Source organism: Micromonospora salmantinae (assembly GCF_022230905.1).
Lineage (GTDB): Bacteria > Actinomycetota > Actinomycetes > Mycobacteriales > Micromonosporaceae > Micromonospora > Micromonospora salmantinae.
The window spans coordinates 1-54,493 of the sequence record NZ_JAKKFG010000022.1 but is presented as its reverse complement, the minus strand read 5'-3'; the positions used below and the strand labels follow the sequence as shown (position 1 = coordinate 54,493).

The window sequence follows — 54,493 nt, the reverse complement described above, 5'->3', positions numbered from 1 at the left end:
CGTCGAGGGCCGTGGTGGGCTCGTCGGCGATCAGCACCTTCGGGTCCAGCGCCAACGCCATGGCGATCATGACGCGCTGCCGCATGCCGCCGGAGAACTGGTGCGGGTAGTCGCCGATCCGCTTGGCGGCACCCGGGATCTTGACCAGGTCCATCAGCTCGACGGCCCGACGTCGAGCGTCGGCCCGGGACATGCCGGCACGCTGGCGCAGCGTCTCACCGATCTGCCAGCCGACCGGGAAGACCGGGTTGAGGGCGGAGAGCGCGTCCTGGAAGATCATCGCGATCTCCTTGCCGCGTACCTGCCGGCGTTGCTCCTCGGAGCGGGTGAGCAGGTCCTCACCCCGGTAGAGGATCTGGCCGGAGCGGACGAACGCGGGCGGGGTGTCCAGGATTCCCATGATCGCCTGGGCGGTGACCGACTTGCCCGAGCCGGATTCGCCGAGCACGGCAAGGGTCTCGCCGGCGTCCAGGTGGTACGACACACCGTTGATCACCCGGGCGACACCTTCGTTGGTGCGGAACTCGACGTGCAGGTCCCGCAGCTCCAGCAGGTGACCGCCCTCAGGTGTGGCAGAGGCGGGAGTTGGATTGACGGTCATGGTGTTCTCACCGCAGCTTCGGGTCGAAGGCGTCACGGATCGCGTCGCCGAGCATGATGAACGCCAGCACGGTCAGCGCCAGGAAGGCCGACGGGACGATCAACGGGGTGGCCGCCTCCCGCATGTGGATCCGGCCGGTGTCGATGTCCTGGCCCCACGAGATGGTGGGCGCCTTCAGGCCGATGCCGAGGAAGGACAGCGTCGCCTCGGCCGCGATGAAGGAGCCGAGCGCGATGGTCAGTACGACGATCGCCGGGGCCAGCGAGTTCGGCAGGATGTGCCGCCACATGATCCGGCTGTTGCCGGCGCCGAGCATCCGGGCCGCCGCGACGTAGTCCTGCTCCTTCGCGGTGATCACCGAGGACCGGACCACGCGGGCGGCCGTGGTCCAGCCGAGGAGAGCCAACACGAAGACGACAGCGCCGATCCGAGCCGCCTGGCTGTCACTGGACACCCGCTTGAGCAGCACGATCGCGGCCAGCAGCAGCGGAATGCCGAGCACCACGTCGATCACCCGGGAGAGCACCGCGTCGACCCAGCGGCCGAAGTAACCGGCCAGCATGCCGACCACCAGCGCGATGATGCCGGTGCCCAACGCGGCGAGCGCACCCACCAGCAGCGACGCCCGGGTGCCGTAGACCGCCCGGGAGTACGTGTCGCAGCCCTGGAAGTCGTACCCGAAAATGGCCCCGCCGGACGGCCCGGCGTGCTGCCGGGAGAGCAGGCAGTCGTTCGGGTTGTTGGCCGTGAAGACCCCCGGGAGCAGCGCCATCAGGGTGAAGATGACGACCAGTGCCAGCGAGATCCAGAAGATCGGGTTGCGGCGCAGGTCGCGCCAGGCGTCCCCGGCCAGGCTGCGGGGCTTGTTCGCGGCGCCGACCTGATTGGGCGTGCCCGGCTCCCCCGAGGGGCCACGTCGCGCGGCCTGGTTCTCGGTGGCCGCCACGGTCTCAAAGTCACTCATGCCTGCACCTCGCTGCGCTCGGCGCCGGCACTGTCGCTGCGCTCACTCATAGCGGATCCTCGGGTCGAGTACGGCGTACAGGACGTCCACCACCAGGTTCGAGACCAGGTAGACCACGACGAGCACGCTGACGATGCCCACCACCAGGGGGCCGTCCTCGGTGCGGATGCCGCGGAAGAGGTTGAAGCCCACGCCGGGGATGTTGAAGACGCCCTCGGTGATGATCGCGCCGCTCATCAGGTTGCCCAGTTCCACACCGAGGAAGGTGACCACCGGGATCAGCGAGTTGCGCAGCACGTGGACGACGACGATGCGCCGCTTGACCAGACCCTTGGACCGGGCGGTCCGGACGTAGTCGGCGCGCAGGTTCTCCGCCACCGAGGCCCGGGTGAGTCGCAGGGCGGTCGCCAGCGACAGCGAGCCGAGCACGATGCCCGGCAGCAGGAGCGCGTAGAACGTCGGGTCGGAGCCGGCGGTGGGTGGGAAGAGCTGCCACTTGACGCCCAGGAAGTACTGCGCCAGCGGCGCCAGCACGATGGTCGGGATGCCCAGCACCAGCAGGGTCAGCACCAGCGTCGAGTTGTCGAAGATGCTGGCCCGGCGGATGCCGGCGAGCACCCCGGCGGTGACGCCGAAGATGATCGCCACGGCGAGCGCGATGAGCGCGAGCCGCACGGTGACCGGCCAGGCCTGCTGGAGGATGTCCCCGATGCTCCGACCGGTGAGCGACTCGCCCAGGTTGCCCTGGAGCAGGTCCTTCACGTAGTCGAAGTAGCGGTAGAAGAAGCCGCCGACGCCCGTCTGATCCAGGTTGTACTTCTCGGTCAGGTAGGCCCGTTGGGCTGGCGTCACCGGCCGTTCGCCGGCGAGCGCCTGGATCGGGTCGCCCTGCCCGGCGAATGTCAGCGCGTAGACGATCAGGGTGGTCCCGAAGAACGCCAGGACCATCTGCAGTAGGCGCCGCAGGATGTAGCGGAACATGCTTAGCAGTCTCTCCGGAAATGTGCGAAAGGGTCGCAGGACGGCATCTCTGGTCGTACCCGAAATATCCGAGACGTGCCGTCCGGCCCGGGGGAGCCGGCACCACCGACGCCGGGCACGCTGCTGCGGCCCGGCCCCGGTGGTGCGGTCCGGGCCACCCGGGCGTCGTCGCCCGGATGGCCCGCACCATGGTCAGCTCAGCTGGCTGCTTCGATCTTGACGAGGTTGACCCGCTGGAACAGGTCCATCTCCACGTTCTTGACCTTGGACGAGTGGCCGAACACGTTCTCGCCGAAGCGGAGCGGGATCACCGGCATGTCCTTGGCCAGGATGTCCTCCGCCTGCTGGTACTTGGCGATCGCCTCGTCCTGCGTCTTGGCGGCGGAACCCTCCTTGACCAGCTTGTCGAACTCCGGGTTGCTGTAGCCGTAGTAGTTCGACGAGCCGTTCGTGCTGTACAGCGGGCCGAGGTAGTCCTCCATGGTCGGGTAGTCCATGACCCAACCCATCCGGAACGCACCCACCGGCGTCTTCTTCTCGACCTTGGTCAGCAGGTCGGCGAACTTCGGCTCGGCCGAGCCGACCGCGTCGACGCCCAGGTTGGCCTTGAGCTGGTTGACAGTGGCGTCGACCCAGTCCTTGTGCCCGCCGTCGCCGTTGTACGAGATGACGATCTTCGACGGACCGCCGGCGGCCTGGTAGAGCTTCTTGGCCTCGGTCGGGTTGAACTCGGCGGCCTTGCCCGCGGTGTTCTCCCGGTAGCCCGGCAGGACCGGCGAGACGAACGAACGCGCCGACGTCTGCGAACCCTTGAAGACCGACTTGGTGATCTCGTCACGGTCGATCGCCATCGAGATGGCCTTGCGCACGTCCGGGCTGCTGTAGTCCTTGTCGAACGTCGGGAACGCGAGGAACTGGAACGACGACATCGGGCTGGTCCTGTACCGGTCACCCAGGTCGCTCGGCGCGGTGCTCAGGCTCTCGGTCGGGATCGTGGGCAGCACGTCCAGGTTGTCCGCCAGGACGTCCGCGTAGGCCGCGGTGAGCTGCTGGTAGATCCGGAACTCGATGTTCTTGACCTTGGGCTTCTCGCCCGGGTACGCGTCGTAGCGCTCGACGTCGATCTTGCTGTCGTGCTGCCAGGTGCCCTTCATCTTGAAGGGGCCCTGCCCGATCGGCGCCTGCTCGTAGGAGTCCTTGAGCACGCCCGGGGCCGAGAATGCGGCGTCCGGCATCGGGTAGAACGAGGTGTAACCGAGCACCGTCTTGAAGTCGATGTACGGCTCGGAGAGCGTCACGGTGAAGGTGAGGTCGTCGACCTTCTTCAGACCGGACATCTCCTTGGCCTTGGGCGTCTTGCCCTGCAGGTCCGCGTAGCCAGCGATCTTCTCGAAGAAGTAGTTGCTGTCCTGACCGTTGGGGGCGTACGCGCCGTAGTTCCACGCGTTGACGTAGTCCTCGGACGTGACCTTCTCGCCGTTGTGGAAGGTGAAGCCGTCCTTGAGCTTGATCGTCCAGACCTTGTTGTCGGACGAGGTGATCGACTGCGCGGCGACCTCGTACGGCTTGTTCTGGGCGTCGTAGTCGACGAGCGGGCTGAACAGGCCGGTGAGCACCTGCGCGCCGGACACCTCGGTGGTGTTTGTGGGAACCAGGTGCTTCGGCTCGGCGATCTGAATGCTGACCACCGAACTGTCGCTGCCACCGGATCCACCGTCTCCGCCGCTGCCGCAGGCCGCGAGGCCCAGCGTCACCGCGAGCGGGAGGGCGGTCCAGGCGGCGAGTCTACGAACTCGCATTGAGCCTCCTCATCTCCTCACGCTGCGCAGTCAGGCCCGACGCTGGGTTACGCTGCGCAACAAGCGGTAACGGTAGGTCGGCGACGGGCCTTCGACAACGACGCGGTTGCGAGTGAGTAACGGTCCGGGGGTGCCCCTCTTGTCGGGGACGAGCGAATCTGCTAGCCCAGGCCGGGTTTAGCGGCGGTGGCCTGCGGAATCGCGATGGTTGACGGCGCGTTTGGCCCCGCTCGGCCGTCCCAGCGCCGCCTGGGGCAGGCGTCCGGTCTCCGCAGTACCGACTCGGCCTGTCTGGTTCGACCGTGATCGAACCCACAGATCGTCACCGAAAGTGACTAGCAACACCTCACACACGGTTACCCCAGCGGCGGTCACCACACCGTGGCCGGCCCGCCCGATGACCGCCCCGCCGAAGCGGGCGGCGGACGGCCCGAGCGAGGTCGTCTGATCCGCAGGCGGTGGCCGTGAGACGATCTGGTCGTGACGGCGACGCTTCTGGACGGCAAGGCAACCGCAGCGGAGATCAAGGACGAGCTGCGCATCCGGGTGAAGGCACTCGCGGAACGCGGCATCACTCCAGGGCTCGGCACGGTCCTGGTCGGGGCGGACCCGGGCAGCCAGGCGTACGTCAACGGCAAGCACCGCGACTGCGCCGAGGTGGGCATCGCCTCGATCCGCCGCGAACTGCCTGCCGACGCCACCCAACAGCAGGTCGACGACGTGCTGGCCGAGCTGAACGCCGACCCGGCGTGCCACGGCTACATCGTTCAGCTGCCGCTGCCGGCCCACCTGGACACCCAGCGGGTGCTGGAGTTGATCGACCCGGACAAGGACGCCGACGGCCTGCACCCGGTCAACCTGGGTCGGCTCGTGCTCGGCTACGACGGTCCGCTGCCGTGCACGCCGCGCGGCATCGTCGAGTTGCTCCGCCGGCACGACGTGGCGCTGCGCGGGGCCACCGTCGCGGTGGTCGGTCGCGGCAACACGGTTGGCCGACCGCTCGGCCTGCTGCTCACCAGGCGCAGCGAGAACGCCACTGTCACCCTCTGCCACACCGGCACCCTCGACCTCGCCTCGCACACCCGGGCCGCCGACATCGTCATCGTCGCGGCCGGCGTACCGGGTCTGCTCACCGCCGACATGATCAACCCCGGCGCTGTGGTGGTGGACGTCGGCATCACCCGCGTGATCGGCGCGGACGGCAAGGGCCGCTACACCGGCGACGTGGACCCGGAGGTGGCCGAGACGGCCGGCGCGCTGGTCCCCATGCCCGGCGGCGTGGGCCCGATGACCCGGGCCATGCTGCTCACCAACGTCGTCGAGCGCGCCGAGCGCGGCTGACCCGCACATCGGCGGCGCCGAACCAGGACGGCGGTGACGTTCGCCCCATCCCGGCGATGGCCGCCGCCCCTGGCCTGATCGGTGCCAGGATGACTGATACGGTCCGGAAAACCGACTGGTATCAGGGAGTGGGACGACCATGGGTAAGAAGGTCACTGTCGTCGGGGCTGGCTTCTACGGCTCCACCACCGCACAGCGCCTGGCCGAGTACGACGTCTTCGACACCGTAGTGATCACCGACATCGTGGAGGGCAAGCCCGCGGGCCTCGCGCTCGACCTCAACCAGTCCCGGGCCATCGAGGGCTTCGAGACGAAGGTGGTCGGCGTGACCACCGGCCCCAACGGTGAGGGCTACGAGAGCATCGAGGGCTCCGACGTCGTCGTGATCACCGCTGGTCTGCCGCGCAAGCCCGGCATGAGCCGGATGGACCTGCTGGAGACCAACGCCAAGATCGTCCGCCAGGTCGCCGAGAACGTCGCCAAGTACGCCCCGAACGCCGTCGTCATCGTGGTCTCCAACCCGCTGGACGAGATGACCGCGCTGGCCCAGCTCGCCACCCAGTTCCCGAAGAACCGGGTGCTCGGCCAGGCCGGCATGCTCGATACCGCGCGGTTCAGCAACTTCGTCGCCGAGGCGCTGAACGTGCCGGTGGCCTCGGTACGCACGCTGACCCTGGGCTCGCACGGCGACACCATGGTCCCGGTGCCGTCGAAGAGCACCGTCAACGGCAAGCCCCTGCGCGACGCCATGCCGGCCGAGCAGATCGAGGAACTGGTCGTCAAGACCCGCAACGGTGGCGCCGAGGTGGTCGCGCTGCTCAAGACCGGGTCGGCCTACTACGCCCCGTCCGCCGCCGCGGCCCGGATGGCGAAGGCCGTCGCGGAGGACTCCGGCGAGGTCATGCCGGTCTGCGCCTGGGTCGACGGCGAGTACGGCATCTCCGGTGTCTACCTGGGTGTCGAGGCCGAGATCGGCGCCGAGGGCGTCAAGCGGGTCGTCGAGACCGACCTGGACGCCGACGAGCGCGCCAGCCTCCTGGAGGCCGCCGAAGCCGTCCGCGCCAAGCAGGGCGACATCTCCAGCATGTAGTTCCCCCGAACCACAGCACCAGCGAAGGGCGCGCCGGCTTTGCCGGCGCGCCCTTCGCCGTCCAGCCCCCACCCCGCCGGCTAGCGGGTGAAGGGGGTGCTGAGGTGGGGGGTGGCTAGGGCGGTGGGGGAGTGGGTTCGGAGGGCAGTCAGCCGGGAGGTGCGGGCCTGGTCCGGGTCGTCCTCGTGGGCGTACGCCAGGTGGGGGTCGACGAGTTGCACCATGTGCACCAGCAGGTCCCCGGTGAGCAGCATCCGTTCGTCGGCCGAGGTAAGGAGCACCGACTGGTGGCCGGGCGTGTGGCCCGGGGTGGGCAGCAGGCGTACCGCTGGGGTGAGAGCGGTCTCGCCGTCGACCACCCGGAGCTGGCCGGCGGCGCGCAGGGGCGCGACGAGGCCGGCCGGTAGCCCGGGGTTGAGCGTCTCCGCCGCGTCGAGTTCGGCGCGCTGCAGCAGGTAGCTCGCGTTCGGGAAGTACGGCCGCCCCGGTGTGCCGGTGACCGCCCAGCCGATGTGATCGCTGTGCAGGTGGGTAAGGACGACCGTGTCGACGTCGGCGGGGTCGATGCCCGCGGCGGCCAGCTCGGCGGGTAGCCGTCCCGGGACGGGCGCCCAGCTCGCGGCGGGTGCGTCGGCCGGGCCGATCCCGGCGTCGACCAGCGTGACCGGCCCGTCGCCGGCGCGGATCGCGAAGCTGCGGAACGGCAGCCACCACTGCCCGTCGGCGGTCACGGAGCCGGGGTCGCGCCGGTCGGCCTCCGCCCACTGCGCCGCTGTGGCCTGCGGAAACGCCTCCGCGCGGGGCTGGAAGAAGGCACCCTCACCGTCGGTGAGTGCGGTGACCGTGATAGACCCGAGGGTGCGGTTCAGTGGCATCTGACGATGATTCCAGGGCATTCCTGTTCCGCGCAGCCCGGTTCCGCCGGCCGGTCGAGGCCGGCTGGGGGCTGCCGGCCCAATTGCAGTACGCTCGTACTGCTTGAGCACGTGTCCCCCGAGAGGAGCGCCGGCCGATGGCGAAGATCAAGGTAAACAACCCGGTCGTAGAACTCGACGGCGACGAGATGACCCGGATCATCTGGAAGCAGATCCGGGAGCAGCTGATCCTGCCCTACCTCGACGTCGACCTGCACTACTACGACCTGTCGATCCAGCACCGCGACGAGACCGACGACCAGGTCACGATCGACGCCGCCAACGCCATCAAGGAGCACGGCGTCGGCGTCAAGTGCGCGACCATCACCCCGGACGAGGCCCGGGTCGAGGAGTTCGGCCTGAAGAAGATGTGGCGGTCGCCCAACGGCACCATCCGCAACATCCTCGGCGGCGTCGTCTTCCGCGAGCCGATCATCATGTCCAACGTGCCGCGGCTGGTCCCAGGCTGGACCAAGCCGATCATCATTGGCCGGCACGCCCACGGTGACCAGTACAAGGCCACCGACTTCGTCGTCCCCGGCCCGGGCACGGTGACCATCACCTACACCCCGGCTGACGGCGGCGCGCCGATGGAGATGGAGGTCGCCAACTTCCCCGGCGGCGGCATCGCCATGGGCATGTACAACTACGACGAGTCGATCCGGGACTTCGCCCGGGCGTCGTTCCGGTACGGGCTGGACCGCAACTACCCGGTCTACCTGTCCACCAAGAACACCATCCTCAAGGCGTACGACGGCCGGTTCAAGGACATCTTCGCCGAGGTGTTCGAGACCGAGTTCAAGGCCGAGTTCGCCGCCGCCGGCATCACCTATGAGCACCGGCTCATCGACGACATGGTCGCCGCCGCGCTCAAGTGGGAGGGCGGCTATGTCTGGGCCTGCAAGAACTACGACGGTGACGTGCAGTCCGACACTGTCGCGCAGGGCTTCGGCTCGCTGGGTCTGATGACCTCCGTCCTGCTCTCCCCGGACGGCCGGACCGTCGAGGCCGAGGCCGCGCACGGCACTGTCACCCGGCACTACCGGCAGTACCAGAAGGGCGAGAAGACCTCGACCAACCCGATCGCGTCGATCTACGCCTGGACCCGGGGCCTGGCCCACCGGGGCAAGCTGGACCGCACCCCGGCGGTCACCGAGTTCGCCAACACCCTGGAGCAGGTCATCGTCGACACCGTCGAGGGTGGCCAGATGACCAAGGACCTCGCGCTGCTCATCTCGCGCGACGCCCCGTGGCTGACCACCGACGAGTTCATGAACGCGCTCGACGAGAACCTGGCCCGCAAGATCGCCGCCTGATCCAGGCGTACCGCGTCATCGGAGCCCGCCGGCATCCCTGCCGGCGGGCTTCGGCGTGTCCGGCGCCGCCGCGCCGATCGGCGTCACTGCGACCGGCGCGCCTCGTTGACCAGGATGGACGAGATGCCAGTCGCGTCCAGGAAGGTTGACCACGGTCGACCCGCGGCACCCGTGCGCCGATCAGCCAGCCTTCCCGGCTGTGCCGTGCACAGCCAGCCGTCCCTTCCCTGCGGGGGGCCCTGTCCCGGGCCCCCCGCGCCCTGTTTCCCACCAAGCGCAGGCCGCGCCAAGCTCTGGCCACGCGCAAGCCGTGCCCCGCCAAGCTCAGGCCCCGCGCACAGCAGGGCTCTTCAGGCGGCGCGCAGCAGGTCGGCGGCGCGTTCCGGAGCGATGTCGTTGATGAAGACGCCCATCCCGGACTCGGAGCCCGCCAGGTACTTCAGCTTGTCAGTGGCCCGCCGGATGCTGAACAGCTGTAGGTGCAGGTGGCCCAGCTCGCGGTCGACCCGCACGGGAGCCTGGTGCCAGGCCGAGATGTATGGCATCGGCATGTCGAACAGGCCGTCGAAGCGGCGCAGGAGATCCAGGTAGAGCGGCCCGAAGGCGTCCCGCTCGCTGTCGCTGAGCGCCGGGATGTCCGGCACCACGCGGTGCGGCGCGACGTGCACCTCGAACGGCCAGCGGGCGGCCGCCGGGACGAACGCCGTCCAGTGTTCGTTCTCGGTGACCACCCGGTCACCGGTGGCGCGCTCGGCGGCCAGCACGTCCGCGTACAGGTTGCCCCCGCCGGTCCGCTCTGCGTGCCGGCGGGCAGCGGCCAGCAGCGCGCGGGTGCGCGGCGTCACGAAGGGGTACGCGTAGATCTGGCCGTGCGGGTGGTGCAGCGTGACACCGATTTCCACGCCCCGGTTCTCGAAGCAGAAGATCTGCTCGACGCCGGGCAGCGCGCCGAGCACCTCGGTGCGGTCGGCGAGGGCGTCCAGCACGGTGCGGACCCGGCGCGGGGGCAGGCTGGCGAAGGAGGCGTTGTGGTCCGACGTGAAGCAGACCACCTCGCACCGGCCGAGGCCGGGCCGGACCGGCGTGAACGGAGTGATCTCCCCGGGCTCCTCGGCCACCCGACCACTCAGCGACGGGAACCGGTTCTCGAAGACCACCACGTCGTAGTCGGGTGCGGGGATCTCGGTCAGCCGGTCGCCCACCGACGGGTCGAGAGGGCACTCGTTCGCCGGCGGGAGGAAGGTGCGGGTCTGCCGGTGCACGGCGACCGCCACCCACTCGTCGGTCAACGGGTCGTAGCGCAGCTGCGACGCGGGGGGAGGCGGCGGCAGGTCCCGGCGGTCCGGCTGGTCGCGGACCGCGTCGTCGCGCTCGTCGAAGTAGATCAGCTCCCGGCCGTCGGCCAGGTCGATCGCGGTGCGCTTCACGGCGCCGTCCCCTCGGTTGTCGGCGTGCGCGTCGCGCGGCCCGCCCCTGTCGCCTTGACCATGATCAGTTCGCCCACCTGTTCGCCGAGTACCCGTCGTGCGGGTGGAGGCAACCGGTCGTCGCTGACCAGTACGTGGGCCGCCGCCAACCCGACGATCGAGGAGATGCCGACCGTGCCCCACTTGGTGTGGTCGGCGAGAACCACCAGCTGGTCCGCCGCCGCCACGAGCGCCCGATCGGTCTCCGCCTCCATCAGGTTCGGGGTGGTGAAGCCGGCCCGCTCGGTGATGCCGTGGACGCCCAGGAAGAGCAGATCCAGGTGCAGTGACCGGACGGCCCCGACCGCGAGCGGACCTACCAGCGCGTCCGACGGTGTGCGGACGCCGCCGGTGAGCACCACCGTCTGGTCCGGGCGGCCACCGGCGTGCATGATCTCGGCCACCGGCAGCGAGTTGGTGACGACGGTCAGCTCGGGCACGTCCACCAGCCGGCGGGCCAGCTCGGCCGTGGTGGTGCCGGCGGAGAGCGCGACCGCCGCTCCCGGCCGGACCAGCTGAGCCGCCCGGTCGGCGATGGCGGCCTTCTCCGGCAGTTGGCGGACCGACTTGGCGCGGAAGCCCGGCTCGTCGGTCGAGCTTGGCCCGGTCGTGGTCGCGCCGCCGTGCACCTTGGCCAGCAGACCGCGCTCGTGCAGCGCATCGAGGTCCCGCCGGATGGTCATGTCGGACACGCCGAACTCGCCTGCCAACTCGCTGACCCGGACACCGCCGGTCGAGCGGACCCGCTCCAGGATGGCCGCCTGCCGCTGCTGAGCGAGCATCCGCCGTGCCTCCCCGGACGTCCACGTACCCTCACGCGGTCAAACGTGTTCCAACAAAGATGAACACTAGCGCGTGCCGCTCAGCGGTGGAAGGAACGGGTACGGCGGCGCCTCAGGCGGTGGCGATCTTCAGCTCCACCCAGCCGGTCTCGGTCAGATGGTGCAGCACGGCCTGCACCGCGTCCGCCACGCTCAGGTCGGTGGTGTCGAGCACCAGATCGGCGTCGGTCGGCTCCTCGTACGGGTCGTCGATGCCGGTCATCCCGGTGAGCAGGCCGGCTCGCGCTCGCGCGTACAGGCCCTTGCGGTCCCGTCGCTCGCACACCTCCAGCGGGGTGGCCACGTGCACCAGCACAAAACCCGATCCGGCGGCGAGGGCCATCTCCCGGGCAGTGGCCCGAGCCGCCGCGTACGGGGCGATCGGGCAGCAGATGCCCACCCCACGGTGCCGGGCGATCTCGGCGGCCACCCAGCCGATCCGCCGGACGTTGAGATCCCGGTCGGTCTTGCTGAAGCCCAGTCCGGCGGAGAGTTCCCGGCGCACCACGTCCCCGTCGAGCAGGGTCACCGTGCGGTCGCCGCTCTCCCGTAACGCGTCCGCCAGCCCTCGGGCGATCGTCGACTTGCCGGAGCCGGAGAGACCGGTCAGGAAGACCACCAGTCCTCGCTGCCGACGCGGCGGCCGGGCCCGGGCCAACTCCCGTGCCACAGCGGGCGGGGTGTGCCACTCCGGCAGCGGGAAGCCCCGGTCGAGCAGGTCGTCGATCTCCGGCTGGGTCAGCGCCAGCCGGCGGTTGCGCGGTGGGATGTCCTCCCGCCAACGCCACTGCCCGTCGCGGTTGTCGTAGGCGAGTTCACGCGGCACCAGCACCCGCAGCCCGGCGCCGGAGAGCATCTCCCCGGTGGAGAGCAGGTGGGTGACCCCGTACGCGGCCGAGACCCGGGCGCGCAGCAGCGCGTCGCTGATCTCCTCGCGTCGGTGGGACAGCGGCACCGCGACCAGGGTGGCGGGTGGCATCCGGTCCCGCGCGGCGAAGATCGTCCGGACCAGCGCCTCCGGCGGGAGCCCGTCGGCGCCGCCCTCGCCGACCGGGATCATCACGAGCAGATGAGCGGCCAGGGTGCGGGCGGCGTGGGCGATCTGGGCGAGCTGTGGACGATGCAGCGGCCGGTCGGCGATCACCCCGAGCACCCGGCCCGGGGGCAGCAGCGCACGGACCTCCTCCGGGTTACGCCGCAGTCGTTGGAACGGACCGTGTCCACCGTCGCCCAGCCGCCGAACCTGGCCGCCCACTCCCGCCACGCCCTCGCGGACCGGCCAGACGTCGGCCACGTCCAGGGCGGCCGCCGGGGCGCCCTCCCCGTCGGTCAGCACGAGCGCCCGGCGGGCCGGGTCGCGCGGATCGAAGCTCTGCGCCAGGGCGGCCGGCACCTGGAGAACGACAGCGACCTGCCACGGTGTGCCGTCGGCCAGCCGGCCGCGTCGGCTGACCGAGACCAGGTCGGCGCGGGTCATGAAACCGGTCAGAGGGGCGTACGCGCCGGTCAGCAGCAGCTCCAGATCCGCGAGCTCACCGGGACGTGGCGTGTACGCCGGTGCGTCCTGTAGCACCTCGTCGGGCAGCACCCAGCCGTTGCTCATCCACACCCCCCACTCGCTGACCGGCACACAGTTTCGCAGCCGACCGCCCATCGGTCGAGGGCGCCACTCCAAGACCCCCGCGGGCGGGTCAGCGCTTGATCCGTCGGCCTACCGCCGACCGCACCCGGTTCCACACCTTCCGCTCGTCGCGGATCCGGGGTCGCGAGCCGTCGGTCCGGCAGATGAACAACAGCGGCAGTCGCGCGTCCTCGGTCCAGCCCACGTTGGTGATCCGGGCCTTGAGCTGCCAGCTGCCCCTGGTCCGGCCGCCGTTGAGGGCGGCGAAGTCGATCGTGGCGGTGGCCCGGTGCACCAGGTGGACGGTGTCCGCTCCGGTCGTGCCGGTGATCCGCTCGGTCTGGAAGGTGTTCGGAATAAAGATCTCGGCGCCGGTCTCCCGGTGGCGGGCCACCAGGTCCAGGCGGGCCTTGCGCACCTGCGCGGTGGCGTCGAGCACCTCGGGGGCGACCTCTTCCATCGGAAGCATCAGCACGTCGCGGCCATCATCGGCGCGGAACCCGACCGGCTGGTCCGCGGCGCGCAGCTCGGCGGCGACGGTCACCGTGACGGCGTGGTCGACACGTTGGAATTCATCGACGGTGCCGTGTGCGGCGATGCCCGCCTCCCAGCGGGCAAGCCTGCGCAGGTCCGCGACGCGCCCCTGCTCCGCCAGGTACGCCACGGCTCGGAGCAGGGGTGGCAGACCACCCGCGACGCCCGGGGCGAAGCGATCCTGAATGATCTTCTGGATCTCCAGCGCGACCTGCTCCAGCCACGCCTCGCGGGCGTTCAGCAGCCGCTTGCCGCGCAGCCGGCTGAGCATCTCGTTGCGCAGCCAGCGCCGGTGCAGCCGATCCCGCAGCTGACCCGGCTCGGTGTTGGCGTCCACGACGTCCAACGCCTCCCGCACACTGGCGAAGTAGCTCGCCGGGTCCAGCTCGCTCGCGGTGACGTTGCGCGCGTCGCCCCGATGGACGTGGTGGTAGCAGACGTAGTCGGACAGCACTGAGGTGCGCCGGGACAGGAAGTAGGCCCGGATGACCAGTGAGTGGTCCTCCAGCCGACGCTTGCCGCCCTCCGGGAACCGCAGGCCATGCTCGTTGAGGAACGACCGCCGGAACAACTTGTGACAGGTCAGGCTGTCGACCAGCGGGGAGTTGCCGAGGGTGGCGTCGAAGCGGTTCTTGCGGAACAGCTCCCGCGGCACGGGACGTCCGTACCCGGCCATCTTCCCCACCACGATGTCGGCGTCGTTCGCCTTCGCACAGGCGTAGAGCCGCTCCAGTGCCTCGTCGGCGAACCAGTCGTCGTCGTCGGCGAAGAAGACGTACTCGCCGCGGGCGTGCTCGACGCCGAGGTTGCGCGGACGCGACGGCCAGCCGGAGTTCTCGATGTGCACCACAGTGATGTGCGGGTGCTCGGCGGCCAGCCGGTCCAGCCGCTCCGCCGTGTCGTCCGTCGAGCCGTCGTCGACGAAGATGGCTTCGAACTCGTCGGCGGGCAGTGACTGACGCAGCAGCGAGGCGGCGAGCTTCTCGATGTGTGGGCCGCAGTTGTACGCCGGCACCACGACGCTCACCTTGGGGACGCCCACCTCGGCCATCAGGATCCCTCCCGCGTCGTCGGTCGATCACCGGGCGGGTCGATGCCTGGTGAACGGGAGGTGAATGGTGTCACCTTGGACGGGTCTTTCCCAAGGCGGGGTCGGGTCGGACGCGGGACCGGCGGAAACGTCGCGGGAGCCCTCAGCAGGGACCTTAGGGGTGCGGCGGGGAAAGGATCAGGGGAGTGCCGGGGGCGTGCCGGTGTCCCTGCTGGGCATCGACTCCCTACGCTGGGCGCGTGACACTGATCGCGACCCAGTCGCTCACCAAGACGTACGGAGGTCGGGTCACCGCGCTGGCCGACCTCACCGTCGCCGTCGAGCCCGGGATCATCGGCCTGGTGGGCGCGAACGGCGCCGGCAAATCCACCTTGATCAAGATTCTGCTCGGCCTGATCGCACCAACCAGCGGTCAGGTCTCGGTGCTCGGCATCGACCCGACCGCAGACCCGGCGGCTGTCCGCAACCGGGTCGGCTACATGCCGGAACACGACTGCCTCCCACCGGACCTGTCCGCCGCCGAACTGGTCACCCACCTCGGTCGAATGAGCGGCCTTCCCCGCACCGCGGCCCGCGAGCGGGCCTCGGAGGCGCTGCGGCACGTGGGGCTCTACGAGGAGCGCTATCGCCCGGTCGGTGGCTACTCGACCGGCATGAAGCAGCGCGTCAAGCTGGCCCAGGCGCTGGTGCACGACCCCGACCTGCTGTTGCTGGACGAACCGACAAACGGCCTGGACCCGGCCGGCCGCGACGCCATGCTGGCCCTGGTACACCGGATCGGCACCGAGTTCGGCATCTCCGTGCTGGTCTGTTCGCACCTGCTCGGCGAGGTGGAGCGGATCTGCGACACGCTGATCGCCATCGACGGCGGCAAACTGCTGCGCGCCGACAACATCTCCGCGATGACCTCGGCCACCGACGTGCTCGCCGTCGAGGTCAGCGAGGGCACCGAGGAACTCGCCGCCCGACTCGCCGAGCTGAAACTGCCTGTCGCCCGGGACGGGCGACTGCTCCTCGTGCCGCTCGCCGACGACGGCACCTACGACCTGATCCTCGGTGCGGTCGCCGAACTGGACCTGCCACTGCACCGACTGGACCAGCGCCGGCACCGGGTGGCCGAACTCTTCGCCACGAGGGAGCTCACTAATGCCTGAGCCGTCCACCGCCGCCGTGCGCCCCACGCCGACCGGCGTCATCCACGACATCGGCTACCAACGCTACGAGGGTGCGAGGCTCGGCCGCCGACAGGTCTTCGGCGCGCTCTACCTGCACGGTCTGCGCACCGCGTTCGGGTTCGGGCGCAGCGCCAAGGCCAAGATCTTCCCGTGGCTGGTGGTCGGCATCGTCTCCCTGGTCGCGGTGGCCCTGGCCGCGGTACGCAGCCAGATCGGCGAGCCGGTCGCCACGTACGCCCAGTTCGCCGACGCGATGAGCTGGCTCGTCATCTTCTTCGTCGCGGTCGTCGCCCCGGAGCTGGTCTCTCGGGACCTGCGCAGCGGTGTGCTGCCGCTGTACTTCTCCCGGCCGCTGCCGCGCGCCGACTACGCGCTGGCCAAGCTGCTGGCGCTGGTCACCGCCCTCTGGTTGCTGCTCGGCGGACCCCAGTTGCTGATGTTCCTGGGTGCCGCGTTCACCACCAAGCAGGGCATGCGCGGGGTGTGGAACGAGCTGCTCGACCTGCTGCCCGGCCTGCTCTACGCCGGGCTGTGGGCTGTGGTCTTCGCCTCGGTCGGGCTGCTGGTCGCCTCGCTGACCGGCAAGCGCGCCTTCGCCGCGGGTGGGGTGGTGGCGGTCTTCCTGATGACCACCCCGATCGTCGGGGTGCTGAGCATCCTGCCGTCGCGCGCCGCCAACGAGCTGGCCGGGCTCGCCTCACCCTCCACGCTGGTGCAGGGGGTGGGCATCTGGTCGCTGGGTGACCTGCTGGTCGAGGGCGATCCGGGCGAGATGATGATCGGCGGGTTCGGCCCGGTCTACGCCCTGGCCGCGGTGCTGCTGGTCGCCGGCGCGACCGCCCTCCTGCTGGCCCGCTACCGGAAGGTCGCCTCCTGATGAGCACGCTGAGCCTGACCGGGGTGTCCCGGTGGTACGGCAACGTGGTCGCTGTCAACGACATCAGCATGGTCCTCGGCCCGGGCGTGACCGGCCTGCTCGGCCCGAACGGCGCCGGCAAGACCACCCTGCTGCACATGATGGCCGGGTTCCTCGCCCCGTCACGCGGCACTGTCACTCTCGACGACGAGCCGACCTGGCGAAACCCCGACGTCTACCGGCGGCTGGGGCTGGTCAGCGAGCGGGAGGCGGTGCAGGGTTTCCTCACCGCGTACGAGTTCGTGCTGGCCAGCGCGAAGCTGCACCGGCTGTCCGATCCGGCGGCCGCGGCCCGACGGGCGATCGACCTGGTGGAGCTGGAGTCGGCGCAGGACCGCCGGATCGGCACGTACTCCAAGGGCATGCGCCAGCGTGCCCGGGTGGCCGCCGCGCTGGTGCACGACCCGCAGGTGCTGCTCCTCGACGAGCCGTTCAACGGCATGGACCCGCGTCAGCGGCTGCACATGATGCAGCTGCTGCACACCCTCGGTGACGCCGGCCGGACGATCCTGTTCAGCTCGCACATCCTGGAGGAGGTCGAACAGGTCTCCGGAACGGTGCAGGTGATGGTGGCCGGCCGGTTGGCCGCCTCCGGCGACTTCCGGACCATCCGCCGGTTGATGACCAACCGCCCGCACGTCTTCGCGGTGCGCTCCACCGACGACCGGGCGCTGGCCGTCGCGCTGATCGCCGAGCCGTCGGTGAGTGGGGTCGAGTTGGACCCAACGGGCCTGACCGTGCGGGCCGGTGACTACGGCGCGTTCACCCGGGCGCTGCCCCGGATCGCGCTGAACAAAGGCATCCGGGTACGCCAGCTGGTGCCGTCCGACGAGTCCCTGGAGAGTGTCTTCTCCTACCTGGTGGAGGCCTGACATGTCGACAGTTACCTGGATCACCGCGCGCGGGTTGTTCGGCCGACGTCGGTTCCTGCTGCTGCTACCGCTGCCGTTGGTGCTGCTCGGGTTGGCCGTGCTCTGCCGGTCGCTGGGGGTGGACCCGGGCGAGTGGGGGCCGCCGGTGCTGGTCGGCCTCGGGCTGGCCGTGGTGCTGCCGGTGGTCGCGCTGATCATCGGCACGGGCGTGCTGGGCGCCGAGATCGACGACGGCACCGTGGTGCACATCCTGACCAAGCCGCTGCCGCGCTGGCAGATCGTGCTGCCGAAGCTCGCTGTCGCCGCGGGGGTAACCGCGGTCACCGTGGCGGTGCCGCTCTACGTCGCGGGCGTGCTCGCCGATTCGGTACGCCTCGGACTGGCGCTGGCGGTCGCGGCGGCGCTCGGCGCGCTGGCGTACTCGGCGTTGTTCCTCGCGCTCAGCCTGGTCACCAGGCGGCCGGTGCTGCTCGGGCTGGTTTACGTGCTGATCTGGGAGGGGCTGCTGGGCAACTTCGTCAGCGGCACCAAGGTGCTCTCCATCCAGCAGTACGTGATCGCCCTCGCCGACCGGATCGCCCCCACCGGGCTGCTGGAGACCAGCGTGTCGGTGCCGGTGGCGTCGGTGATGACCGCGCTGGTCAGCGTCGGCTTCACGGTGCTCGCCATCGACCGCCTGCGTTCGTTCAGCGTGGCTGGCGAGACGAGCTGACAGCCGTGCGAGACGCTGTTCCGGCCAGCCCCCGCGCGGCGGTAGGGCTGGCCGGATGGACCGGTCGGGCCACCTCGGGCCAGGCTGGTGGGCGTGAGCGTCGAAGCGGAGCGGACGTCGTTGGCTGAGCCATACTCCCGGAGCAGCCGGCCGTGGCTGACCAGCCTGGCCGTCGCCGGGCTGGCCTGTGCCACTGTCGCCACGGCGGCTCAGGGCAGCGGCCAGTTCCACTGGTGGGCGGTGTTCATCCTGATCCCGGCCGCGTTGATCGCGGCCAGCGGTGGGCCGTTGCTGGCTCGCGGCGGCGGACGGGCCTTCGCCGGGTACATGCTCGCCTGCGTCGGCACCATGGTCTTCGCGGTCGGCGCGCTGCTGATGTTCGGCGTGATGGGGCGAGGTTGGCCGCTCATGGTGGTGCTGCCCTGCCTGGCGGTGGCCGGCACCTACGGCTGGCGCGCGGCCCACCCGTTGGCCCGGGGCCTGCACCGGGCGGTGGCCCTGCTCGCGCTGACCGGAGCGCTGCTCGGCGTGACCCTGCAACTGATCCGGGTGGATCTGATCCACCTGGAGACCGGTTGGTGGGGCGCGTTCCTGATGCTGGCCGGGGCCATCGTGCTGGGCAACGCGGGCGAGCTGACCCGGCACCGGATGCCGTACCGCCTCCAGGCGATCACCCTGCTGGTGGGGCCCGCCGTGATCGCGTTCCTGCTCGGGCTGCGCTTCCTGCGCGGCTGGTGACCCGCCGGTCCGCCGCCGCCCGAGCGGGCGGCGGCGGCCCCGGGTCAGAACGCGCAGGCGATGACCAGCTCCGGGGTACGGTCCGGGAGCAGGTCGAGTTTGCCGATCCGGCCCGCCGCCCGTAGGTCGTCGGCGACCAGCGTGAGCTGCTCCAGCAGCGCCGCCGGGCCGAGCGCCTCCGCCAACGGCACCTCCGCCTTCATCGACAGCTTCCGCTCCGACTTGGCCCGTCGCACCTGGCTCAACGCGTCACCGGCGAGCCGCAGAAGCGCCGGGTCACCCGAGCCCTCGATCGTCCGGGCCACCTCGTAGGTGGTGGGCCACGGCGCCTGGTGCACAGAGCCGTACCGCCACCACGACCAGACCTCCTCGGTCACGTACGGCAGCACCGGGGCGAACAACCGCAGCTGCACCGACAGCGCCGAGGCCAGCGCCGCCCGTGCCGAGTCCGCCGCCGCGCCGGTGCCGTAGGCCCGCTCCTTGACCAGCTCGATGTAGTCGTCGCAGAACCGCCAGAAGAACGCCTCGGTGACCTGCAGGGCCGCCGTGTGGTCGTACGAGTCGAAGGCGGTGCCCGCGGCGGTGACCACGGTGGCCAGCTCGGCGAGCATGGCCCGGTCCAGTGGAGTGGTCGACGGGGCGCGCAACGCGTCCGCAGCGCCCAGCCCGAGCGCGAACTTGGACGCGTTGAGCAGTTTGGTGGCCAGTCGCCGGCCGACCTTGATCTGCGCTGGGTCGAAGGCCAGGTCCATGCCGGGCTTGCCGCTTGCCGCCCAGTAGCGCACCGCGTCCGAGCCGTGCTGCTCCAACAGGGCCAGCGGGGTGACCACGTTCCCCTTGGACTTGGCCATCTTCTTGTGGTCGGGGTCGAGGATCCAGCCCGAGAGGACTGTGTCCCGCCAGGGCAGCACGCCGTGCTCGAAGTGCGAACGGACCACGCTGTCGAAGAGCCAGGTCCGGATGATCTCCTGCCCCTGCGGGCGCAGGTCCATCGGGAAGACCCGGGCGAACAGGTCCGGATCGGTTTCCCAGCCACCGACGATCTGCGGGGTCACCGAGGACGTGGCCCAGGTGTCCAGCACGTCCGGGTCGCCGATGAAGCCGCCCGGCCGGCCGCGTTGCGACTCGTCGTAACCGGGTGCCGGATCGCTGGATGGATCGACCGGCAGCGCGGACTCGTCCGGCGTGAGAGGGTGGGACCAGTCCGGCTCGCCAGTGTCGTCGAGCCGGTACCACACCGGCACCGGCACGCCGAAGTAGCGTTGACGGCTGACCAGCCAGTCCCCGTTGAGGCCGCCCACCCAGTTGTCGTAGCGGTGTTTCATGTGCGCCGGCACCCAGTGCAGCTGCTCGCCCCTGCCCAGCAGCGTGGCCCGCAGCGCCTCGTCCCGGCCGCCGTTGCGCAGATACCACTGTCGAGTGGAGACGATCTCCAGTGGCCGGTCACCGCGTTCGTAGAACTTGACCGGGTGGGTGATCGGGCGCGGCTCGCCGATCAGGTCACCGGCGTCGGCCAGCATCCCGACGATCTCCCGGCGGGCGCCGTTGACGGTCTGCCCGGCCAGCGCCGCGTACGGTTGGGTCGGCACCCCGTGCGGCGGCTCGGGAAGCAACCGACCGTCCCGGCCGATCACCACCCGGGTGTCCAACCCCAGCTCACGCCACCAGGTCACGTCGGTCAGGTCACCGAAGGTGCAGACCATCGCGACGCCGGTGCCCTTGCCGGGCTCGGCGAGGGGATGGGCGTACACCGGCACCTCGACGTCGAACAGCGGGCTGCGCACGGTGCCGCCCACCAGGTCGGCGTACCGCTCGTCGTCGGGGTGGCAGACCAGCGCCACACACGCCGGCAACAGCTCGGGTCGGGTGGTGTCGATGAGCACCTCCCGCCCGTCGGCCGCGGTGAACCGCAGCCGGTGGTAGGCGCCGGGGCGCTCACGGTCCTCCAACTCCGCCTGGGCGACGGCGGTGGCGAAGCCGACGTCCCAGAGGGTCGGCGCCTCCGACTGGTACGCCTCGCCGCGGCGCAGGTTGCGGACGAACGCCCGTTGGCTGGTGGTCCGGGCGATCCGGCCGATGGTCGTGTACGTCAGGGACCAGTCCACCGAGAGCCCGAGCCGCCGCCACAGCGCCTCGAAGGCCTGCTCGTCGGTGACCGTCAGCCGTTCGCACAGCTCGATGAAGTTGCGCCGGGAGATCGGGGTGGGGTCGCGGCGGGCCGCGTCGTCGACCGGAGCCGCCGGTGGCCGCCACACCGGGTCGTACGGCAGCGACGGATCGCAGCGCACCCCGTACACGTTCTGCGCCCGGCGCTCGGTGGGCAGGCCGTTGTCGTCCCAGCCCATCGGGTAGAAGACGGCCTTGCCGCGCATCCGCTGGTACCGCGCCGTGGTGTCGGTGTGCGTGTACGAGAAGACGTGCCCCATGTGCAACTCGCCCGATACGGTCGGCGGCGGGGTGTCGATCGAGAACACGTCGCTCCGCTGCTTCGAGCGGTCGAACGCGTACGTGCCTTCCTCCTGCCAGCGGCGTGCCCAGCTCTCCTCGAGCCCGTCCAGGGTCGGACGCTCGGGAACGCCGGCGCGGGCCGTCCTCGCCGTATCGGTCATCATGCGATCGTAGGCACCTACCGGGTGCGGGGCGACGTAGTTGCGGCCGAACACACCGGCCGGCGGTTGTGGCCGCGACGGGGCGGCCCGACTAGATCAGCGAGTCACGCCACTGGCGGTGCAGGGCGGCGTACCGGCCGTCGGCCTCGGCCAGCACGGCGGGTGGGCCGTCCTCGACGACCCTTCCGCCGTCGAGGACGAGCACCCGGTCGGCGGTCTCCACCGTGGAGAGACGATGGGCGATCACCAGTGCGGTGCGGTCGCGCAGGATGGTGCCGAGTGCCCGCTGCACCAGACGTTCCGTCGGCACGTCCAGCGACGACGTCGCCTCGTCCAGGATGAGAACTGTCGGGTCGGCCAGGAACGCGCGGGCGAACGCGACCAGCTGCCGCTGCCCGGCGGAGAGCCGGCCGCCGCGCCGGTGCACCTGAGTGGCGTACCCCTCGGGTAGTGCGGCGATGAAGTCGTGCGCGCCGATCGCCCGCGCGGCGGCCTGGACGGCGGCGTCGTCGGCCCCTGGGCAACCGAACCGGATGTTCTCCGCGACGGTCCCGCTGAACAGGTGGTTCTCCTGCGTCACCAGCACCACCGCGCGGCGCAGGTCGGCGTCGCGTACGTCGCGTAGGTCGACCCCGTCCAGCCGGACCGTGCCGGTGTCGGGGTCGTGGAAACGGGCGACCAGCTTCGCGATAGTCGACTTGCCCGCCCCGGTGGGGCCGATCAGCGCCACGGTCTGCCCGGCCGGCACCGTCAACTCCAGCCGGCAGAGAATCGGGGTGTCGGCCCGGTAGCCGAAGCCGACCGCGCGGAAGATCAACTCGCCACGGCGGGGGCCGGTCGGCAGCGGTGTGGGCCGGGCCGGTTCGGCGACGGCCGGTCGTTCGTCGAGCACCCCGGCCAGCTTCTCCAGTGCGGCGGTGGCCGACTGCAACGAGTTGTAGAACTGGCTCAGCTCCTGCATCGGCTCGAAGAAGCGGCGCAGGTAGAGCAGGAACGCGGCGAGCACGCCGATCTCGGTCTGCCCGCCGAGCACCCGCCAACCGCCGTAGCAGAGCACCACCGCCACTGTGACGTTGCCGATCAGCTTGATCGCGGGCGAGTAGGTGGCGATCAGCCGGAACGCGTGCAGGCTGCTCCGCCGGTAGTCGTCGCCGAGCGCCACGAAGATCCGTTGGTTGCGAGGCTCCCGGCGGAACGCCTGCACCGCCCGGATGCCCCGCATCGACTCGACGAAGTGCACGATGACCAGCGCGACAGCGTCCCGGGTCCGTCGGTACGCGCTGGCCGACGACCGGGCGAACCAGCGGGAGAGCCAGAACAGGAACGGGAAGGCGAACAGCGTCACGGCCGCCAGCGGCAGGTCCAGCCAGAGCAGGATGGCGGCCACCGACAGGATGGAGAGCCCGGCCAGCACCAGGCTGTCGATCCCACCGTCGACCAGCTCGGCGATCGAGTCCAGGTCACTGGTGAGCCGGGAGACCATCCGGCCGGACGTGTACCGCTCGTGGAAGCCCACCGACAGCCGCAGGAAGTGCCCGAACACCCGCTGCCGCAGGTCGAGCAGGACGGCCTGGCCGATCCGGGCGGAGAGGGTGAGGAAGCCGCGGCGGGCCGCGTACTCGGTCACCGCGGCCACCGCGAACGCCCCGGCGACGGTGACCAGCGGGCCGGCGTCGCCGACGCGCAACGGCGGGATTGCCCGGTCGATACCGATCATGACCAGGTACGGGCCGGCCATCGCGGCGGCGTTCTGGGCCAGCAGCAGGGCGACGGCTGCGGCGAGGCGCCTCCGATGCGGGCGGAGCAGGTCGCCCAGCAGGGTGCGGCTGAGCCGGCGCAGCCGGGCCACCGCCTCGGGGCTGGTGTCCTCGGCTCGACTGCGGTCAGCCTCCGGGTCGGTGGCGGTTCCGCGCCAGCGGGTCAGCTCGGGCTCCTCCTCCGGAGGTGGGGCGGCCTGCTCCGGCACGCTCACGAGCGCACCAGCCCCCACCCGTCCGAAGGGGACGAACTCGGGCCGCTGGCCCCGGCCGGCGGCGGATGCCCGGCGGGTGGCTCGGCGGCGAGCAGTGCCCGGTACGCCGGAACGGTGGCCAGCAGGTCGGAGTGCCGGCCGGTCGCGGTGATCCGTCCGTCCTCCAGCAGGGCGACCCGGTCGGCCAGCGCGATCGTCGACGGCCGGTGCACCACCAGCAGCGAGGTGCTGTCGCGCAGGACCCGCCGTAGCGCCGCTTCGACAAGGGCCTCGGTGTGCACGTCGAGAGCGGAGAGCGGGTCGTCCATCACCAGCACCGCCGGTCGGCCGAGCACGGCCCGCGCCAACGCGAGTCGTTGCCGTTGCCCGCCGGAGAGGGACAACCCCTGCTCGCCCACCCGGGTCGCCAACCCCCAGGGCAGCTCGTACGCGAAGTCGGCCTGGGCCAGTGCGAGGGCGGCGCGGATCTCGTCGTCACCGGCGTCCGGGCGACCCAGTGTGAGGTTCTCCCGCACCGACATGGAGAAGAGGGTTGGCTCCTCGAACGCCACGCCGACCAGCCGACGCAGCGAGGCCAGCCGCAGCTCTCGCAGGTCGTGCCCGTCCAGGGTGATCCGGCCGGTGCTCACGTCGTGCAGCCGGGGCACCAGGGAGAGCAGCGTGCTCTTGCCGGAGCCGGTGGCGCCGACCAGGGCCAGCGTCTCGCCCGGCTCGATGGTCAGGTCGATCTCGCGCAGCACCCCCGTGGTGGCACCCGGGTAGCTGAACGAGACCCGCTCGAAGCGCAGCCGACCGTGCACCGCGTCGCGTGGCAACGCGACAGCGCCGGCAGAATCCACGATCTCCGGTGGAGTGTCCAGCACCTCCTGGATCCGGTCGGCGGCGGTGGCCGCCTCCTGACCGTTGGCGATGATCCAACCCAGGGACTGCACCGGCCAGATGAGCATCAGTTGGAGGCTGACGAACGCGACCAGCTCGCCGATGGTGAGCGCGCCCTGCGCGGCGGCGGCCGCCCCGGCCGCCAGCACCACGCCCAGTGTCACGTTGGGCACCAGGTCGAGCAGCGCCGAGGTGTTCGCCAGCAGCCGCCCCTTGCCGACGCCCGTGTCGTGCAGCCGCCGGGCCGCACCGGCGAAGCGAGCGGCCAGTTCGGGCCCCCGCCCGTACGCCTTCATGGTGCGCAGGCCCTGCGCGGTCTCCTCGACCAGCGTCGCCACGTCGCCCTGCTGATCCTGCATCCGGCGGGACGCGGCGTGGTAGTGCCGGCCGAACCGGCGACTGATCAGCAGCAGCGGCACCGCGCTGGCCGCGACCAGCACCCCCAGCGCCGGGTGCAGGTTGATCAGCAGCACCACCACTACCACGTACGTGGTCAGGTTGAGCACCAGGAAGAAGACGCCGAAGGAGAGGAACCGGCGGATCACCGACAGGTCGCTGGTGATCCGGGAGAGCAACTGGCCGGACTGCCAGCGGTCGTGGAAGCTGGTCGGCAGCCGTTGCAGGTGGGCGTAGACGTCGGCGCGCAGCGCCGCCTCCATGCCCACCGCCGAGGACGACTGCACCCACCGGCGGATGAAGATGAGCACCGCCTCGACGACGCCGAGCAGCAGCGCCAGGCCGCCGAGCTGGAGCAGCCCGGCCGGTTCGTGTCGGGCCACCGGCCCGTCCACTACCCGCTGCACGACCAGTGGTACGGCGATCCCGGCCGCGGTGCCGGCGAGGCCAGCGACGAGCAGCCAGGCGAACTCGGCGGCGTACGGGCGCAGGTAGGGGCGCAGCCGCCAGAGGTTGTGCACGGGGTGGGTGCCCGCGGCGGCCCGGGCGGCCGGGTCGCCGTCGCTCTCCACAGGCACTACCAGACGGTAGCGTCAATGAGTGTCGATGCCTCTGTCAGCTTGTTGTCAAGCGTCGCTCATGACCGAGAAGCCACTTCTTCACGTCCAGCCCCCAGCGGTAGCCACCGAGTGTGCCGTCGGTGCGAAGAACCCGGTGGCAGGGCACGAAGAGGGCTGCCGCGTTCCGGGCGCAGGCGGCCGCTGCGGCTCGGACCGCCGGTGGTCGACCGGCCAGCGCGGCGTACCCGGTGTAGGTGACCGGGGTGCCCGGCGGCACCTCGCGCAGCACCTGCCAGGCGTGCGCCATGAACTCGCCACCGGTGCGTTGACGGACCGGCACCGCGTCGATGGCGGCGAGGTCGCCGTCCAGGTAGGAGTGGACCGCCGCGCTGACCGGGCCGAGGTCGGCCCGCTCCCGTAGCGGTGCCCGCAGGGCCGGGTGGACCAGGGACAGCAGCACCGCCGGGTCCGGGGTGAAGCCGGCCGCCCGTACGTCACCGTCCGGACCGGCGAGGATGCTCAGTGGGCCGGCCGGTGTGTTCAGTACGGTGCTGTCGATGTTCATGCCGCTCTCCAGAGTCTGATCGTGGCGTAGGACCGCCAGGGGCGCCAGCGCTCGGCGTACCTGTCGAGGGTCGGTGGGGTGTCGGGCAGGCCGAGCGCGGCGGCGCCGCGCCGGACCGCGAGGTCGGAGCTGAGGAGGACGTCCGGGTCGCCGAAGGCGCGCATGGCCAGGTAGTTGGCGGTCCACGGGCCGATGCCGGGCAGCGCGAGCAGCCGCCGAACGGCCTCCTCCCGATTTACCCCGGCGGCGAGGTCGACAGACCCGTCCACGACGGCCCGAGCCAACCCCCGCAGAGCCTCCCGCCGCCCCACCGGCATCCCGAACCCCGAGTCCGGCAGCGACAAAAGCTCCTCCGCGCTCAAAAACCCGCGCAGCTCACCCCCCTGCGGCCCCCCACCCCGTTGATCATGAAGTTGTTGTCCGGACACGCCGTCGTCGGTGGCAACAACTTCATGATCAACACGAGGGTGGGCGGTCAGGAGGCGGGTGAGGGTTGTTCTTGCGGACGTTACCGAGACCTGCTGGCCGATGATGGCGCGGACGGCCTGCTCGAAGCCGTCGACGGCGCGGGGGACACGGATGCCGGGTTCGGCGGTGACCGCCGGGGCCAGCGCCGGGTCGGCGGCCAACGTGGCGTCGATTGCCGCCGGGTCCGCGTCCAGGTCGAGCAACCGGCGGCAGCGGGCCACCGCCGGCGCCAGGTCGCGCAGGTCGGCGAGCCGCAACGTCGCCGCCACGTGCCCGTCCGCCGGGGTCAGCGCCACCTGGCCGGTGCCGTGCGGCAACCGCAGACCCCGGTGGTACGTCCCGTCGCGGACCGCCTCCACACCGGGCAGCGCCCGCACCGCGAGGAAGTCCAGCAGCGCCCGGGCGTGCAGCGGCGGGCGGTACGCCAGCCGGAGCGAGATGATCCCCGCCCCGGCCGGCGCCTGCTGGCGGCCACGGGCCGTGCGCAGGTCCGACGGGGCGCTCGCGTACACCTCGCGAAGCGTGTCGTTGAACTGCCGCACGCTGCCGAAGCCGGCGGCAAACGCGATCTCGGCCATCGCCAGGTCGGTCGTCTCGATCAGGATCCGGGCGGTCTGGGCGCGTTGGGCCCGGGCCAGCGCGAGCGGCCCGGCGCCCATCTCGGCGCTCAACATCCGGTGCAGGTGCCGCTCGGTGTAGCCCAGCCGGGAGGCCAACCCCGGTACGCCGTCCCGGTCGACAACCCCGTCGGCGATCAGCCGCATCGCCCGACCGACCACGTCCGCGCGGACGTCCCAGAGCGGTGAGCCGGGCGCGGCGTCCGGCCGGCAGCGGCGGCAGGCGCGCAGCCCGGCGCCCTGCGCGGCGGCGGCGGACGGGAAGAACCGGACGTTCTGTCGCTTCGGCGTGATCGCCGGGCAGGACGGCCGGCAGTAGATCCCGGTGGACGTCACACCGGTGTAGAACCAACCGTCGAACCGCTGGTCACGGCTGTCCACGGCCCGGTAACACCGCTCGAAGTCCATCTCCATGTCACCGATGATGCCCCGCTCGACCGGTCATCGGCTGGCGGGAATCGGACCTGGGTGTGCGCGGGGCCGCGGGACCCGCCTCCGGTCAGCGGCGGCGTCGGTGCGGCTGACCGGACCGGCCGGCGCGGGAGCCCTGACTGGTTCGGTCGGCCTGGCCGGCAGGGCTGGACCGGTTGCCCTGACCGGCGCGGTTGGCCTGGCCGGTCAGCAGGGCCGAACGGAACACACCGTCCGGGTCGTACCGCTTCCACAGCCGCCGGACCCGGGCCCCGGTCTCGCCCGGGTAGATCCGGGCGAACGCCGCCGGGTCGGGCCGGCTCTCGAAGTTGACGTACGCGCCGTCGGCGCGTGCCCCGGCGGCCCGCCACGCGGCGTTCAACGCGGCATCGGCCTGCGGCGGAAACACCGAGGCCACGATCAGCGTGTCCTGGTGGCGATGCGGGTACGCGGTCGCGTCGGAGGCGACGTCGTTCACCGCTCCGCCCAACGAGCGGAGCTGGACCACCGCCCGCCCCGGCCCGGTCACCGCTCGCGTCACGGCCCGCGCCCCGGCGTCGTCCAGTGCGGTGAACAGACCGTTCGTGGTCGTGCCACGCTGCTGCCCGACGTTGGGGTTGAGGTGCGCGGTCGGTACCAGCGTCGGGTAGGGCAGCAGGTCGGTCCGGTGTTCGAGCACCTTGCCGATGGCGAGCAGCGGTTCCACCGCCGGTCGGGCCCGGCGCAGGCTCTCGGCGGCGACCACGGCGGTGATCGACATGAGGACCGATCGACCCTCCGCGAACACCACGGCGGCCGCTGACAACTCCCGTGGCGCCTGGGCAAGGTAGCTCGTCCACTCCCGGACGGTGCGACCGTCCGGATGCGCCTCGACGACCAGCTGCGCGACACCGACGTTGCGCTGCTCGGCCGCCTCGATCTCGAAGGCCACCACGATGCCCGCGCCGGCCCCGGCGCCACGGACCAGCCAGAACAGCTCCGGCTCGTGGTCGGCGTCCGCGCGTACCAGCGTCCCGTCCGCCAGCACCACCTCGACGGCGCGGACCCGGTCGATGGTGAGGCCGTGGGCGCGGACCAGCCAGCCGACACCACCGCCGGTCGCCAGACCGCCGACGCCGACGCCGCCGTAGTCACCCGAGCTGATCACCAGGCCGTACGGGGCCAGCGCCTTCGCCACGTTCGCCCAGCGCGCGCCGGCCTCGACCCGGACCAGGCCGGCCCGCTCGTCGATCACCTGAACCCGGTTGAGCATGGACAGGTCGATGACCACCCCGCCGTTGTTGGACGAGGCTCCGGACAGGCCGTGCCCGCCGCTGCGGACCGCGATGGGCAGCCGCTGCTCCCGCGCGTAGCGGAGCGCGTCGACCACCTGCGCGGTGGTCTTCGGCAGCAGGACCGCGGCCGGTGACGCCGACCTGGTGTACGTCGAGCGCAGTTGCGCGTACCGGCGGTCGCCGGGGGTGACGATCTGCCCCCGCAGGGAGTCGGGCACCCGGGCCATGGCGGTGCTCATCGTTGCCCCCGCAGCTCGCACCTCGGGTGTCCGGGATCGGTCATGGTCCAAGAATGAGCGGGCATGCCGGCCTCGACAAATTCGGTGGAGGGTCCCCTCCCGTCGGCGGGTTCGCACGGCGCTCGTCGGTACGGGGAGCGCCGGGCGAAGGTGACCGGAATCTCCTGGGTTGACCGGTCAGGCCGGGCCGGAAGAACCACCGACCTGACCGGTTCTGCTCAACGCGACGGGCTCGGCGAGGCAGTCGGGCGGCCCGGCACGCCGGGCGGGCCCGGCGGAGTCGACGGGGTTGGTGAGACCGTCGGGCGGCCCGGCACACCGGGCGGGCCCGGCGGAGTCGACGGGCTCGGCGTGACAATCGGTCGGCCCGGCACACCGGGCGGACCCGGTGTGATTGACGGGTCCCCGGGCGCGCCCCCGGGGCTCGGTACGACCGTCGGCACCGTGGTGGGCGCGGACGGGGTGGGCACGGGTGGGCTGGGCACGGCCGCCGGACCGGCCGGGCTGGGCACGGCCGGGGGAGGCTCGTCCGAGCCGGTCGCGGCCAGGGCGAGCGGGGTGGCGATCAGGATCGCCGCCAGGGTGCTCACCGCCCCCACCGTCACCGTGACGCGGCGCCTGTTGCGCACCCGCCGTTCCGCTCGGCTCAACTGGTCATGCACGATCGGTGCCTCCTCGGCCAGGTCGGTGAGGGTGGAGCGGATGAGGTGCTCGAAGGGTTCGGTCATCGCCGTACCTCCAGCCTGTCGACGTCCGGCAGCAGGTCGCGCAGTCGCTTCACCGCTCGATGGGTACGGCTGCGTACGGTCCCCACCGAGCAGCCCAGCAGCTCGGCCACCCGGGCTTCGGGCAGGTCCTCGTAGTAGCGGAGAACCACCACCGCGCGCTGTGCCGGTGGCAGGTGACGCAGCGCGGCCCGCATCGCCAGCCGCACGTCGGTGCCGCCGCTCGGGTCGCCGCCGACCGGTTCGTCGGCCGGGTTGAGCGGTGTCTCCCGCCACCGGCGCAGTCGCCGCCACCAGCTGATCTGCTCGCGGTACATCACCACCCGCAGGTAGCCCTCGGGATCGGCGTGCCGAATGGTTCCCCACTTCGGGATGGTCCGCGCCAACGCCGACTGGAACAGGTCCTCGGCGGCGTTGCGGTCCCCGGTCAGCAGGTACGCGACCCGCATCAGCGCCGGAGTCCGGCTGCCGACGAACTCGGCCAGCCGCGCGCGCTCGTCCTCGTCCACCCACCACCCCCGTTTCGTTGTCACAGATACAGACGTCCCAGGTCATCGTCGCTATCCACGATCGGTGGGGTTTTTCGGCCCGAAAGTGTCGGTCGTGCCGGGTAGCGTCCGGCCACCAACTGAAGAAGGGGTGCGGCGAAATGACGAGCGTGGCGGGTTGGGCGGCGGCGTCGACACCGGGTGCGTTCCCGCCGCTGCCCCGCGCGGTGGCGCAGTCCTTCTATCGCCGGATGCGGGCCGTCGCGCCGGCCGCCGTGGGCGCCATCGAACGGGACCGGGCGGGCAACCCGGAGCGGAGCTTCCCCCACACGGCTTGCGGCCGGTTGGCCGGCTCCCTCGACGACGCGGGCCTGCGGGCGCTCGGGATGTGGACGCACCACTGGTGCATGCGCTTCTACGACGACGACACGAGTGTCGGTCGGCGATTGATCCGCGAGATCGCCGCGCGGCCGGGGCTGGGCTGGACGGCCGACGAGGTGCGTTGGATGCTGCGCGAGTCGGTCTCGGTCGGGCCGGCCGCCGCCGACCGGTTCACCCTGCCCCGCGCCGCTGCCGGGCAACTGCCCCCGGCCGACCGTCGGGCCCTGGGTCATTGGCCCGAGGTCGAGGTGCCCCGCCAACGACGGCCCGACCAGTCTGGTTGATCATCAGCCTGGCGGGGCCCGACCCGTTGCCCGCCGGCGGCGGGTCGGGCCCGCACCGAGCGGGCGGAAGACCGGCTGCGGCAGGATGGACGCCGCACCGCCCCGACGGAAGGACGCTCCGATGCCCGCCAGCGAACCGACCATCATCGCCACCAGCATGGGCTTCTTCCGGGGCGACCGCGGGCCCTACGACCTGCGCCCCAGCCCGGTCTTCGAGCTGGCGGCCGAGTTGGCCGAGGCCGGCCCGCAGCCACGGGTCTGCTACCTCGGGCAGGCCGTGGGCGACCAGCCCACCTCGCTGACCGCCGTCTACGGCGCGTTCGCCGACACCCGGTTCCGGCTGTCACACCTCGCCCTGTTCCCGATGCCCAACGTCGAGGACGTCCGCGCCCACCTGCTCGCCCAGGACGTGATCTGGGTCGGCGGTGGCAGCGTGGCCAATCTGGTCGCGGTGTGGCGGGTGCACGGGCTCGACGAGATCCTGCACGAGTGCTGGCAGGCCGGCGTGGTGCTGGCCGGCGTCTCCGCCGGCTCGATCTGCTGGCACGTCGGCGGTGCCACCGACAGCTTCGGCCCCCGGCTGCGCGGCTTCACCGAGGGCCTGGCCTGGCTGCCGTACGGCAACGGGGTGCACTACGACAGCGAGGGCCAGCGCCGCCCGCTCATGCACGAGCTGGTTGGCGACGGCACGCTCCCCACCAGCCACTGCACCGACGACGGCGTCGGCCTGGTCTACCGGGGCACCCGGCTGGTCGAGGCAGTCGCGGACCGCGAGGGCGTCTCGGCGTACGAGGTCAGCCGCGGCGCGGACGGCAGCGTACGGGAGGCGGTCATCGCCCCCCGCCTGCTCGGCTGAGCGTCACGCCTCGTCGACGGCCTGCCGGCGCAGCACCGCGTCGAAGACCTGGGCCAGCTCGGCGGCGTCCTCCCCGGCGTGGTGCGTGTGCGGCATGTCGTGCAGGCCCAGCTCGTGCTTGATCGTGCCCTGGCGGGTCTGGGCCCACTCGCTGCCGGTCAACCCCATCCAGTAGCTGCGGAGATCAACACCAGAGCCGGTCGCGCCGAACGGGCTGTGCCCGACGAAGCGGACGAAGTACCAGTGCACGAACATGCCGTCCCAGACGGCCGGGGCGGCGAGGAAGACCGGACGGCCGACCCGGCGCAGCCCGTTGACCCAGGCCGCCGCGGCAGACATCGCCTCCTGCGCGGTGGGCGCCTCCCGCAGCAGCCGGTCCCGGTCCAGGCCGGAGACGGCCAACGCCGCCGGTACGAACTCGTCGGAGATGGGGCGCAGCTCGGTGTAGAAGGTCAGGTCGGGGCGGCCGGCCACAGCCATGCCCAGCGAGATCATGCTGTACGGCCCGGGGATCGGCCCGTCCGCCTCCACATCGACGGCGATATACAGCTCAGGCAACGTCGAGGTCATCCCACCTCCAGCAGCGGAACATCGAAACGGGAGACTAGCAACGCCCGACCGGGCCCGGTGGGAGCGACGATCGACCACCGGCGCGGCGCCGAATCGGAGCCGCCTGGACCGGCCCGGCCGGGACCGGCGTAAGCTGGCCCGTCGTGAGTCTCACCATCGGCATCGTCGGCCTGCCCAACGTCGGCAAGAGCACGCTTTTCAACGCGTTGACCAAGAACGACGTGCTGGCGGCGAACTACCCGTTCGCCACCATCGAGCCCAACGTCGGCGTGGTCGGGCTGCCCGACGAGCGGCTGGGCAAGCTGGCCGAGATCTTCTCCTCGCAGAAGGTGTTGCCGGCGCCGGTGTCGTTCGTCGACATCGCCGGCCTGGTCCGCGGCGCGTCGAAGGGGCAGGGCCGGGGCAACGCCTTCCTGGCCAACATCCGCGACGCCTCGGCGATCTGCCAGGTCGTCCGGGCCTTCTCCGACCCGAACGTGGTGCACGTCGACGGCAAGATCTCCCCGGCCGACGACATCGAGACGATCAACACCGAGCTGATCCTCGCCGACCTGCAGACCCTCGACAAGGCGCTGCCCCGGTTGGAGAAGGAGGCCAAGCTCCGCAAGGACCGGGCCGCCGCCGTCGCCGCCGCGAAGGCCGCGATCGAGGTGCTCGACGGCGGCACCACCCTCTACTCCGGGGCCGCCGCCGCCAAGATCGAGCTGGAGCACCTGCGCGAGCTGCACCTGCTCACCACCAAGCCCTTCCTGTACGTCTTCAACGTCGACGAGGCCGAACTGGCCAACGAGACGTTCCTCGACGAGCTGCGCGCCCTGGTCGCCCCCGCCGAGGCCATCTTCATGGATGCCAAGATCGAATCTGAGCTGGTGGACCTGCCCGAGGAGGAGGCCCGCGAGCTGCTGGAGTCGATCGGGCAGAACGAGCCCGGCCTCAACCAGCTCGTCCGGGTCGGCTTCCGCACCCTCGGTCTCCAGACGTACCTCACGGCCGGCCCCAAGGAAGCGCGCGCCTGGACCGTCCCGGTCGGCGCCACCGCTCCGGAGGCCGCGGGTGTCATCCACAGCGACTTCCAGCGCGGCTTCATCAAGGCCGAGGTGGTCTCGTACCACGACCTGGTCGAGCACGGTTCGATGGCGGCGGCCAAGGCGGCGGGCAAGGTCCGCATCGAGGGCAAGGAGTACGTCATGCAGGACGGCGACGTGGTGGAGTTCCGCTTCAACGTCTGAATCCGGCCTGTTCCCGGAGGTCAGGCGATTGAATCGTTGCCCGGGGGCACGTCGGGGGCACACCCCACGCGTCATCGACGGCGCGGCGGGTGCGTTCCTCCGAGTCCAACATCAGGTGGCCGTACGTCGACAGGACCAAGGTTGCGTTCTCCTGCCCCAAACGCTCGGCGACCACGATGACCGACTCGCCCTGCATCAGCGGGACCGCCGCGTAGTGGTGCCGCAGGTCGTGACTCGTGGTGCCCTTGGGTAGCGAGGCCCGCTCGACGGCCGCCGAGAAAATCCGCGAGCCGTAGTAGTCGTGTCGGTAGGGGCCGGCGAAGCGGGTGGTGAACATGGTGCCGTCGGCAGCCGGCGGGAACTGCGCCGAGTGCTCGCGGATGGCGGTCGCCACCACTGGGGGAGCGGGATGGTTCGGCGCGATCGGCGTGTCTTCGGCTCGGTGCGCAGCTTGGACTGTGGCGCGAACTGCCATTCGATCCGAACTGTCCGGCCAACGTGGTCCACATCCTGGACGCGCAGTGCGAGCAGCTCGCCGAGGCGCAGCCCGAGGCCGGCTTGCACGATCACCATGGCCCGGTTGCCAGCGGGCATTGCGGCGGCCAGGGCGCGGACCTGATCGACGGTGAGAGGCACGATGCGTTCCCGGTGGGCTGACGGCAGGCTAATTCTCACCACGGGAGAGCGACCGACAAGGCGGCCCGAGACGGGCCGCACGCGCCGCCGTCTGGGCGCGCGTCCGTCGCTCCGCTGGCGCTCCGACTCCGGCCACGCAGGACGCCGGGCGGCTGGCGCGGAGAGCACGTGAGCCCAAGACGCGGCGGGGCCAGCACGTCGACCAAGCCGCCGCAGGTCAGGAGCGAGGCCGTTCAAGTTCCGCTTCAACGTCTGAGTCAGGAGTTCCTGGCTTGCACGAAGTCCGCGTAGTCCTCCCCGGCAACCCCGTGGTTGTCCCAGCGATCCGTCGACGCCCCGGTCGCACGCTCTGTTAATTCCAACGCTTCGGCCGGGCCTTCAACGTGACCGATCACTCGGCCGGGCCCCGGGTCGTCCTCGCCGTCTGGGTACAGCGACGGGAACACCGACAGGTCCCGGCGGTTCTCGTCGTCCAGGTCCTGCACGTCATCCATGGACGCGTTGTAGCTCTCTTGCCAGGGCCGGATGGACACCCAGCGGATGCCTTCGACGCCAGCAATCACGACGGGTCCGAGGAACTGCTCGGCCTCGTTGACCGGCCCCTCCTCTGTGCAGAAACGCATGCCCGTTGTTGTCGACAGCAACCGGGCCAGACGGGGAAGGGCTCAGTGGGACAGCGCGGACCATTGCCCGAGGTTACGGACAGGTGCGGACTGACCCGAACAATACGCCCAGAACGTGCAGGCGTGAGGTCGCGGCTGCGGCGGCTGGCTCTGCGGAGGGACTTACTCGGTGACGAAGACGCCAACGCCGGGAAGCGTTTCGGTCATCCCTTTGATCCGTAGTACCTGCATGGCACGGTCGATCACCGGCTCGGTGACCCCGTAGTGCTCGATCAACTCGCGCCGACTGGGCAGCTTGGAGCCGGGCTCAAACTCGCCGGACTTGATGCGTTCGGCGAGGTCGTCGGCGATCTGCTCGTAGCGGTAACGCGGCGGCACGTGGTTCTCCTCGGTTGGCAACACGAGTAGACCACCTACGTCAGCCCTTGACTACCCAACGGTACCTGTGGGAGGTTGCCGAGGAGGTCGATTCCCTCGGTTGGCGCTGTGGGCCGTCCTCGCCGGCGTGGATGTTCGGCGCGTCCCCCGCGCTCGGGCATCCACGCCTCCAGATTGCTCCGGTGCAAGGAGACGGCAGTGCTCCCTTCGACATGGGCAGGGCAGACCCTGGCGCGACCGGACGAGGCGAGCCGGTGAAGCGAGTTTCGTACGACGAGTACGTGCTGGCGGTGGCGCTGACTCTCGCTCGCCGTCACCGGCCCGTCTGGTCTTGGCAGCACTGGCGGCGTATCTGCCGCTGCGGAGGCGATCTGCCATGCCGAAGCCATCACCGCATCCCGATCAACCGCGGCCACTGGCCCAACCAGGACGGCCCGCAGTGACCACTCACCACCCGATCAAGCCGGCCTGGACGTGCGGCGGCTGTGCGGGGGATTGGCCATGCCCGACCCGGCGCCGAGAGCTGCGAGCGGAGTACGACCGCGCCCCGGTGTCACTGGCCCTCTACCTGGCCGCTCAACTCGTCAACGCCGCCCAGGATCTGGCCCACGTCCCCGCCGGACACCTGCACTACCGATTCCTCGGCTGGACCCGATGAGCATTCTGCGGCCGGGTGACGAGAAGTTCCACTACAGCGATGGCTCCCACAAATGGATCCCACCGGACCCGGACTACGACCAGGAGGTCTGGGACGAACAGGTCCGCCAACACAAGCACGGCCACCTCAGGGACGAGCGCCCGAAGGTCCGCATCCAGCGCCTCGTCTGAAGCCGGCAGTGCAACAGCGAAGTACAGCAACCGTGCCAGCCGAACCAGCCCGAGAGGCACGCCAGCAGGCCGTCTGACGTCACATCAAGTCCGACCCGACCGGCTTGCTGAGAGCGCACACCGAAGCGGTCGCCATGCCCGAGGCGTGCCCGACACAGGGGTCAACACCGGCCCGCAGGGTGGACGAGGCAGGGGCACTCCTGGACGACAGCGGACCGGAGCGCCAGCGCTTAACCCCGATTTGGCCAGGTCGCCGCAGGTCGTGGGAGCGGCCATACAAGTTCCGCTTCAACGTTTGAGCCCGACTCTATCGCGGGGCGGGCGTTAGTCCTGGTTCCGCTGACGGCTGCTCGGCTTGCGCTTTGTCCCGGCCCTGGCGTTCGTGAACTGTCGTTGGCGCTGGCCGTGTTGCTGCCGCTGCCAGTCACGTCGCCGGCGGTCGCGTTGTCGCTGGTAGCCGCGGGCGATCACAGCTAACGCCATCCACCCGGACAGAACCAGACCTGCCGCTCCGACCTCCCCTTGCAGCCGGCCCCGGTGCCCGCTGAGGATGCCGAAATCGGTGACGAAATCCTCCGGATCTTTGGGGTTGACCCAGATTCGCACCGGACTGCCGGCCGCCAGGTAGACCTCCCAACAGCCAACCTCGGCTTGACGCTGAGCACCGGCGAATTCGTAGCGCAGGTGCATCGTGTTCCGCCGCTTGTGCACGAGTTCATCGACGACTGCCTGGGCTGGCACGCCATGGACCCGTCCAGGCGTCGTTGTCCTTAAAGGTCTTGAAGGGCAGCCACATCATGACCATCCCGACGAGGAGGCCGAGTACGTAGACGGGGTAGCGGGCGCGCCACCAGCTCCGCAAGATCTGCACGGTGGTCATGGTCGCAGTCAATGTCCACATGCGGCGGTACGTTGACCGGATGACGGAACAGCTGCTCCGATCGTCGTTCGGCGCGGCGGCGACCGCGTACGCCGAGCACCGCCCGGATTACGCGCAGGCCGCGGTGCGATGGGCGTTGGAGCCCGCCCCCGGCCTACGCGTGCTCGACCTGGGCGCCGACACCGGCAAGCTTTCCGCGACGTTGGCGGCGCTGGGCGCGGATGTCGTGGCGGTCGAGCCGTCCTGGCCGGTCTCTGGAACATCATGGACGACCGGGTCGGCTGGGTTGCCGGGCTCGAACGGGTCAGCGGGAGTGCGGCCATCGGCCCGCGTGACACGGTGAGCAGTTGGCGCACGGCTACGGCGGACATGCTCGTTCCGAGCACCGGCCGGATCGCCCGGTTCGGGTCGGCGGAGCAGGTCGAGTTCCCGCACGGGCAGCGCCGTACCGCCGACTCGCTCGTCGCGACGCTCGCGACGCGGGCCGGGATGCTGGTCATGCCGGAAGAGGAACGAGCCGCCACGCTCGACCGGATCCGCGCCTACCTCGGGAGCCGACCCGAAACCGCGCAGGGCGAGTTCACGCTGCCGATGCTGACCGGCGTGCTGCGCGCCCGCCGCCGCTGATGGCCGGCGACCCGGCGAACCGACATCGGGGCGGTGCAGTGAAAGCTGTGCTGGCAGGTGCCGAGGTGGCGCTGGTGGGCCTGTTCTCGGCGAAGGACGATGAGTTCGAAGGCAAGCTCGATCTGCTGGCCAGCCTGGTGGAAGCCCGCGGTGGCCAGGTCGTGGGCCGGCACGTGCAACGGCGGGGAGTCTCTTCGGGCGGCGCGGACAAGATGGGCGACCCGTTGTCACGGCGGACGTTGCTCAGCCCCGGTAGGGCACGCGAAGTCGCCGAGGCCTGCCGGCAGCGCGGGGTGGGCGCCGTGGTCTTCGCGCACCCACTGACCGACCACCAGCGGGCCGTCCTCAGGGACATGTTCGGCTGTCCCGTCCTGAGCGGCGAGGACCTCCGATAGGTCAGGGACGGACGGCCCTCTCGCCATGGACGCTCGCGTACTCCGCGGCGAGCCAGGGCCCGAGGTCGTCGATGAGTTCGTGGAGCGACTCGGCGCCCTACTGCTCGGCCCAGGCACCCAGCTCGTTGCCGCTGGGGTCGGTGAAGTGGAACCGCCGGCCACCGGGGAACTCGTACGGCCCGTTCACCACCTGGCCGCCGGCCTCCCTGACCGCCTGCACGGACCGGTCCAGGTCGCTGGAGTAGAGCAGCACGAGCGGGCCGCCCGCCCGAACCTCCCGGTCCACACGGAGACCGCCGACCTCGGGCGCGGCGTCGCCGTGTGGGCTGCGGATGCCGGCGTACTCCGGCCCGTAGTCGTTGAACTGCCAACCGAACGCGTCGGCGTAGAACCGCTTGGCTGCGGCGAGGTCGGTCACCGTGAGTTCGACGTAGTCGATGGCGTGGTGTCGGTGCGGCGATGGCTCAGACATGCGCAGATCGTGCACCTCGGGTACGACGAAACCGCGACGTGCAACGAAAGGTTGCGCGATGGGCGTGGTCTGTCGTAGGTTCAGTGCAACCAAAGGTTGCGAAAGGTTGTGGGCATGGAACAGGGAACGATCGAACGAGACATCCACGTCAACGCGTCCCCCGAAGTCGTCTTCGAGGTGGTCAGCCAGCCCGAGCACATGCGCGAGTGGTGGCCCGACGACGCGCGGTTCGAGTCCGTCGCCGGTGCGCCCGGCGAGCTGGTCTGGCGCGACGCCGACACCGGCGCGACGAAGACCGTCGCGCTGGCCGTCGTCGAGGTCGACCCGCCGAAGCGGTTCTCCTTCCGGTGGTGTTTCACCGAGCAGGACCGGAGCGGGCAGGCGCTCTTCGTCACCTTCGACCTGGTGCCCAGTGGCGCCGGGACGCTGATCCGGATGACCGAGACCGGCTTCCGCGAGCTGGGTTGGGAGGTCGCCGTGCTGGAAGAGCAGTACCGCGACCACGAAAACGGTTGGGACCACTACATGCCCCGGCTGGGCGAGTACGTCGCGCGGCTGGTCGCGACCCCATGAGCACGGCGGTCGACGATGAGCTGTGGTCGGCGATCGGCGACCCGATCCGGCGTACGATGATCGATCTTCTTCTCGCTGACGGGCCGGGCACGGCCACCTCGTTGAGCAGACGGCTACCCGTCACCCGCCAGGCCGTCTCGAAGCACCTGGCGGTCCTCGACCGGGTTGGGCTGATCCACGCCGAACCGGCCGGTCGCGAGCGTCACTACCAGGTGGACGAGGCGCAACTCGCCCGCGCGGTCGCCCAGTTGTCGGCAGTCGGCTCCACCTGGGACGCCCGCCTGCGCCGGATCAAGCGCATCGCCGAGACGATCGAACGCCACCGCACCAACAACCAGGGAGGCTGAGAATGGTCGATATTCTGCACCAGGTCGGCGTCGTCGCTCCACTCGCCGACGTCTACCGTGCGGTGGCAACCCCCGAGGGCGTCGCCGGCTGATGGTCGGTCGACACGACCGGCAAGAGCGAGGTCGGCGGTTCGCTGGCCGTCCACTTCGGTGACGAGGGCGGGTTCGACCTGGAGATCCTTGAGCTGGACCCGGCCGGTCGGGTGCGGTGGCGGGTCGTCGGTGGCCCCGAGGAGTGGATCGGCACCGAGATCGGCTGGCGGCTCGGCCAGCGAGGTCGGTACACGATCGTCGACTTCACGCACTCGGGCTGGCGCGAGCCGACCGAACTCATGCACGAGTGCAGCACCAAGTGGGCGATCTTCCTGATGAGCCTCAAGGAGCTGGTCGAGACGGGGCGCGGCCGGCCGGCGCCGGACGACGTCCAGATCAGCGACGGGCACTGACCTCGGTACCCACCGAGAGGCGGAGGTCGACTCGGGTTCCTTGACGTCGCGGTGTCGTCGTGGCGATGACACCCCGACTTTCCGGAACCCGAGTCGATCAAACCGCTACTCCGCCCGGTAGACGGAGATGTGCGACGGGCTGTCGGCCTGGAACGGTCGCCGGTGCCAGTCGGCGTACCGCTCGGTGAGCCGGAGCCCTGCCTGCTGCGCCATCTCGTCGATCTGGTGCGGCCAGGCGTACCGCATGGCGAACGGCTTCAGGTGCACACCGTCCGCGTCGAACGTGATCGTCTGCCGGATGAACCGCTGCGCCGGCCGGTCGTACCGGTGCAGTCGGATCGTCGCGGAGTCCTCGGTCACCTCACGTACCTGCACCTGCTCGTCCGAGTCGAAGCTGCGCGGGTCGGGCACGAACGTCTCGATGACGAACGCGCCGCCGGGCGACAGCACCCGGGCGACGTTGCGGAAGCAGTCCGCCTGCCGCTCGGCGTCCACCAGGTTGAACAGGGTGTTGAAGACCAGGTACGCGAGCCGGAACTCACCGGCCACCGGCACGTCCGCCATGTCGGCGACGACTACCGGGATCCGGTCGCCGCCGGGTTTCGCCCGCAGCTGCGCGAGCATCTCCTCGGACGCCTCGACGCCCTGCACGGCGAGGCCGCGTTCGGCCAGCGGCAGCGCGACCCGGCCGGTGCCGATCGCCAGTTCGAGAACCGGACCCCCGTCGGCCAGGGCGGCCAGGAAGTCCACCGCTGGTGCTGGGTCGGGGTTGCCTGGGCCGTCGTAGTCGGCGGCCCAGAGCCGGCCGAAGAGGCCGGGAGCGTCGAAGACCGACATCAGCGGCCTCCCGGGTTGGGGTCAGTGGCGCCCAGCAGCGCCAAGGGAACAGTTCTGCTCACGAAGTCTCGATTCCTCGGGTCGGATGACTGTTGGTTCGGGGGACTTCGTCGTGTCGGGCATGGTGGCTGCTCCCTTCGCGTGGCTGTCGACCGAGGACACCAGAGACGCCGTGGGCCCGGCAAGGCAATTACGCCAGCCGGGCCCACGACGGGACGTGCGATCAGGAGATGTGGTGCAGGATCACGTTGTGCACGTGGTGGCTCTTCTGCGCGCCACGGAACTCCACCTCGTAGGTGTGCGTGCCGACGTGGATGGCGATGGCGCCGGTGGAGAAGAACGAACCACCCCACGACTTGTTGCTGACCACGCTCACGCTGGTGATCTTCGAGTACGGGATGCTGGTGATCGCGAACCGCTTCCCGACGAAGGACCGGTCCTGGATGATCACGCGGCGGTCGGTCAGCCCGATGAACCCGGTGCCGGTGCCGACGGCGTCGTAGACGGCGATGATCTGCTCGCCTTCGAGGAGGCCACTCTCGATCTGCTGGACCTGCTCTTTGCGGTCGTACGCGATGTTCGCCATGTGCTCCAGGCTAGAAAACTGGTGCCAACGTGCCCACCCGGGCGAGGACCACGAACTCGCCGTCGCCGTGGCCGACGGGCTCGCCGTGCCAGCCCCCGTGAACATGGTCCACGATGAAGCCCGCCCTGGTCAGAGAGGTGCGCAGCTCGACCTCGGTGCGGAAGCGCAGGGTCGCCGAACTGAGGATCTCTTCCCCGTCGTCGAAGTGGTAGTGGTGGGTGAAGTCGACCACTCCGTCGCGTACCCCGGTGACCTCGGTCCACGCGCGGACCTCGCCGCCGTCGGGCAGCGTGACCAGCCGGTGCGAATCCACAGGGTTCCACCGCTCCCAACGACGGTCCGCCGGGTCGCGGGCGTCGAACACCAGCCGGCCGCCGGGCACGAGCGCCCTGGCCAGGTCGGCGAGGGTACGCGCCCACTCCGCGTCGTCAACGAAGAACTGCGCGACGTGGCTGGTCAGCACCGCCACGTCGAACGCCCGCTCGGGCAGCAGCTCCGCGTCGTACACCTGGACCAGCCGGTGGTGGCGGAACTCGGCGTGCCTCATCGGGGGTTCGCGTCGGTCGCGGCGCTGACGAACTCGCGTACCCGGGTGGTGGTGTTGCTGGGCAGCCAGACCGGCCCTCGTTCGATCGGTGGCGCGTCGTGGATGGGCACGTACGCCACGTCGGGGCGCGGGTAGTAGCGCCGCGTGTGCTCGCCCACCGGCAGGACTCCCCGGCCCAGCGCGACCAGGGACAGCATCTCGGAGAAGGTGTTCCCGGCGGGCCCCTTTGGCACCGGTCGGCCGGACGGGGTGCGCTCCGGGGTGCGGTCCCGCTTGAACTCCACCGAGGTCACTGTCGGGTACTGCACCACCGGGTGGTCGGCGAGCACCTCCAACGACACCGACCGCTCCCGGGTGAGCGGGTGCCCCGCGGCCACCGCCAGCACCCGGTCCTCGGAGAGCAGCGCCGGGCCGGTGGCCATCCCGTCGAACGGGTACGAGGCGATCAACACGTCGGTCGAGCCGTCGAGCAGCCCGGATCGGGTGGTGGACAACTGCGCCTCGTGCACCTCGACCCGACAATCGGGGTGCCGTTCACCGAACAGGGCCACTGCCCGGAGCAGCACCGGCGCGGTCCACTCGCCGAGGAACGCCACCCGCAGCGTCCCGGTCACGCCCCGGGCGGCGTCGGTCACGCGGCGGACTGCCTCGTCCATCCCGGCGACCAGCGGAGCCAGCTCGTCGGCGAGCTGCCGGCCGATCGGGGTGAGCCGGACGACCCGACTGGTGCGGGCGAACAGCGGTGCGCCGATCCGGCGCTCCAGCTTCTTCACGATGTGGCTGACCCGGCCGGTGCTGACGGTCAACCGCTCGGCGGTCCGGCCGAAGTGCAGTTCGTCCGCGAGGGTCAGGAACGTCTCGACCTCGTACCGCTCCAGCACACCGCTCCCATCGTTGACCTGTGGGCAACGATCGTAGCGGCATCGGGTCTTGGTCGGCGTCCCTCGTTCGGGGATCGTGAACGCGGCAGGGAAAACCGAGCGAAAGGCTCTGACGTGAGCGTTGACGACTACCTGGCCGGCCTGGCCGGCCCACCGCGCGAGATCGGCGAGAAGCTGACGCCGATCATCGCGGCGGCCCTTCCCGGGGCGACCGGGGCGATGTGGCACGGGCACCCGGTCTGGAGCCTGGGCGACCGGCCCGGCCAGCGCCCGGTCTGCCTGGTCAAGGCGTACGGGTCGTACGTCACCTTCGGGCTGTGGCGGGGGCAGGAGATCGTCGACCCGTCGGGGCGGCTGATCCCCGGTGCGCGGGCGATGGCGGCGGTGAAGCTGCGCGACGTCGCCGACGTCGACCCAGCCCTGTTCAGCGACTGGCTGCGCGCGGCGGCCCACCTGGAGGAGGCATGAGCGCGGTGCGGGTAACCGGTTTCGACCACCTGGTGCTGACCGTCGCCGACGTGGAGCGGTCCCTGGACTTCTACTGCGGCCGGCTCGGGCTGGCACCGGTACGGGTCGACGAGTGGCGTGCGGGCACCGTCCCGTTCCCGTCGGCACGGATCAGCCCCGACAGCATCATCGACCTCGTCCGCGGTGAGCCGCAGGGCGCGAACGTGGACCACTTCTGCCTGGTGGTGGCACCACTGGACTGGGCGCAGGTGATCGAGTCGGGGGTCTTCACGGTGCTGACCGGCCCGGTCAGCCGGTTCGGTGCCCGCGGTTCGGCGACCTCGATCTACGTACGGGACCCGGACGGCAACTCGGTGGAGCTGCGCTGGTACCCGCAGGACGCCGGCTCGGGTTCGGAGACTGTCGTCAGGCCTCGGTGACCGCCCGGTAGGCGTCCTCGATGCGGGCCGCCAACAGCACCTCGCCCTCGGTCAGCGGCTCGCCGCTGCCGTGCCCCACCCGGATCTGGGTGCTGTCGGCCCGGCGGCTGATCTCGGGCCGCAGATGCAGCGCATCCGCGACGACCTTGACCCGTTCAGTTAGTGCGGCGTGTTGGGTATCGTCGATCACGAGCGTCCGTCGGATCTGCTCGCCTTCGCGCGTCCAACCAGATAGCAAGGTCAACGCGTCGGAAAGGTAGTCGTGCTTGGCCCTGCTGTTGAACAGCACGCGCATCACCGCACCCCCCAAGCGCCGTTGCCGGCTTGTGGCCAAATCGTCGCCATCCCGTGTCTTGTCGGTGCCTCCTAGTCTCCCGCTGCTCGGAGGGGGTGTCCACGCCCACACTTCCGTGTCTTATTGGCCTAGCGGACGGCTACGGTACCCAAACCGCCGATTGATCTGGCACCCTGGACGCCCGTGCGGACCGAACGGGCGAATGATGGCGGGCAGGCCGAACGACGGGACCTGAAGGTGATCGTCGGTGCGGCGATCATCCGGGATGGGCGGGTGCTCGCCTGTGCGCGTTCCGCCCCACCCGAGGTGGCGGGCATGTGGGAGTTTCCGGGCGGAAAGGTCGAGCCGGGGGAGGCCGAGACCGACGCGTTGATCCGGGAGTGCGCCGAGGAGTTGGCCGTACGCGTCGAGATCGGCGACCGGGTCGGCCGCAACGTGCGGATGGCGCACGGCCGGTCGGTGCTCAAGGTGTACGCGGCCCGCCTGCTCGGCGGCGACCAGCCGCAGGCGCTGGAGCACGAGGCGCTCCGCTGGCTCACCGCCGACGAACTGGACTCGGTCACCTGGCTCCCCGCCGACGCCCCCATCGTGGCCGCCCTCCGCCCCCTCCTGCTCAACTCGCGTTGATCATGAAGTTATTGCCACGACACGCCGTGCGCGGTGGCAATAACTTCATGATCAACGGGGGCGGGGCGGGGCGGGGCGGGGCGGGGCGGGAAGTGGGGCGGGGGCCGTGGCTACTGCCACGGCCCCCGTTGTTGTTCAGGTGATTAGTGCTTGTTGTCCTGCTCCGGGTGGGCGAAGTTGAGGTGCTCCGGAGGCAGCGGGAAGGTCACGTCGTCACCGAACGGAGACGGCGCGGCGGCCCGGTCGAAGGTGAGCTCGGTCAGCGGCAGCTTGCCCCGGTCGTCGACCGCCGGGGCGGTCGGGTGGGGCACCTCCCGGTGCCAGTTGACGCCGCTCTGCGCCTGCGCCTCAGCCCGCGAATCGTGGGAGCCACCCGCGTGCGAGTGCAACCCACCCCGGGCGGAGCCCGGCGTCGCCGAGCCCTGACGGGCGGTGGTCACGCTGGTCTGGGGCGTCTCGCCCCGACGGAAGATCTTGCTACCAAGCCACACAAGGGGATCGTACCTGCGGTCGACGACCCGTTCCTTCATGGGGATGATCCCGTTGTCAGTGATCTTGATGTGCTCGGGGCAGACCTCGGTGCAGCACTTGGTGATGTTGCAGAAGCCGAGGCCCTGTTCGGCCTGCGCGTACTCCTTGCGGTCGGTCCGGGCGTCCAGCGGGTGCATGTCCAGCTCGGCCGCCCGGATGAAGTACCGCGGGCCGGAGAACGCCTGCTTGTTCTCCTCGTGATCGCGGATCACGTGGCAGACCGTCTGGCACAGGAAGCACTCGATGCACTTGCGGAACTCCTGCGAGCGCTCCACGTCGACCTGCTGCATCCGGTAGTCACCCGGGGCCACGTCCGCCGGAGGGGCGAACGCCGGGGTCTCCCGTGCCTTCTCGTAGTTGAACGAGACGTCGGTGACCAGGTCCCGGATGACCGGGAAGGTGCGCAGCGGGGTGACAGTGACGGTCTCGTCGTCGCCGAAGGTCGACATCCGCGTCATGCAACCCAGCCGCGGCTTGCCGTTGATCTCCATGGAGCAGGAGCCGCACTTGCCGGCCTTGCAGTTCCACCGGCAGGCCAGGTCCGGCGCGTCGGTGGCCTGCAGGCGGTGGATGACGTCGAGAACGACCTCGCCCTCGTTCACCTCCACCATGTAGTCCTGGAGGTCACCGCCGCTCTCGTCGCCCCGCCAGATCCGGAACTGACGCTTCCCGCTCATCGGTTGTCCGCCTCTCCAGCGTCGGCAACGAGGGCGTCGAAGTCGGCGATCTCCTCGTCGGTGAGGTACTTGGCCAGCTCGGCCCGGTCGAAGAGGCCGATCAGCTCCGGCCGCATCTTCGGCAGCGGCTTGCGGGTCAGCTGCACGGTGTCGCCGTCCAGCGCGCAGACCAGGTTGACCTGCCGCCACTTCGGCTCCATCGCCGGGTAGTCCTCCCGGGTGTGCCCGCCACGCGACTCCTGCCGCTCCAGCGCCGCCTTCGCGGTGCACTCCGAGACCACCAGCATGTTGCGCAGGTCCAGGGCCAGGTGCCAGCCCGGGTTGTAGCGTCGGCCGCCGGCCGCGCTCACCTTGGCCACCCGCTCACGCAGTTCGGCGAGCCGGACCAGCGCGTCGGCCAGCTCACCCTCCCGGCGGATGATGCCCACCAGGTCACCCATAACCGCCTGGAGGTCCTGCTGAAGGGTGTACGGGTTCTCGCCGGTGTCCCGCTGCAGCGGCGCGAGGGCGGTCTCCACGGCCGCCTCGACCTCGTCCACTGCCACCTTCGGCCGCGCGCTCAGCCCGTCGGCGTAGCTGGCCGCGTGCCCACCCGCCCGCTTGCCGAAGACCAGCAGGTCGGACAGGGAGTTACCACCGAGTCGGTTGGAGCCGTGCATGCCGCCGGAGACCTCACCGGCGGCGAACAGCCCGCGTACGTGGCCGAAGGCGGCACCCGAATCCGGGTCAACCTCGACGCCGCCCATCACGTAGTGACAGGTCGGGCCGACCTCCATCGGCTCGGCCGTGATGTCGACGTCGGCCAGCTCCTTGAACTGGTGGTACATCGACGGCAGCCGGCGGCGGATCTCGTCGGCCGAACGTCGGCTCGCGATGTCCAGGAAGACGCCACCGGCGGGGGAGCCCCGGCCGGCCTTGACCTCGCTGTTGATGGCGCGGGCCACCTCGTCGCGGGGCAGCAGCTCCGGTGGACGCCGGTTGTTGTCCGGGTCGGTGTACCAGCGGTCCGCCTCCTCCTCGGTCTCCGCGTACTGCTTGCGGAAGACATCGGGGACGTAGTCGAACATGAACCGCTTGCCGTCGGAGTTCTTCAGGACGCCGCCGTCACCACGCACCGACTCGGTGACCAGGATGCCCTTCACCGAGGGCGGCCAGACCATGCCGGTCGGGTGGAACTGGAGGAACTCCATGTTGATCAGCGTCGCCCCGGCGCGCAGCGCCAGCGCGTGCCCGTCCCCGGTGTACTCCCAGGAGTTCGAGGTGACCTTGTAGGAGCGCCCGACGCCACCCGTGGCCAGCACGACCGCCGGCGCCTCGAAGAGGATGAACTCGCCCGACTCGCGGTAGTAGCCGAACGCGCCGGCCACCCGGTCACCGTCGAGCAGCAGCTCGGTGATGGTCGTCTCGGAGAACACCCTGATCCGGGCGTCGTACGAGCCGAACTCCCGCTGGTCCTCCTGCTGGAGCGAGACGATCTTCTGCTGGAGGGTGCGGATCAGCTCCAGGCCCGTCCGGTCGCCCACGTGCGCCAGGCGCGGGTACTCGTGGCCACCGAAGTTGCGCTGCGAGATCTTGCCGTCCTTGGTGCGGTCGAAGAGCGCACCGTACGTCTCCAGCTCCCAGATCCGCTGCGGCGACTCCTTCGCGTGCAGCTCGGCCATCCGGAAGTTGTTGAGAAACTTGCCGCCGCGCATGGTGTCGCGGAAGTGCACCTGCCAGTTGTCCCGGCTGTTCACATTGCCCATCGCGGCGGCCGCGCCGCCCTCGGCCATCACCGTGTGCGCCTTGCCGAACAGCGACTTGGAGATGATCGCGGTCTTCTTGCCGGCCAGCCGGGCCTCGATCGCCGCGCGCAGACCGGCGCCGCCGGCCCCGATGACGACGACGTCGTAGTGGTGTCGTTCGATGCGAGTGGTTGTGGTCATGTCAGGGGCCCTTTAGTTGATGAACCGCAGGTCGGAGAACCAGCCGGCCGCGAGCGCCATGATGTAGAAATCGGCCAGCGCCAGGGTGCCGAGGGTGATCCAGGCGAGCTGCATGTGCCGGACGTTCAACGCCGAGACGAAGGTCCAGGCCTTGTACCGCACCGGGTGCTTGGAGAAGTGCTTGAGCCGGCCGCCGATGATGTGCCGGCAGGAGTGGCAGGAGATCGTGTACGCCCAGAGCATCACCACGTTGAGCAGCAGGATGATGTTGCCCAGCCCGAAGCCGAAGCCCTTCGGCGAGTGGAAGGCGAGGATCGCGTCCCAGGTGTTGATCAGCGAGATGATCGCGGCGGCGTAGAAGAAGTAGCGGTGCAGGTTCTGCCCGAGCAGCGGGAAACGGGTCTCACCGCCGTACTCCTTGTGCCCGTCCGGGACGGCGCAGGCCGGCGGCGACAGCCAGAACGACCGGTAGTACGCCTTGCGGTAGTAGTAGCAGGTGAGCCGGAACAGCAGCAGGAACGGCAGGGTCAGCGCGGCGTCCGGGATGATCCACCAGCCGGGCAGGAACCGGCCGAAGTGCGAAGCGCCCTCGATGCACCGCTCCGTGACGCAGGGCGAGTAGAACGGGGTCAGATAGTGGTAATCCGCGACCCAGTAGAAGTCGTGCATGAACACCCGGACCGTCGCGTACGCGACCCAGGCGCTGAGCCCGATCACGGTGATCAGCGGGGCGAACCACCATCGGTCGGTACGCAACGTCTTCGCCGCGATGGCGGCGCGCGCCCGCGCCCCCCTCGGCCTCGTTGCCGTTGAAGTCATTCGAGTCGTCTCCTCGACGGGCCCGTACGGGCGGGCTGGTCTCTCTCCGGTCGGCACGCGGACCGGCGAACCCGCACCCGCTGCCACGTCATGCGCACACCAACGACCACGCCGGATCGACCGACGCAGCTAAGTGACACACGTTACGCCGATCTCCGCGAGCCGTCCGCGCAAGGGAGTGTCCCGTGTGTCTGGCCTGCGGAAAAGCCCTCGACGCGCCGGTTTGGCGCGCGAAGTCGAGAACGTCAGCCGGAGGCCCCTCCGGTGAAGTGCCAGGACGCCAACCGCAGCGACGGCGCCGCCCACCAGACACCGTCCACCCGGTCCGGTTGGCGCACCGCCCGCGCCCCCAGCCCGAGCACCGCCCCCGGCCCGAGCGCCCGCGGGTACGACTCGGTGAACCGCAGGTCACGGACCGCCCGGACGACAGTGCCGTCCTCGATCAGCCAGACGCCGTTGCGGGTCAACCCGGTGACGACGAGGCTCTTCGGGTCGAGCACCCGGGTGTACCAGAGGTCGGTGACCAGCAGCCCTCGGCGTACGCCGGCGACCAACGCGGCGGTGTCCGCGTCGACGACAGCCCCGGCCGCCGCGCCGGTGGTGCTCCGGCCCACCGCACTGGCCGGACCCGCCACCGCGCCGTTCAGCCGCAGGTTGCGGGGCATCGGGCCCCAGGTGGCACCCCCCGCTACCGCGTGCCCGGTGGACTCCGCGCCCGCCTCGGCGCCGGTCCGGCGGTCGTGCGCCACCGCCCGGGTGGTGCCCGCCTCGACCAGTGTCAGCGCCCGTCGGCCGGTGCCCTCCGCGTCGAACGGCAACCCGGACCCGCCCAGCGGGTCGTCCACCAGTGTCACCGCCCGGTCGAACTGGGCCGCGCCCGGCTCGGCGAACGACTGCCGCTCGGCGTACCGCTTGCCGTTGAAGCCGTAGAAGGACAGGTTCTGCAGGAGGTCCGCCACGGCGGCCGGCTCGAACACCACCTCGTAGTGCCCTGGCGGCAGCTCGACCGGGTCGGCCGCCGCCTGCGCCTTCGCGGCGGCCTGCGCGCCCAACTCGGCGCCGTCGAGGTCGGACAGCCGGTCGGCGCTGCGCCGGGCCACCCCGTCCGCGCCATCGCGGCGGGCGATGCCGTCCATCGCCGCCTCCACCGCGCGGCCGTACGCCGAGTGCCCGGCCGAGTTGGCGAACGCCGACGAGCGGTGCGCGGTGCGGCAGTAACCGGCGGTGCTGAGGCCCCCGGCGGCGGCCACGAACGCCCCCACCCGATCGGCCCGCTGATCCGGCTCGGCGTGCGCGGTGGCCTCGTCGACGGGCAGGGCGCCCGGCGTGGGCATGGGCGGGGCCAGCCCCGGCCAACCCGGGTCGGGCGGGCAGAGCCGCGCCGCGGCCAGGGTGCGCTCCACCAGGGCGGACAACCCGTCGGCGGTGACCACGCTGCCGCCACCGGCAGCCGTCCGACCGTCGACGTGCACCCGCAGCCGGACCCCGACGGTGGACTCGGACACGTTCTGGTGGATGCCCGAGTTGGCGAACCGGGTCAGCGCCAGGTCCGCCCGCGTCACCACCGCCTCGGCCTGCGCGGCCGGCCCGCCAAGACGCCGAACCAGCTCCACGACCTGCCCCGCCAGCTCGACCTCACTCCTCGCGCTCACGCTGAGCCGCCTTTCGTTCGCGACTGCGGGGCTCGCAAACCCGGCTCACTCCTCGCGCTCACGCCGAGACCCCCACACGGACGTTGCGGAACCGGGCCGGCGCGGCCGGGTGGCCGGTGTGCCCGACCTGGCCGGGTTGGCCCTTGCCGCAGTTGGGCGTCCCCCAGGAGACCGTCTCGCTGGAGAGCATGTCCATCGAACGCCAGAACAGCGGGCCGATCCCGGTGTACGTGGGGTTGCGCAGCATCCGCCCCCGCCGCCCCTTCTTGATCTCCCAGCCGACCTCACAGCCGAACTGGAAGTTGAGTCGCTTGTCGTCGATCGACCAGGACCGGTTGAGGTCCATCAACACGCCGTCGTCGGTGGCCGCGATGATCTCCTCCAGCGTGTGTGGGCCGGGTTCCAGGCCGACGTTTGTCATCCGCACCATCGGCAGCCGGGCCCACCCGTCGGCCCGTACGCTGCCGCCGTAGTCGAGGCTGGCCATCGCGGCGGAATCCCGGCCGGCGAGCACACCCACCCAGCGACCGTCCCGGACCGCGTCCCGCTTGACCGCCGGGGAGCCCTCGTCGTCGAAACCGAAGCTGCCCAGCGCCCCCGGGATGGTCGGGTCGATGGTGATGTTCATCAGCTCCGAGCCGTAACGCAGCGAGCCGAGCTGGGCCAGGTCCAGCCAGGACGTGCCGGCGAACGCCGCCTCCCAGCCGAGGATCCGGTCCAGCTCGATGGCGTGCCCGACCGACTCGTGGATCTGCAGGGCCAACTGCTCGCCGCCGAGGATCAGATCGGTCTCGCCGGCCGGGCAGGGCGGCGCGGTGAGCAACGCCCGGGACTCCTCGGCGATCTGCGCGGCGTGCGCGGCCAGATCCAGCGACTCGACCAGCTCCCACCCGGTGGTGCCGTACTGGCCGCGGTAGCTCGGCCAGGACCGCCGCTGCGTCTCGCCGTCGCCGATCGAGGTGGCCGAGATGCCGCCGCCGCACTCGCGGATGCGCTGGTCGATCCGGTGGCCCTCGCTGGAGACGAACCACTTCGTGGTGTCCCAGATCTGGTACAGGCCCTCGGCCAGGTCCGCGCCGTGCTCGGCCATCGTGCGGGTCGCGTCGACCAGCAGATCGCCCTTGTCCGACAGGGCCACCCCGAGCGGGTCGATCTGGCAGCCGGAGGCCCAGCTCGCGGTGACCGCCTCGACCGGCACCAGGTCGACCGAAGGGCCCGGCACCCGCGCGCTCGCCATGGCGGTCCGCGTCGCGCGCCGGCCGGCGTCGCGGGCGGCGGCGTCCGACAGATCGGGTACGGCGTGGAAGCCCCAACTCGCCCCGACCAACGCCCGGACCCCGAGCCCGATGCTCTCGTCCTGGGTCAGCTCCTCCACGTCCCCGTTGCGCGCGGTCATGGACTCGTAGCGGCGGTGCATCACCCGGGCGTCGGCGTACCGGGCGCCCGCGTCGAGGGCGGCCTGGACGGCGGCGGTGGCCGCGTCGAACTCGGTCATGGACCGACCCTAGGCCAGCCGACCGACACCCGTCAGGGGAGCAGTTCCTCCGGCCGGATGCTGGCCTTCACCGGCTCAGTCAGCACCAGCAGCTCGCCCGGTCTGGTCACGGACTGCTCGGTGTAGTGACCGCCCCGCCGCCGGTACAGATGCATGGTGCCGCTGTCCTGCTCCACCAGGAGATACCACTCGATGCCGGCGGTGGCGTAGTAGTGCATCTTGAGGACTTTGTCGGTGGACGCGTTACTCGGCGAGATGATTTCGCAGACCAGCCGCACGTCACTCGCCTCGACGTTGAGTTCGTCGAAGTCGATCGGGCTGGTGATGACGAGATCGGGGATCGGAATCCGTCCCGGCCTGAGTCGAACGTTCACCGCTTCCAAGACATGCAGACCGGCTTCGCGAACCGGGGCTCGTAGCACCGCGCGTAGTTCGCCGGAGATGTTCTGGTGCCGGGGGGTGGGGGCTGGGGTCACGTGAAGGCTCCCGTCGAAGAGTTCGACGCGTTGCTGCGTCTCGCCGAGGGCGAGGTACTCCTCTTCGGTCCACGGGCCTTCGTGGTTGAACACCGCCGCGGTCATCGTCACCTCCACCTCGTGCCAGTGGCATCCTCTGCCGGTTGCGCGTCCAATGATCGCACTTGACGTGCGTTCAAGGCCATGAATGGGCGAGGTGACGGGGGTGCGGGGCCGATGCCGACTCGTTACGCTCGGGCCCGCTGACACGTGCCGGCTTTGTAGCTTATTTTCACCCTCGGGACTTTGCTGTAAGTTCTCTTCGTCACTGAGGGAGGTGGCCGTGGACAGCTCGGAACCCTCGCCGTCCGGGGACCCGGACGACCGTCCCGCCGTGCCGGCGCAGCGCTCCGACCAGGACGCCTACCTGCGGGTGCGTGATCTGCGGGTCCGGTTCGACACCGAGGACGGCGTGGTCCGCGCTGTCGACGGGGTGTCGTTCGCCGTCGAGCGGGGCCGCACCCTCGGCATCGTCGGCGAGTCCGGCTCCGGCAAGAGCGTCACCTCGCTGGCGATTCTCGGCCTGCACGATCCGAAGCGGACCACCATCACCGGGGAGATCTCCGTGGGTGGCCGGCAGGTGGTCGGCCTTCCAGACGAGGAGGTACGCCGGCTGCGCGGCCGGGACATGGCGATGATCTTCCAGGATCCACTGTCGGCGCTGCACCCGTACTACACGGTGGGCCGGCAGATCGCCGAGGCGTACCGGGTGCACCACCCGAAGGCCAACCGGCGCGAGGCCCGCCAGCGGGCTGTCGACATGCTGGACCGGGTCGGCATCCCGCAGCCGGCGCGTCGCTTCGACCAGTACCCGCACGAGTTCTCCGGCGGAATGCGCCAGCGGGCGATGATCGCGATGTCCCTGGTCAACGACCCGGCGCTGCTGATCGCCGACGAACCGACCACCGCGTTGGACGTCACAGTGCAGGCGCAAATCCTGGACCTGCTCGCCGACCTCCAGGCCGAGTTCCACTCCGCGATCATCCTGATCACCCACGACCTCGGCGTGGTCGGCCAGGTCGCCGACGACGTGCTGGTCATGTACGGCGGGCGGGCCGTCGAGCGGGGCAGCGTCGAGCAGGTGCTCCGGGCGCCGCAGCATCCGTACACCTGGGGGTTGCTCTCCAGCGTGCCGTCGCTGCACGGCGACGCGGACGCGGACCTGGTGCCCATTCCCGGCAACCCGCCCAGCCTGATCAACCTGCCGCCGGGCTGCGCGTTCCACCCCCGCTGCCGGTACGCGGACCGGGCCGGCAGCCGCTCCCGCACCGAGGTCCCCGAGCTGCGCCCGGCGGGGGAGGGCGATTCGGCCGGCCACCTGGTCGCCTGTCACCTGAGCGCCGAGGAGCGTGCCACGTTCTACGCCGAGGACATCGCACGGGTGGGGGTGGCTGTGTGAGGGCGAGGAACGCAGCGCAGCGGAGTACCGCAGTCCCGAACGGAGGACCGTGGAGATGACCGATGAACCACTGCTGCGGGTACGCGGCCTGAGCAAGCACTTCCCGGTACGCCAGGGGCTGCGCGCCACCGGTCTGGTGCGGGCGGTGGACGGGCTCGACTTCGACGTGCGCCCCGGCGAGACGCTCGGCCTGGTGGGGGAGTCGGGCTGCGGCAAGACGACCACCGGTCGGATGCTGGTGCGGCTGCTGGAACCGACGAGCGGCAGCATCGAGTTCGACGGGCGGGACATCACGCACGCCGGCCGCCGGGAGTTGCGCCCGCTGCGCCAGGAACTCCAGATCATCTTCCAGGACCCGTACGCCTCGCTGAACCCTCGGCACACAGTGGGCCGGATCGTGGCGATGCCGCTGCAGGTCAACGGGATCAAGCCGCCCGGTGGGATCAAGGCCCGGGTGCAGGAGTTGCTGGAGCTGGTCGGGTTGAACCCGGAGCACTACAACCGGTACCCGCACGAGTTCTCCGGTGGTCAACGCCAGCGCATCGGCATCGCCCGCGCGTTGGCCCTGCGGCCGAAGCTGATCGTGGCGGACGAGCCGGTGAGCGCACTGGACGTCTCGATCCAGGCACAGGTCGTCAACCTGCTGCGCGACCTGCAACGGGAGCTCGGCCTGGCGTTCGTGTTCATCGCGCACGACCTGGCCGTGGTCCGGCACTTCTGCCAGCGGGTCGCTGTCATGTACCTGGGTCGGATCGTGGAGATCGGTGACCGGGCGGACATCTACGAGCGCCCGCAGCACCCGTACACCCGGGCGTTGCTCTCCGCGATCCCGGACGTCACCCAGCTCGGCCCGGCGGGCCGGATCCGGCTGACCGGCGACGTGCCCACCCCGCTGGACCCGCCGTCGGGCTGCCGGTTCCGCACCCGGTGCTGGAAGGCGCAGGACATCTGCGCCACCGAGGAGCCCGCGTTGATCCCGCGCGACGGCGGTTCGCAGGCCACCGCGTGTCACTTCCCCGAAGGGGAAGCGGCCAGCACGAGCCCCGAAGGGGAAGCGGCCAGCACGAGCCCGCAGTCGGCGGAGTCGACTGCCCCGGTCGTCGAGGAGGTGCCGTCGTGAGCCTGTCCCCGGTGGCGGGGGCTGAGCCGGCCGACGTCGCGGCCGCCAGGGACCCAGCCG

The 54,493-nt window shown here is 70.7% G+C and carries 58 protein-coding genes and 1 pseudogene (1 of these 59 cut by a window edge); 25 read left to right on the top strand and 34 right to left on the bottom strand.

Annotated features, from left to right (window positions below):
- From PSH03_RS18135 to PSH03_RS18120, 4 genes are all read right to left on the bottom strand, one after another.
- Window positions 1–601, bottom strand: partial view of an ABC transporter ATP-binding protein gene (locus PSH03_RS18135; RefSeq protein ID WP_210783389.1) — the 5' portion only. It extends 431 nt beyond the left edge of the window; 601 of the gene's 1,032 nt are visible here — the first part of the coding sequence; its start codon is at window positions 599–601; its stop codon lies beyond the left edge, outside the window.
- A gap of 7 nt (window positions 602–608) precedes the next feature.
- Window positions 609–1,565, bottom strand: a complete 957-nt coding sequence (locus PSH03_RS18130; protein WP_145789084.1) for an ABC transporter permease — start codon at window positions 1,563–1,565, stop codon at window positions 609–611.
- Between the two features lie 42 nt (window positions 1,566–1,607).
- Entirely contained in the window at window positions 1,608–2,546 is a 939-nt protein-coding gene (locus tag PSH03_RS18125; RefSeq protein ID WP_091406336.1) for an ABC transporter permease, read from the bottom strand.
- Window positions 2,547–2,743: 197 nt separating this feature from the next.
- Window positions 2,744–4,345, bottom strand: coding sequence for a peptide ABC transporter substrate-binding protein (locus PSH03_RS18120; protein WP_210783391.1), 1,602 nt, complete (start codon window positions 4,343–4,345; stop codon window positions 2,744–2,746).
- 480 nt (window positions 4,346–4,825) lie between these two features.
- Here PSH03_RS18120 and PSH03_RS18115 point away from each other — a divergent pair, with 480 nt between their 5' ends.
- Both PSH03_RS18115 and PSH03_RS18110 read left to right on the top strand, forming a co-directional pair.
- Window positions 4,826–5,686 carry a bifunctional methylenetetrahydrofolate dehydrogenase/methenyltetrahydrofolate cyclohydrolase gene (locus PSH03_RS18115; protein ID WP_088950132.1) on the top strand — a complete coding sequence of 287 codons (861 nt, stop codon included), beginning with the start codon at window positions 4,826–4,828 and terminating at the stop codon, window positions 5,684–5,686.
- Window positions 5,687–5,825: 139 nt separating this feature from the next.
- Window positions 5,826–6,776, top strand: a complete 951-nt coding sequence (locus PSH03_RS18110) for a malate dehydrogenase (protein ID WP_112583765.1) — start codon at window positions 5,826–5,828, stop codon at window positions 6,774–6,776.
- Window positions 6,777–6,856: 80 nt separating this feature from the next.
- On the opposite strand, the gene PSH03_RS18105 is transcribed toward PSH03_RS18110, so the two are convergent.
- On the bottom strand, window positions 6,857–7,651 hold the full coding sequence (locus PSH03_RS18105) for an MBL fold metallo-hydrolase (RefSeq protein ID WP_238689847.1): 795 nt from the start codon (window positions 7,649–7,651) through the stop codon (window positions 6,857–6,859).
- Window positions 7,652–7,788: 137 nt separating this feature from the next.
- On the opposite strand from PSH03_RS18105, the gene PSH03_RS18100 reads away from it, so the two are divergent.
- Window positions 7,789–9,006 (top strand): NADP-dependent isocitrate dehydrogenase, encoded by a 1,218-nt coding sequence (locus tag PSH03_RS18100; RefSeq protein WP_238689846.1) that lies wholly within the window; start codon window positions 7,789–7,791, stop codon window positions 9,004–9,006.
- Between the two features lie 350 nt (window positions 9,007–9,356).
- On the opposite strand, the gene galT is transcribed toward PSH03_RS18100, so the two are convergent.
- The 4 genes from galT to PSH03_RS18080 form a co-directional block, all read right to left on the bottom strand.
- Complete coding sequence (gene galT, locus PSH03_RS18095; protein ID WP_210785828.1) at window positions 9,357–10,433, bottom strand: galactose-1-phosphate uridylyltransferase; 1,077 nt, start codon at window positions 10,431–10,433, stop codon at window positions 9,357–9,359.
- Window positions 10,430–11,254: a DeoR/GlpR family DNA-binding transcription regulator gene (locus PSH03_RS18090; RefSeq protein ID WP_210785829.1), complete on the bottom strand. Its 825-nt coding sequence runs from the start codon at window positions 11,252–11,254 to the stop codon at window positions 10,430–10,432. The genes galT and PSH03_RS18090 overlap by 4 nt, the downstream gene beginning before the upstream one ends.
- A 112-nt stretch (window positions 11,255–11,366) precedes the next feature.
- Window positions 11,367–12,896: an adenylyl-sulfate kinase gene (cysC, locus tag PSH03_RS18085; RefSeq protein ID WP_238689845.1), complete on the bottom strand. Its 1,530-nt coding sequence runs from the start codon at window positions 12,894–12,896 to the stop codon at window positions 11,367–11,369.
- Between the two features lie 88 nt (window positions 12,897–12,984).
- Window positions 12,985–14,499 carry a glycosyltransferase family 2 protein gene (locus PSH03_RS18080; RefSeq protein WP_210785830.1) on the bottom strand — a complete coding sequence of 505 codons (1,515 nt, stop codon included), beginning with the start codon at window positions 14,497–14,499 and terminating at the stop codon, window positions 12,985–12,987.
- 239 nt (window positions 14,500–14,738) lie between these two features.
- On the opposite strand from PSH03_RS18080, the gene PSH03_RS18075 reads away from it, so the two are divergent.
- The 5 genes from PSH03_RS18075 to PSH03_RS18055 all read left to right on the top strand — a co-directional run bounded on the left by PSH03_RS18075 (window position 14,739) and on the right by PSH03_RS18055 (window position 18,912).
- The gene (locus tag PSH03_RS18075; RefSeq protein ID WP_210785831.1) at window positions 14,739–15,653 is read left to right on the top strand and encodes an ABC transporter ATP-binding protein; all 915 of its coding nucleotides are present in this window, start codon (window positions 14,739–14,741) and stop codon (window positions 15,651–15,653) included.
- On the top strand, window positions 15,646–16,551 hold the full coding sequence (locus PSH03_RS18070) for an ABC transporter permease (protein WP_238689844.1): 906 nt from the start codon (window positions 15,646–15,648) through the stop codon (window positions 16,549–16,551). Before PSH03_RS18075 ends, PSH03_RS18070 begins: the two co-directional genes overlap by 8 nt.
- Window positions 16,551–17,462, top strand: coding sequence for an ABC transporter ATP-binding protein (locus PSH03_RS18065; RefSeq protein WP_238689843.1), 912 nt, complete (start codon window positions 16,551–16,553; stop codon window positions 17,460–17,462). The genes PSH03_RS18070 and PSH03_RS18065 overlap by 1 nt, the downstream gene beginning before the upstream one ends.
- 1 nt (window position 17,463) lies before the next feature.
- On the top strand, window positions 17,464–18,174 hold the full coding sequence (locus PSH03_RS18060; protein WP_210785834.1) for an ABC transporter permease subunit: 711 nt from the start codon (window positions 17,464–17,466) through the stop codon (window positions 18,172–18,174).
- 93 nt (window positions 18,175–18,267) lie between these two features.
- Complete coding sequence (locus tag PSH03_RS18055) at window positions 18,268–18,912, top strand: hypothetical protein (RefSeq protein ID WP_210785835.1); 645 nt, start codon at window positions 18,268–18,270, stop codon at window positions 18,910–18,912.
- Between the two features lie 44 nt (window positions 18,913–18,956).
- Here the strand turns inward: PSH03_RS18055 and valS are convergent, their stop codons facing one another.
- The 8 genes from valS to PSH03_RS18015 all read right to left on the bottom strand — a co-directional run bounded on the left by valS (window position 18,957) and on the right by PSH03_RS18015 (window position 30,136).
- Window positions 18,957–21,521, bottom strand: coding sequence for a valine--tRNA ligase (valS, locus tag PSH03_RS18050; protein WP_238689842.1), 2,565 nt, complete (start codon window positions 21,519–21,521; stop codon window positions 18,957–18,959).
- Window positions 21,522–21,612: 91 nt separating this feature from the next.
- On the bottom strand, window positions 21,613–23,493 hold the full coding sequence (locus PSH03_RS18045; RefSeq protein WP_238689841.1) for an ABC transporter ATP-binding protein: 1,881 nt from the start codon (window positions 23,491–23,493) through the stop codon (window positions 21,613–21,615).
- On the bottom strand, window positions 23,490–25,346 hold the full coding sequence (locus PSH03_RS18040; RefSeq protein ID WP_238689840.1) for an ABC transporter ATP-binding protein: 1,857 nt from the start codon (window positions 25,344–25,346) through the stop codon (window positions 23,490–23,492). Before PSH03_RS18040 ends, PSH03_RS18045 begins: the two co-directional genes overlap by 4 nt.
- Window positions 25,347–25,383: 37 nt before the next feature.
- Entirely contained in the window at window positions 25,384–25,893 is a 510-nt protein-coding gene (locus PSH03_RS18035; protein WP_238689839.1) for a methylated-DNA--[protein]-cysteine S-methyltransferase, read from the bottom strand.
- Window positions 25,890–27,392 (bottom strand): DNA-3-methyladenine glycosylase 2 family protein, encoded by a 1,503-nt coding sequence (locus tag PSH03_RS18030; protein ID WP_238689838.1) that lies wholly within the window; start codon window positions 27,390–27,392, stop codon window positions 25,890–25,892. Before PSH03_RS18030 ends, PSH03_RS18035 begins: the two co-directional genes overlap by 4 nt.
- Window positions 27,393–27,477: 85 nt before the next feature.
- On the bottom strand, window positions 27,478–28,902 hold the full coding sequence (locus PSH03_RS18025) for an FAD-binding oxidoreductase (RefSeq protein WP_238689837.1): 1,425 nt from the start codon (window positions 28,900–28,902) through the stop codon (window positions 27,478–27,480).
- 218 nt (window positions 28,903–29,120) lie between these two features.
- Window positions 29,121–29,630, bottom strand: coding sequence for a hypothetical protein (locus PSH03_RS18020; RefSeq protein WP_238689867.1), 510 nt, complete (start codon window positions 29,628–29,630; stop codon window positions 29,121–29,123).
- Window positions 29,627–30,136 (bottom strand): SigE family RNA polymerase sigma factor, encoded by a 510-nt coding sequence (locus tag PSH03_RS18015; RefSeq protein WP_210785843.1) that lies wholly within the window; start codon window positions 30,134–30,136, stop codon window positions 29,627–29,629. Before PSH03_RS18015 ends, PSH03_RS18020 begins: the two co-directional genes overlap by 4 nt.
- Before the next feature lie 140 nt (window positions 30,137–30,276).
- Between PSH03_RS18015 and PSH03_RS18010 the strand changes: the two genes are divergently transcribed.
- Entirely contained in the window at window positions 30,277–30,780 is a 504-nt protein-coding gene (locus PSH03_RS18010; RefSeq protein WP_238689836.1) for a hypothetical protein, read from the top strand.
- Between the two features lie 121 nt (window positions 30,781–30,901).
- The gene (locus PSH03_RS18005) at window positions 30,902–31,636 is read left to right on the top strand and encodes a Type 1 glutamine amidotransferase-like domain-containing protein (RefSeq protein WP_238689835.1); all 735 of its coding nucleotides are present in this window, start codon (window positions 30,902–30,904) and stop codon (window positions 31,634–31,636) included.
- A 3-nt stretch (window positions 31,637–31,639) separates the two neighbouring features.
- Here the strand turns inward: PSH03_RS18005 and PSH03_RS18000 are convergent, their stop codons facing one another.
- The gene (locus PSH03_RS18000; RefSeq protein WP_238689834.1) at window positions 31,640–32,206 is read right to left on the bottom strand and encodes an exonuclease; all 567 of its coding nucleotides are present in this window, start codon (window positions 32,204–32,206) and stop codon (window positions 31,640–31,642) included.
- Window positions 32,207–32,349: 143 nt separating this feature from the next.
- On the opposite strand from PSH03_RS18000, the gene ychF reads away from it, so the two are divergent.
- Window positions 32,350–33,435: a redox-regulated ATPase YchF gene (ychF, locus tag PSH03_RS17995; protein WP_091406282.1), complete on the top strand. Its 1,086-nt coding sequence runs from the start codon at window positions 32,350–32,352 to the stop codon at window positions 33,433–33,435.
- On the opposite strand, the gene PSH03_RS17990 is transcribed toward ychF, so the two are convergent.
- Window positions 33,425–33,832, bottom strand: coding sequence for a site-specific integrase (locus tag PSH03_RS17990; RefSeq protein WP_238689833.1), 408 nt, complete (start codon window positions 33,830–33,832; stop codon window positions 33,425–33,427). The genes ychF and PSH03_RS17990 overlap by 11 nt on opposite strands.
- A 101-nt stretch (window positions 33,833–33,933) precedes the next feature.
- On the opposite strand from PSH03_RS17990, the gene PSH03_RS17985 reads away from it, so the two are divergent.
- Window positions 33,934–34,092, top strand: a complete 159-nt coding sequence (locus PSH03_RS17985; RefSeq protein ID WP_238689832.1) for a hypothetical protein — start codon at window positions 33,934–33,936, stop codon at window positions 34,090–34,092.
- A 236-nt stretch (window positions 34,093–34,328) separates the two neighbouring features.
- Here PSH03_RS17985 and PSH03_RS17980 read toward each other — a convergent pair whose 3' ends face one another.
- A complete protein-coding gene (locus PSH03_RS17980; protein ID WP_210785849.1) occupies window positions 34,329–34,694 on the bottom strand; it encodes a hypothetical protein in 366 nt (121 codons plus the stop codon).
- Between the two features lie 162 nt (window positions 34,695–34,856).
- Complete coding sequence (locus PSH03_RS17975) at window positions 34,857–35,096, bottom strand: winged helix-turn-helix domain-containing protein (RefSeq protein ID WP_210785850.1); 240 nt, start codon at window positions 35,094–35,096, stop codon at window positions 34,857–34,859.
- Window positions 35,097–35,511: 415 nt separating this feature from the next.
- On the opposite strand from PSH03_RS17975, the gene PSH03_RS17970 reads away from it, so the two are divergent.
- Both PSH03_RS17970 and PSH03_RS17965 read left to right on the top strand, forming a co-directional pair.
- Complete coding sequence (locus PSH03_RS17970; RefSeq protein ID WP_210785851.1) at window positions 35,512–35,730, top strand: flavin reductase; 219 nt, start codon at window positions 35,512–35,514, stop codon at window positions 35,728–35,730.
- Complete coding sequence (locus tag PSH03_RS17965; RefSeq protein ID WP_210785852.1) at window positions 35,727–35,900, top strand: hypothetical protein; 174 nt, start codon at window positions 35,727–35,729, stop codon at window positions 35,898–35,900. Before PSH03_RS17970 ends, PSH03_RS17965 begins: the two co-directional genes overlap by 4 nt.
- Before the next feature lie 324 nt (window positions 35,901–36,224).
- Here PSH03_RS17965 and PSH03_RS17960 read toward each other — a convergent pair whose 3' ends face one another.
- A complete protein-coding gene (locus PSH03_RS17960; protein ID WP_210785853.1) occupies window positions 36,225–36,641 on the bottom strand; it encodes a DUF3592 domain-containing protein in 417 nt (138 codons plus the stop codon).
- Window positions 36,642–36,820: 179 nt separating this feature from the next.
- Here PSH03_RS17960 and PSH03_RS17955 point away from each other — a divergent pair, with 179 nt between their 5' ends.
- The 3 genes from PSH03_RS17955 to PSH03_RS17945 all read left to right on the top strand — a co-directional run bounded on the left by PSH03_RS17955 (window position 36,821) and on the right by PSH03_RS17945 (window position 37,802).
- The gene (locus PSH03_RS17955) at window positions 36,821–37,123 is read left to right on the top strand and encodes a class I SAM-dependent methyltransferase (protein ID WP_238689831.1); all 303 of its coding nucleotides are present in this window, start codon (window positions 36,821–36,823) and stop codon (window positions 37,121–37,123) included.
- The gene (locus PSH03_RS17950) at window positions 37,120–37,407 is read left to right on the top strand and encodes a hypothetical protein (protein WP_238689830.1); all 288 of its coding nucleotides are present in this window, start codon (window positions 37,120–37,122) and stop codon (window positions 37,405–37,407) included. Before PSH03_RS17955 ends, PSH03_RS17950 begins: the two co-directional genes overlap by 4 nt.
- A 65-nt stretch (window positions 37,408–37,472) precedes the next feature.
- Window positions 37,473–37,802, top strand: coding sequence for an HflX-like GTP-binding protein (locus PSH03_RS17945; RefSeq protein WP_238689829.1), 330 nt, complete (start codon window positions 37,473–37,475; stop codon window positions 37,800–37,802).
- Window positions 37,803–37,899: 97 nt separating this feature from the next.
- On the opposite strand, the gene PSH03_RS17940 is transcribed toward PSH03_RS17945, so the two are convergent.
- Complete coding sequence (locus tag PSH03_RS17940; protein WP_210785855.1) at window positions 37,900–38,274, bottom strand: VOC family protein; 375 nt, start codon at window positions 38,272–38,274, stop codon at window positions 37,900–37,902.
- A 114-nt stretch (window positions 38,275–38,388) separates the two neighbouring features.
- Between PSH03_RS17940 and PSH03_RS17935 the strand changes: the two genes are divergently transcribed.
- The 3 genes and pseudogenes from PSH03_RS17935 to PSH03_RS17925 all read left to right on the top strand — a co-directional run.
- The gene (locus PSH03_RS17935; RefSeq protein ID WP_238689828.1) at window positions 38,389–38,847 is read left to right on the top strand and encodes an SRPBCC domain-containing protein; all 459 of its coding nucleotides are present in this window, start codon (window positions 38,389–38,391) and stop codon (window positions 38,845–38,847) included.
- Window positions 38,844–39,194, top strand: a complete 351-nt coding sequence (locus PSH03_RS17930) for an ArsR/SmtB family transcription factor (protein WP_210785857.1) — start codon at window positions 38,844–38,846, stop codon at window positions 39,192–39,194. Before PSH03_RS17935 ends, PSH03_RS17930 begins: the two co-directional genes overlap by 4 nt.
- Window positions 39,195–39,322: 128 nt before the next feature.
- Window positions 39,323–39,640 (top strand): annotated as a pseudogene (locus tag PSH03_RS17925) (SRPBCC family protein); the annotation flags it as partial.
- Window positions 39,641–39,745: 105 nt separating this feature from the next.
- Here the strand turns inward: PSH03_RS17925 and PSH03_RS17920 are convergent.
- The 4 genes from PSH03_RS17920 to PSH03_RS17905 form a co-directional block, all read right to left on the bottom strand.
- Window positions 39,746–40,477: a class I SAM-dependent methyltransferase gene (locus tag PSH03_RS17920; protein WP_238689827.1), complete on the bottom strand. Its 732-nt coding sequence runs from the start codon at window positions 40,475–40,477 to the stop codon at window positions 39,746–39,748.
- Between the two features lie 223 nt (window positions 40,478–40,700).
- Complete coding sequence (locus tag PSH03_RS17915) at window positions 40,701–41,063, bottom strand: PH domain-containing protein (protein WP_030337500.1); 363 nt, start codon at window positions 41,061–41,063, stop codon at window positions 40,701–40,703.
- A 10-nt stretch (window positions 41,064–41,073) separates the two neighbouring features.
- Entirely contained in the window at window positions 41,074–41,610 is a 537-nt protein-coding gene (locus tag PSH03_RS17910; RefSeq protein WP_210785860.1) for a class I SAM-dependent methyltransferase, read from the bottom strand.
- Window positions 41,607–42,491 (bottom strand): LysR family transcriptional regulator, encoded by an 885-nt coding sequence (locus PSH03_RS17905; RefSeq protein WP_238689826.1) that lies wholly within the window; start codon window positions 42,489–42,491, stop codon window positions 41,607–41,609. Before PSH03_RS17905 ends, PSH03_RS17910 begins: the two co-directional genes overlap by 4 nt.
- A gap of 114 nt (window positions 42,492–42,605) precedes the next feature.
- Here PSH03_RS17905 and PSH03_RS17900 point away from each other — a divergent pair, with 114 nt between their 5' ends.
- Window positions 42,606–42,959 carry a DUF1801 domain-containing protein gene (locus tag PSH03_RS17900; RefSeq protein WP_238689825.1) on the top strand — a complete coding sequence of 118 codons (354 nt, stop codon included), beginning with the start codon at window positions 42,606–42,608 and terminating at the stop codon, window positions 42,957–42,959.
- On the top strand, window positions 42,956–43,378 hold the full coding sequence (locus PSH03_RS17895) for a VOC family protein (RefSeq protein WP_238689824.1): 423 nt from the start codon (window positions 42,956–42,958) through the stop codon (window positions 43,376–43,378). Before PSH03_RS17900 ends, PSH03_RS17895 begins: the two co-directional genes overlap by 4 nt.
- On the opposite strand, the gene PSH03_RS17890 is transcribed toward PSH03_RS17895, so the two are convergent.
- Complete coding sequence (locus PSH03_RS17890) at window positions 43,365–43,673, bottom strand: 4a-hydroxytetrahydrobiopterin dehydratase (protein ID WP_112604995.1); 309 nt, start codon at window positions 43,671–43,673, stop codon at window positions 43,365–43,367. The genes PSH03_RS17895 and PSH03_RS17890 overlap by 14 nt on opposite strands.
- A 183-nt stretch (window positions 43,674–43,856) precedes the next feature.
- Here PSH03_RS17890 and PSH03_RS17885 point away from each other — a divergent pair, with 183 nt between their 5' ends.
- Entirely contained in the window at window positions 43,857–44,300 is a 444-nt protein-coding gene (locus PSH03_RS17885) for a (deoxy)nucleoside triphosphate pyrophosphohydrolase (RefSeq protein WP_210785865.1), read from the top strand.
- Window positions 44,301–44,443: 143 nt separating this feature from the next.
- Here PSH03_RS17885 and PSH03_RS17880 read toward each other — a convergent pair whose 3' ends face one another.
- From PSH03_RS17880 to PSH03_RS17855, 6 genes are all read right to left on the bottom strand, one after another.
- Complete coding sequence (locus PSH03_RS17880) at window positions 44,444–45,508, bottom strand: succinate dehydrogenase/fumarate reductase iron-sulfur subunit (RefSeq protein ID WP_112604992.1); 1,065 nt, start codon at window positions 45,506–45,508, stop codon at window positions 44,444–44,446.
- Window positions 45,505–47,433 (bottom strand): fumarate reductase/succinate dehydrogenase flavoprotein subunit, encoded by a 1,929-nt coding sequence (locus tag PSH03_RS17875; RefSeq protein ID WP_238689823.1) that lies wholly within the window; start codon window positions 47,431–47,433, stop codon window positions 45,505–45,507. The genes PSH03_RS17880 and PSH03_RS17875 overlap by 4 nt, the downstream gene beginning before the upstream one ends.
- A 12-nt stretch (window positions 47,434–47,445) precedes the next feature.
- Window positions 47,446–48,252, bottom strand: coding sequence for a succinate dehydrogenase subunit SdhC (gene sdhC, locus PSH03_RS17870; protein WP_088950095.1), 807 nt, complete (start codon window positions 48,250–48,252; stop codon window positions 47,446–47,448).
- Window positions 48,253–48,497: 245 nt separating this feature from the next.
- Window positions 48,498–49,904, bottom strand: coding sequence for a TldD/PmbA family protein (locus PSH03_RS17865; protein WP_372494793.1), 1,407 nt, complete (start codon window positions 49,902–49,904; stop codon window positions 48,498–48,500).
- A 58-nt stretch (window positions 49,905–49,962) separates the two neighbouring features.
- Complete coding sequence (locus PSH03_RS17860) at window positions 49,963–51,399, bottom strand: TldD/PmbA family protein (protein ID WP_238689822.1); 1,437 nt, start codon at window positions 51,397–51,399, stop codon at window positions 49,963–49,965.
- A gap of 32 nt (window positions 51,400–51,431) precedes the next feature.
- A complete protein-coding gene (locus PSH03_RS17855) occupies window positions 51,432–51,980 on the bottom strand; it encodes a Uma2 family endonuclease (RefSeq protein ID WP_238689821.1) in 549 nt (182 codons plus the stop codon).
- A 268-nt stretch (window positions 51,981–52,248) separates the two neighbouring features.
- Here PSH03_RS17855 and PSH03_RS17850 point away from each other — a divergent pair, with 268 nt between their 5' ends.
- A complete protein-coding gene (locus PSH03_RS17850; RefSeq protein ID WP_238689862.1) occupies window positions 52,249–53,313 on the top strand; it encodes an ABC transporter ATP-binding protein in 1,065 nt (354 codons plus the stop codon).
- Between the two features lie 55 nt (window positions 53,314–53,368).
- Window positions 53,369–54,433 (top strand): ABC transporter ATP-binding protein, encoded by a 1,065-nt coding sequence (locus tag PSH03_RS17845; protein ID WP_238689820.1) that lies wholly within the window; start codon window positions 53,369–53,371, stop codon window positions 54,431–54,433.
- Window positions 54,434–54,493 lie beyond the last annotated feature (60 nt).

Excerpts from the sequence above, each read along its gene's own strand:
- PSH03_RS18130 (WP_145789084.1), bottom strand. The coding sequence starts at position 1,565 with ATGAGTGACTTTGAGACCGTGGCGGCCACCGAGAACCAGGCCGCGCGA.
- PSH03_RS18125 (WP_091406336.1), bottom strand. The coding sequence starts at position 2,546 with ATGTTCCGCTACATCCTGCGGCGCCTACTGCAGATGGTCCTGGCGTTC.
- PSH03_RS18120 (WP_210783391.1), bottom strand. The coding sequence starts at position 4,345 with ATGCGAGTTCGTAGACTCGCCGCCTGGACCGCCCTCCCGCTCGCGGTG.
- PSH03_RS18110 (WP_112583765.1), top strand. The coding sequence starts at position 5,826 with ATGGGTAAGAAGGTCACTGTCGTCGGGGCTGGCTTCTACGGCTCCACC.
- PSH03_RS18105 (WP_238689847.1), bottom strand. The coding sequence starts at position 7,651 with ATGCCACTGAACCGCACCCTCGGGTCTATCACGGTCACCGCACTCACC.
- PSH03_RS18100 (WP_238689846.1), top strand. The coding sequence starts at position 7,789 with ATGGCGAAGATCAAGGTAAACAACCCGGTCGTAGAACTCGACGGCGAC.
- PSH03_RS18090 (WP_210785829.1), bottom strand. The coding sequence starts at position 11,254 with ATGCTCGCTCAGCAGCGGCAGGCGGCCATCCTGGAGCGGGTCCGCTCG.
- cysC (WP_238689845.1), bottom strand. The coding sequence starts at position 12,896 with ATGAGCAACGGCTGGGTGCTGCCCGACGAGGTGCTACAGGACGCACCG.
- PSH03_RS18080 (WP_210785830.1), bottom strand. The coding sequence starts at position 14,499 with ATGGCCGAGGTGGGCGTCCCCAAGGTGAGCGTCGTGGTGCCGGCGTAC.
- PSH03_RS18070 (WP_238689844.1), top strand. The coding sequence starts at position 15,646 with ATGCCTGAGCCGTCCACCGCCGCCGTGCGCCCCACGCCGACCGGCGTC.
- PSH03_RS18065 (WP_238689843.1), top strand. The coding sequence starts at position 16,551 with ATGAGCACGCTGAGCCTGACCGGGGTGTCCCGGTGGTACGGCAACGTG.
- PSH03_RS18060 (WP_210785834.1), top strand. The coding sequence starts at position 17,464 with ATGTCGACAGTTACCTGGATCACCGCGCGCGGGTTGTTCGGCCGACGT.
- valS (WP_238689842.1), bottom strand. The coding sequence starts at position 21,521 with ATGACCGATACGGCGAGGACGGCCCGCGCCGGCGTTCCCGAGCGTCCG.
- PSH03_RS18035 (WP_238689839.1), bottom strand. The coding sequence starts at position 25,893 with ATGAACATCGACAGCACCGTACTGAACACACCGGCCGGCCCACTGAGC.
- PSH03_RS18030 (WP_238689838.1), bottom strand. The coding sequence starts at position 27,392 with ATGGAGATGGACTTCGAGCGGTGTTACCGGGCCGTGGACAGCCGTGAC.
- PSH03_RS18025 (WP_238689837.1), bottom strand. The coding sequence starts at position 28,902 with ATGAGCACCGCCATGGCCCGGGTGCCCGACTCCCTGCGGGGGCAGATC.
- PSH03_RS18020 (WP_238689867.1), bottom strand. The coding sequence starts at position 29,630 with ATGACCGAACCCTTCGAGCACCTCATCCGCTCCACCCTCACCGACCTG.
- PSH03_RS18010 (WP_238689836.1), top strand. The coding sequence starts at position 30,277 with ATGACGAGCGTGGCGGGTTGGGCGGCGGCGTCGACACCGGGTGCGTTC.
- PSH03_RS18005 (WP_238689835.1), top strand. The coding sequence starts at position 30,902 with ATGCCCGCCAGCGAACCGACCATCATCGCCACCAGCATGGGCTTCTTC.
- PSH03_RS18000 (WP_238689834.1), bottom strand. The coding sequence starts at position 32,206 with ATGACCTCGACGTTGCCTGAGCTGTATATCGCCGTCGATGTGGAGGCG.
- PSH03_RS17980 (WP_210785849.1), bottom strand. The coding sequence starts at position 34,694 with ATGCGTTTCTGCACAGAGGAGGGGCCGGTCAACGAGGCCGAGCAGTTC.
- PSH03_RS17965 (WP_210785852.1), top strand. The coding sequence starts at position 35,727 with ATGAGCATTCTGCGGCCGGGTGACGAGAAGTTCCACTACAGCGATGGC.
- PSH03_RS17955 (WP_238689831.1), top strand. The coding sequence starts at position 36,821 with ATGACGGAACAGCTGCTCCGATCGTCGTTCGGCGCGGCGGCGACCGCG.
- PSH03_RS17940 (WP_210785855.1), bottom strand. The coding sequence starts at position 38,274 with ATGTCTGAGCCATCGCCGCACCGACACCACGCCATCGACTACGTCGAA.
- PSH03_RS17935 (WP_238689828.1), top strand. The coding sequence starts at position 38,389 with ATGGAACAGGGAACGATCGAACGAGACATCCACGTCAACGCGTCCCCC.
- PSH03_RS17930 (WP_210785857.1), top strand. The coding sequence starts at position 38,844 with ATGAGCACGGCGGTCGACGATGAGCTGTGGTCGGCGATCGGCGACCCG.
- PSH03_RS17920 (WP_238689827.1), bottom strand. The coding sequence starts at position 40,477 with ATGTCGGTCTTCGACGCTCCCGGCCTCTTCGGCCGGCTCTGGGCCGCC.
- PSH03_RS17915 (WP_030337500.1), bottom strand. The coding sequence starts at position 41,063 with ATGGCGAACATCGCGTACGACCGCAAAGAGCAGGTCCAGCAGATCGAG.
- PSH03_RS17910 (WP_210785860.1), bottom strand. The coding sequence starts at position 41,610 with ATGAGGCACGCCGAGTTCCGCCACCACCGGCTGGTCCAGGTGTACGAC.
- PSH03_RS17895 (WP_238689824.1), top strand. The coding sequence starts at position 42,956 with ATGAGCGCGGTGCGGGTAACCGGTTTCGACCACCTGGTGCTGACCGTC.
- PSH03_RS17890 (WP_112604995.1), bottom strand. The coding sequence starts at position 43,673 with ATGCGCGTGCTGTTCAACAGCAGGGCCAAGCACGACTACCTTTCCGAC.
- PSH03_RS17880 (WP_112604992.1), bottom strand. The coding sequence starts at position 45,508 with ATGAGCGGGAAGCGTCAGTTCCGGATCTGGCGGGGCGACGAGAGCGGC.
- PSH03_RS17875 (WP_238689823.1), bottom strand. The coding sequence starts at position 47,433 with ATGACCACAACCACTCGCATCGAACGACACCACTACGACGTCGTCGTC.
- sdhC (WP_088950095.1), bottom strand. The coding sequence starts at position 48,252 with ATGACTTCAACGGCAACGAGGCCGAGGGGGGCGCGGGCGCGCGCCGCC.
- PSH03_RS17860 (WP_238689822.1), bottom strand. The coding sequence starts at position 51,399 with ATGACCGAGTTCGACGCGGCCACCGCCGCCGTCCAGGCCGCCCTCGAC.
- PSH03_RS17855 (WP_238689821.1), bottom strand. The coding sequence starts at position 51,980 with ATGACCGCGGCGGTGTTCAACCACGAAGGCCCGTGGACCGAAGAGGAG.
- PSH03_RS17845 (WP_238689820.1), top strand. The coding sequence starts at position 53,369 with ATGACCGATGAACCACTGCTGCGGGTACGCGGCCTGAGCAAGCACTTC.